Origin of the sequence: Pseudomonas sp. A-R-19 (assembly GCF_019956575.1) — a bacterium.
GTDB lineage: Bacteria > Pseudomonadota > Gammaproteobacteria > Pseudomonadales > Pseudomonadaceae > Aquipseudomonas.
This window is the reverse complement of the sequence record NZ_JAHBDR010000115.1, coordinates 1-57,671: the sequence shown is the minus strand read 5'-3', so window position 1 is coordinate 57,671 and position 57,671 is coordinate 1. Positions and strand designations below refer to the sequence as shown.

The 57,671-nt window shown below is 61.3% G+C and carries 49 protein-coding genes (1 of these 49 running past the window's edge); 11 read left to right on the top strand and 38 right to left on the bottom strand.

Features of this window, described 5'->3' with window-relative positions; translation table 11 throughout:
• The 3 genes in view from efeB to efeU are tightly spaced (at most 8 nt apart) and all read right to left on the bottom strand, a layout consistent with a single transcriptional unit that may run on beyond the window.
• Window positions 1–188, bottom strand: partial view of an iron uptake transporter deferrochelatase/peroxidase subunit gene (efeB, locus tag KGA88_RS29805; RefSeq protein WP_223596241.1) — the 5' end (the start) only. 1,111 nt of this gene lie to the left of the window's left edge; the window shows 188 of its 1,299 coding nt (coding positions 1–188); the start codon lies at window positions 186–188; its stop codon lies beyond the left edge, outside the window.
• The gene (gene efeO / locus KGA88_RS29800; RefSeq protein ID WP_223596239.1) at window positions 185–1,405 is read right to left on the bottom strand and encodes an iron uptake system protein EfeO; all 1,221 of its coding nucleotides are present in this window, start codon (window positions 1,403–1,405) and stop codon (window positions 185–187) included. The genes efeB and efeO overlap by 4 nt, the downstream gene beginning before the upstream one ends.
• A gap of 8 nt (window positions 1,406–1,413) precedes the next feature.
• Entirely contained in the window at window positions 1,414–2,253 is an 840-nt protein-coding gene (efeU, locus tag KGA88_RS29795) for an iron uptake transporter permease EfeU (protein ID WP_223596237.1), read from the bottom strand.
• 543 nt (window positions 2,254–2,796) lie between these two features.
• On the opposite strand from efeU, the gene KGA88_RS29790 reads away from it, so the two are divergent.
• Window positions 2,797–3,813 carry an AraC family transcriptional regulator gene (locus KGA88_RS29790; RefSeq protein ID WP_223596352.1) on the top strand — a complete coding sequence of 339 codons (1,017 nt, stop codon included), beginning with the start codon at window positions 2,797–2,799 and terminating at the stop codon, window positions 3,811–3,813.
• Between the two features lie 2 nt (window positions 3,814–3,815).
• Here the strand turns inward: KGA88_RS29790 and KGA88_RS29785 are convergent, their stop codons facing one another.
• From KGA88_RS29785 to arnB, 14 genes are all read right to left on the bottom strand, one after another.
• Complete coding sequence (locus KGA88_RS29785) at window positions 3,816–4,361, bottom strand: GNAT family N-acetyltransferase (RefSeq protein ID WP_223596235.1); 546 nt, start codon at window positions 4,359–4,361, stop codon at window positions 3,816–3,818.
• 27 nt (window positions 4,362–4,388) lie between these two features.
• Window positions 4,389–4,859 (bottom strand): LEA type 2 family protein, encoded by a 471-nt coding sequence (locus KGA88_RS29780; protein WP_110658244.1) that lies wholly within the window; start codon window positions 4,857–4,859, stop codon window positions 4,389–4,391.
• A gap of 58 nt (window positions 4,860–4,917) precedes the next feature.
• Window positions 4,918–6,390, bottom strand: coding sequence for a nucleobase:cation symporter-2 family protein (locus KGA88_RS29775; RefSeq protein WP_223596233.1), 1,473 nt, complete (start codon window positions 6,388–6,390; stop codon window positions 4,918–4,920).
• A gap of 97 nt (window positions 6,391–6,487) precedes the next feature.
• Window positions 6,488–7,195: an HPP family protein gene (locus KGA88_RS29770; protein ID WP_223596231.1), complete on the bottom strand. Its 708-nt coding sequence runs from the start codon at window positions 7,193–7,195 to the stop codon at window positions 6,488–6,490.
• Window positions 7,196–7,356: 161 nt separating this feature from the next.
• Window positions 7,357–8,568 (bottom strand): MFS transporter, encoded by a 1,212-nt coding sequence (locus KGA88_RS29765; protein WP_263296300.1) that lies wholly within the window; start codon window positions 8,566–8,568, stop codon window positions 7,357–7,359.
• 56 nt (window positions 8,569–8,624) lie between these two features.
• Window positions 8,625–10,208, bottom strand: a complete 1,584-nt coding sequence (locus KGA88_RS29760; protein ID WP_411740875.1) for an ArnT family glycosyltransferase — start codon at window positions 10,206–10,208, stop codon at window positions 8,625–8,627.
• 5 nt (window positions 10,209–10,213) lie between these two features.
• Complete coding sequence (locus KGA88_RS29755; RefSeq protein WP_110658250.1) at window positions 10,214–11,593, bottom strand: UDP-glucose dehydrogenase family protein; 1,380 nt, start codon at window positions 11,591–11,593, stop codon at window positions 10,214–10,216.
• Window positions 11,590–11,991 carry a 4-amino-4-deoxy-L-arabinose-phosphoundecaprenol flippase subunit ArnF gene (arnF, locus tag KGA88_RS29750; protein WP_223596226.1) on the bottom strand — a complete coding sequence of 134 codons (402 nt, stop codon included), beginning with the start codon at window positions 11,989–11,991 and terminating at the stop codon, window positions 11,590–11,592. The genes KGA88_RS29755 and arnF overlap by 4 nt, the downstream gene beginning before the upstream one ends.
• Window positions 11,988–12,332 (bottom strand): 4-amino-4-deoxy-L-arabinose-phosphoundecaprenol flippase subunit ArnE, encoded by a 345-nt coding sequence (gene arnE, locus KGA88_RS29745; protein ID WP_223596225.1) that lies wholly within the window; start codon window positions 12,330–12,332, stop codon window positions 11,988–11,990. The genes arnF and arnE overlap by 4 nt, the downstream gene beginning before the upstream one ends.
• Window positions 12,329–13,978 (bottom strand): lipid IV(A) 4-amino-4-deoxy-L-arabinosyltransferase, encoded by a 1,650-nt coding sequence (gene arnT, locus KGA88_RS29740; RefSeq protein ID WP_223596223.1) that lies wholly within the window; start codon window positions 13,976–13,978, stop codon window positions 12,329–12,331. Before arnT (KGA88_RS29740) ends, arnE begins: the two co-directional genes overlap by 4 nt.
• Window positions 13,975–14,859 carry a 4-deoxy-4-formamido-L-arabinose-phosphoundecaprenol deformylase gene (gene arnD, locus KGA88_RS29735; RefSeq protein ID WP_223596221.1) on the bottom strand — a complete coding sequence of 295 codons (885 nt, stop codon included), beginning with the start codon at window positions 14,857–14,859 and terminating at the stop codon, window positions 13,975–13,977. The genes arnT (KGA88_RS29740) and arnD overlap by 4 nt, the downstream gene beginning before the upstream one ends.
• The gene (gene arnA / locus KGA88_RS29730) at window positions 14,859–16,850 is read right to left on the bottom strand and encodes a bifunctional UDP-4-amino-4-deoxy-L-arabinose formyltransferase/UDP-glucuronic acid oxidase ArnA (RefSeq protein WP_223596219.1); all 1,992 of its coding nucleotides are present in this window, start codon (window positions 16,848–16,850) and stop codon (window positions 14,859–14,861) included. The genes arnD and arnA overlap by 1 nt, the downstream gene beginning before the upstream one ends.
• Window positions 16,847–17,875 carry an undecaprenyl-phosphate 4-deoxy-4-formamido-L-arabinose transferase gene (gene arnC / locus KGA88_RS29725; protein WP_110658262.1) on the bottom strand — a complete coding sequence of 343 codons (1,029 nt, stop codon included), beginning with the start codon at window positions 17,873–17,875 and terminating at the stop codon, window positions 16,847–16,849. Before arnC ends, arnA begins: the two co-directional genes overlap by 4 nt.
• Entirely contained in the window at window positions 17,872–19,020 is a 1,149-nt protein-coding gene (arnB, locus tag KGA88_RS29720) for a UDP-4-amino-4-deoxy-L-arabinose aminotransferase (RefSeq protein ID WP_223596217.1), read from the bottom strand. The genes arnC and arnB overlap by 4 nt, the downstream gene beginning before the upstream one ends.
• Before the next feature lie 392 nt (window positions 19,021–19,412).
• On the opposite strand from arnB, the gene xerC reads away from it, so the two are divergent.
• On the top strand, window positions 19,413–20,351 hold the full coding sequence (gene xerC / locus KGA88_RS29715; RefSeq protein ID WP_110658265.1) for a tyrosine recombinase XerC: 939 nt from the start codon (window positions 19,413–19,415) through the stop codon (window positions 20,349–20,351).
• Window positions 20,352–20,355: 4 nt separating this feature from the next.
• Here xerC and KGA88_RS29710 read toward each other — a convergent pair whose 3' ends face one another.
• The 16 genes from KGA88_RS29710 to KGA88_RS29635 form a co-directional block, all read right to left on the bottom strand.
• Window positions 20,356–21,426 (bottom strand): ABC transporter ATP-binding protein, encoded by a 1,071-nt coding sequence (locus KGA88_RS29710; RefSeq protein ID WP_223596215.1) that lies wholly within the window; start codon window positions 21,424–21,426, stop codon window positions 20,356–20,358.
• On the bottom strand, window positions 21,423–23,021 hold the full coding sequence (locus KGA88_RS29705; RefSeq protein ID WP_223596213.1) for an ABC transporter permease: 1,599 nt from the start codon (window positions 23,019–23,021) through the stop codon (window positions 21,423–21,425). The genes KGA88_RS29710 and KGA88_RS29705 overlap by 4 nt, the downstream gene beginning before the upstream one ends.
• Before the next feature lie 3 nt (window positions 23,022–23,024).
• A complete protein-coding gene (locus tag KGA88_RS29700) occupies window positions 23,025–24,038 on the bottom strand; it encodes an iron ABC transporter substrate-binding protein (RefSeq protein ID WP_223596211.1) in 1,014 nt (337 codons plus the stop codon).
• Window positions 24,039–24,235: 197 nt separating this feature from the next.
• A complete protein-coding gene (locus KGA88_RS29695) occupies window positions 24,236–24,991 on the bottom strand; it encodes an ABC transporter ATP-binding protein (RefSeq protein ID WP_223596209.1) in 756 nt (251 codons plus the stop codon).
• Window positions 24,985–26,046, bottom strand: a complete 1,062-nt coding sequence (locus KGA88_RS29690; protein WP_223596207.1) for a FecCD family ABC transporter permease — start codon at window positions 26,044–26,046, stop codon at window positions 24,985–24,987. The genes KGA88_RS29695 and KGA88_RS29690 overlap by 7 nt, the downstream gene beginning before the upstream one ends.
• Complete coding sequence (locus tag KGA88_RS29685; RefSeq protein ID WP_223596205.1) at window positions 26,043–27,224, bottom strand: ABC transporter substrate-binding protein; 1,182 nt, start codon at window positions 27,222–27,224, stop codon at window positions 26,043–26,045. Before KGA88_RS29685 ends, KGA88_RS29690 begins: the two co-directional genes overlap by 4 nt.
• Window positions 27,225–27,289: 65 nt before the next feature.
• Entirely contained in the window at window positions 27,290–29,722 is a 2,433-nt protein-coding gene (locus KGA88_RS29680; protein ID WP_223596203.1) for a TonB-dependent receptor, read from the bottom strand.
• A 102-nt stretch (window positions 29,723–29,824) separates the two neighbouring features.
• On the bottom strand, window positions 29,825–30,802 hold the full coding sequence (locus KGA88_RS29675; RefSeq protein ID WP_223596201.1) for a FecR domain-containing protein: 978 nt from the start codon (window positions 30,800–30,802) through the stop codon (window positions 29,825–29,827).
• Window positions 30,803–31,318 carry a sigma-70 family RNA polymerase sigma factor gene (locus KGA88_RS29670; protein WP_223596199.1) on the bottom strand — a complete coding sequence of 172 codons (516 nt, stop codon included), beginning with the start codon at window positions 31,316–31,318 and terminating at the stop codon, window positions 30,803–30,805.
• An 81-nt stretch (window positions 31,319–31,399) separates the two neighbouring features.
• Entirely contained in the window at window positions 31,400–32,644 is a 1,245-nt protein-coding gene (locus tag KGA88_RS29665) for an MFS transporter (RefSeq protein ID WP_223596189.1), read from the bottom strand.
• Window positions 32,645–32,809: 165 nt separating this feature from the next.
• A complete protein-coding gene (gene arnT / locus KGA88_RS29660; protein ID WP_110659160.1) occupies window positions 32,810–34,531 on the bottom strand; it encodes a lipid IV(A) 4-amino-4-deoxy-L-arabinosyltransferase in 1,722 nt (573 codons plus the stop codon).
• A gap of 174 nt (window positions 34,532–34,705) precedes the next feature.
• Window positions 34,706–35,362 carry a histidine phosphatase family protein gene (locus tag KGA88_RS29655; protein WP_110659158.1) on the bottom strand — a complete coding sequence of 219 codons (657 nt, stop codon included), beginning with the start codon at window positions 35,360–35,362 and terminating at the stop codon, window positions 34,706–34,708.
• Window positions 35,363–35,675: 313 nt separating this feature from the next.
• Window positions 35,676–36,227: a membrane integrity-associated transporter subunit PqiC gene (locus tag KGA88_RS29650; RefSeq protein WP_223596187.1), complete on the bottom strand. Its 552-nt coding sequence runs from the start codon at window positions 36,225–36,227 to the stop codon at window positions 35,676–35,678.
• Window positions 36,228–36,244: 17 nt separating this feature from the next.
• Window positions 36,245–37,921: an intermembrane transport protein PqiB gene (locus KGA88_RS29645; protein WP_223596185.1), complete on the bottom strand. Its 1,677-nt coding sequence runs from the start codon at window positions 37,919–37,921 to the stop codon at window positions 36,245–36,247.
• Window positions 37,902–38,558 carry a paraquat-inducible protein A gene (locus KGA88_RS29640; RefSeq protein ID WP_223596184.1) on the bottom strand — a complete coding sequence of 219 codons (657 nt, stop codon included), beginning with the start codon at window positions 38,556–38,558 and terminating at the stop codon, window positions 37,902–37,904. The genes KGA88_RS29645 and KGA88_RS29640 overlap by 20 nt, the downstream gene beginning before the upstream one ends.
• Window positions 38,555–39,151, bottom strand: a complete 597-nt coding sequence (locus KGA88_RS29635) for a paraquat-inducible protein A (protein ID WP_110659151.1) — start codon at window positions 39,149–39,151, stop codon at window positions 38,555–38,557. Before KGA88_RS29635 ends, KGA88_RS29640 begins: the two co-directional genes overlap by 4 nt.
• Before the next feature lie 361 nt (window positions 39,152–39,512).
• On the opposite strand from KGA88_RS29635, the gene KGA88_RS29630 reads away from it, so the two are divergent.
• Window positions 39,513–41,165, top strand: coding sequence for an arylsulfatase (locus tag KGA88_RS29630; protein ID WP_110659149.1), 1,653 nt, complete (start codon window positions 39,513–39,515; stop codon window positions 41,163–41,165).
• A gap of 48 nt (window positions 41,166–41,213) precedes the next feature.
• On the opposite strand, the gene KGA88_RS29625 is transcribed toward KGA88_RS29630, so the two are convergent.
• The 3 genes from KGA88_RS29625 to KGA88_RS29615 all read right to left on the bottom strand — a co-directional run bounded on the left by KGA88_RS29625 (window position 41,214) and on the right by KGA88_RS29615 (window position 45,142).
• Window positions 41,214–42,515 (bottom strand): NAD(P)/FAD-dependent oxidoreductase, encoded by a 1,302-nt coding sequence (locus KGA88_RS29625; RefSeq protein ID WP_223596182.1) that lies wholly within the window; start codon window positions 42,513–42,515, stop codon window positions 41,214–41,216.
• Window positions 42,512–43,600 carry a polyamine ABC transporter substrate-binding protein gene (locus tag KGA88_RS29620; protein WP_110661033.1) on the bottom strand — a complete coding sequence of 363 codons (1,089 nt, stop codon included), beginning with the start codon at window positions 43,598–43,600 and terminating at the stop codon, window positions 42,512–42,514. The genes KGA88_RS29625 and KGA88_RS29620 overlap by 4 nt, the downstream gene beginning before the upstream one ends.
• 183 nt (window positions 43,601–43,783) lie before the next feature.
• Window positions 43,784–45,142 (bottom strand): glutamine synthetase family protein, encoded by a 1,359-nt coding sequence (locus KGA88_RS29615; RefSeq protein WP_103393529.1) that lies wholly within the window; start codon window positions 45,140–45,142, stop codon window positions 43,784–43,786.
• A 162-nt stretch (window positions 45,143–45,304) separates the two neighbouring features.
• Here KGA88_RS29615 and KGA88_RS29610 point away from each other — a divergent pair, with 162 nt between their 5' ends.
• On the top strand, window positions 45,305–46,237 hold the full coding sequence (locus KGA88_RS29610; protein ID WP_223596180.1) for a helix-turn-helix domain-containing protein: 933 nt from the start codon (window positions 45,305–45,307) through the stop codon (window positions 46,235–46,237).
• On the opposite strand, the gene KGA88_RS29605 is transcribed toward KGA88_RS29610, so the two are convergent.
• Together KGA88_RS29605 and KGA88_RS29600 are read right to left on the bottom strand one after the other, a co-directional pair.
• A complete protein-coding gene (locus KGA88_RS29605; RefSeq protein WP_223596178.1) occupies window positions 46,234–46,830 on the bottom strand; it encodes a cupin domain-containing protein in 597 nt (198 codons plus the stop codon). The genes KGA88_RS29610 and KGA88_RS29605 overlap by 4 nt on opposite strands.
• Window positions 46,831–47,007: 177 nt before the next feature.
• Window positions 47,008–48,963, bottom strand: a complete 1,956-nt coding sequence (locus tag KGA88_RS29600; protein WP_223596176.1) for an FAD-dependent oxidoreductase — start codon at window positions 48,961–48,963, stop codon at window positions 47,008–47,010.
• 315 nt (window positions 48,964–49,278) lie between these two features.
• Between KGA88_RS29600 and KGA88_RS29595 the strand changes: the two genes are divergently transcribed.
• The 7 genes from KGA88_RS29595 (at window position 49,279) to KGA88_RS29565 (ending at window position 57,597) form a co-directional block, all read left to right on the top strand.
• Complete coding sequence (locus tag KGA88_RS29595; RefSeq protein ID WP_223596174.1) at window positions 49,279–50,328, top strand: ABC transporter substrate-binding protein; 1,050 nt, start codon at window positions 49,279–49,281, stop codon at window positions 50,326–50,328.
• A gap of 128 nt (window positions 50,329–50,456) precedes the next feature.
• Window positions 50,457–51,245, top strand: a complete 789-nt coding sequence (locus KGA88_RS29590; protein ID WP_223596172.1) for a class II aldolase/adducin family protein — start codon at window positions 50,457–50,459, stop codon at window positions 51,243–51,245.
• A gap of 243 nt (window positions 51,246–51,488) precedes the next feature.
• Entirely contained in the window at window positions 51,489–52,136 is a 648-nt protein-coding gene (locus KGA88_RS29585) for a TetR family transcriptional regulator C-terminal domain-containing protein (protein ID WP_103393523.1), read from the top strand.
• A gap of 92 nt (window positions 52,137–52,228) precedes the next feature.
• Window positions 52,229–52,945, top strand: coding sequence for a response regulator (locus KGA88_RS29580; protein WP_223596170.1), 717 nt, complete (start codon window positions 52,229–52,231; stop codon window positions 52,943–52,945).
• 5 nt (window positions 52,946–52,950) lie between these two features.
• Complete coding sequence (locus KGA88_RS29575; RefSeq protein ID WP_223596168.1) at window positions 52,951–53,724, top strand: substrate-binding periplasmic protein; 774 nt, start codon at window positions 52,951–52,953, stop codon at window positions 53,722–53,724.
• Complete coding sequence (locus KGA88_RS29570; RefSeq protein ID WP_223596166.1) at window positions 53,721–55,976, top strand: ATP-binding protein; 2,256 nt, start codon at window positions 53,721–53,723, stop codon at window positions 55,974–55,976. Before KGA88_RS29575 ends, KGA88_RS29570 begins: the two co-directional genes overlap by 4 nt.
• Before the next feature lie 208 nt (window positions 55,977–56,184).
• Window positions 56,185–57,597: an amino acid permease gene (locus KGA88_RS29565; RefSeq protein WP_110659251.1), complete on the top strand. Its 1,413-nt coding sequence runs from the start codon at window positions 56,185–56,187 to the stop codon at window positions 57,595–57,597.
• Window positions 57,598–57,671 lie beyond the last annotated feature (74 nt).

The following is a 57,671-nucleotide window of genomic DNA, read 5'->3' as shown; positions in this document are numbered from 1 at the left end:
GTCTGGTGTTGGCCATGGAACGCGTGGTGGTCGAGGGTCTTGTCGCTGCTCGGCGCTTCGGTGACTTGCGCGGGGCTGGCGGCCATGGCTGGGCAACTGAGTGCCGAGCCTGCGAGCGCGACACCGGCGGCGCCCATCCCCAACAGTACACGGCGACGCTGGAGGTTGAATTGTTCTGGATCGTTCATCGGTTTACGTCTTCTGCTGACAGGCCGGAAAGGCCAAGGGCGGGATCGACTCCATCGAGGGCGGCGGCCAATGCCTTGGCCTTGTCGGCAATCCGTTTGCGCTGCTCGGCACTGACGCTGTCGTAGCTGGCGTAACCGTCGCCGACCTTGAAACCATTGAGTTCGGCGTCGAAGGCGTTGAGGGCGCTGTCGATTTTCGGCAGCAGCCCGGCCGCGGATTTGCTCAACAGCGGACGCAACAGGTCGACGGCTTTGCGGGCGGCATCGAGGTTGGCGGCGAAGCCGTTCAGGTCGCTATGGCTGTAGCGCTCCTCTTCGCCGCTGCTGGCGCGTACATCGGCAATGCCGTTGAGGTTGCGCACCATGATGCTCACCAGTTGCTCCGGCGGCAGTGACTGGGCCAGCAGTTGTTGTTTGAGGGTGGTGACATCTGTGAGCAAACGCTGGGCAATCGGCGCCAGGCCCACGAGGCTGCGTTGTTGAAACACTGCATATTCGATGCGGTGGAAACCGGTGAAGCTCGGGTCCTGCTCGCGTTGTTCGAAATAGTCGGAGCGGGCGTTGATGGCGTTGTCCAGTTCCGCCAGGCGTTGGGCGGCAGGCGCCACACGCTGATAGGCAGCGCGCGCCGGCACATACAGAGCCTGCGCCTGACTCAGGTCACCGGACTCGATGGCTTGCTGCAGGGCGGTGACGGCCTTGATCAGCGCGCTGCCCTGGCTGCTCAAGTACACACGGAATTCCGACAGCGGCCCGACAAACGCGACCATCGATGGCCTGGCGCTGGCGGCGGCCTCGGAGGCGGCTGTCGGCGTGACGTGCAGGGTGCCACGCGGGTTGCTCAGCAGCCCGCAAGTGATGCTGTAGTCGCCGGGCAGCAGGTTGGCATTGATGACCTGGCTCAAACCGGGCGCGATGTTTTCCCGTTCTTCGATGACCAGCACGCCGTCGAGGATTTCCCATTCCACGGCCCGGTCGGAGCGGTTGACGATCCGAAAGCTCGCGCGCCCGGCCGGGACGGTGAGGGCATTGGGTTCGCAACTGTGCGGGTGGATGGTCACCACCACTTCATCGTGGTTGGCCTGGCGTTTGGCCGCGGCCATTTTCGATGCGTAGTAGAACAGGCAGCCGGCGGCGATCATCACGATCACCGAACCGGCCAGCGCCCAGCGCAAGGCGCGGGGAGGGGAAGCCTGGATTGGGGCTTGGTTTGGCATGGGAGCCCTTACTGGCTGGAAGCGGAAGAAGGTTGCCTGGCGGGTGCGCCGGCCGGGGAGAAGAACATCACCAGCGCCACCAGCAGATAGATCAAGTACGCACCCAGGGTGCTGACGGTCGGCGCATCCTGGTAACCGAACATGCCGGCCAGCACCGAGCCCAGCGGGCCGTCCATCGGCAGGGTTGCGCTGAAGTCGAACAGCACGGTTTGCAGGTGGTTCCAGAGCCCGGCTTCGTGCAGTGCCTGCACCGAGTTGGCAAGGATGCCGGCCGCCACCACCAGGATGAACAAGCCGGTCCAGCGAAAGAACGCCGCGAGGTACAGGCGCATGCTGCCGCTGTAGATCAGGAAACCGATGGCGACAGCCAGGACCAGGCCGAGCAGGGCGCCAATCGGTGCCGCCGGACCTTCGCTCTGCTGGAACACCGCGAGCAGGAAAAACACCGTTTCCAGGCCTTCACGGGCCACGGCGAAAAACACCATGGCGATCAGGGCAATCACCTGGTGTGCAGAACCGGTCAACGCGTGGTCGAGGGACTCGTGCAATGAATGCTTGATCGAACGCGCCACCTTGCGCATCCAGAACACCATCGAGCTGAGAATGCCGACAGCGACCAACCCGACGATGCCTTCAAACAGCTCCTGTTGCTTTTGCGGAAACTGCGCACTGACCAGTTCCAGCCCCGCGCCCACCAGCAGCGCAAGCGTGACGGCAAGAAACACCCCGATCCACATCGCCGACAGCCATTGGCCGCGACCGGTCTGCTTGAGGTAACTGGCGATGATGCCAACGATCAACGCAGCCTCGACACCTTCGCGCAGCATGATCAAAAAAGGAACAAGCATTCAGCGCCGTCTCGAATTTAGATAGGGAGCTAATTTGTAACATAATGACACTCATTCCCATATGCCATTGATTGCCAATTACCTGAACCTAAGCTGAACGATCCTGAAGATCACGCTTTGGCTTTGGCTTTGGCTTTGGCTTTGGCTTTTGATTTTCTTGCCCCATCGAGAGGCCGAGTGGAGGTTCTGCGCAGTGGGCAACCCGGCATGGATGCCGGGTTAGCCGCCCTAGGCCATGGATGGCCGATGGCGGCGGGCCCACGGAGTTGGACCGGAGCGAGGGCATGCCGAGCCTAGGCGAGGCACCGAATGAAAGGGGCAAGAGCCCTTTGGTTACTTTGGGGCTTTTCCAAAGTGACCCGCCGTAAGGGCGGAACCATAAGCCGCCGTGACCGCAACAACGGATATGTACACCCACAAAATCCTCATCGCCTGACACAAAGCCTTCACGAGCAAGCCCGCTCCCACAGGGGATCTGCGTTAGGCCGGTGGTTTCAGCTAATATGCCCCCCACTCGAACAAGAACAGGCCTTGCCGCGATCCATGTCGGAAAAAGACACCATCAGCGCACAACTGCTGCGTGAAGCACTGCTGCAAAGTTGCGCCCCGGGAGCCGCCACCGAAGAGGTGTTGCACAAGCTCGGAATCGACCCGCGGTTGCTGGACAGCAGCGATGCCCGCCTGCCGGCCACCACCTATGCGAAGTGCTGGCGGTTGCTGGCACGGCGCGGGGATGACGAGTTTTTTGGCATGGACCCGCGCAAGCTAAAGTCCGGCAGTTTTGCCTTTCTGTGTCGTACGGCCATGCTCCAGCCCAACGTGGCGGCGGGACTGACCTGCGGCCTGGACTTTCTGTCGCTGATGCTTGAGCGCTTGCCAGCGCAGCTGGTGCGTCAGCAAAGCCTGGCGGAAATCGTCCTGCTGGAAGACGACAAGGACCCGCGCCGGGCCTTCACCTATTTCACCTACTGGATGATCGTCCACGGCGTCGCCTGCTGGCTGGCAGGGCGGCGGATTCCGATCCTGGCCATCGAACTGCGCTGTGCGAAACCGGATTTCTGTGATGACTATCAGGTGATGTTTTCCGAGAACCTGCGTTTCGACCGTCCACGCACGCGGATGATTTTCTCCGCCGATTACCTCGATTTGCCGATCAAGCGCAGCCCCGAGGAACTCAAGCGATTCCTCGCCCTTGCACCGGCGAACATCCTGGTGAAATACCGCGATCCCGAGAGCCTGGCCAGCCGTATCAAACACGACCTGCGCCATCTGCCAGCCGAACACTGGCCGGAAACCGAAGCCCTGGCGCAACGCCTGTGCATGTCCGCTTCAACCTTGCGCCGCCGTCTGGCCGAAGAAGGGCAAACCTATCAAGGCCTCAAGGACAGCGTGCGCAAGGAGCTGGCGATTGTCTGGCTGGCCGAGCCGGCGATCAGCTTCAGCGAAATCGCCACGCGGCTCGGATTCGCCGACGCCAGTTCTTTCTACAAGGCGTTTCGCAAGTGGTCAGGGTCGAATCCGGGGCATTACCGCAGCCTGATTCTCAATGACACCGAGTAGGTTCAGCGGCGCGATAACCATTCTTCACGGGTGATTTCCCAGGTTTCTTTCGGGAAAACCCCGCCGACAAACCGGCCTTCATCCGTTCGAATCAGGCGCATGCCGGTACGTTCGGAGAGCCTGCGCGAACCAATGTTCGGGGCCGCTTTTGGCACACGCAGCACGCTGCGGCCCAGAACGGAAAACCAGTACTCGGTCACAGCCGCGCTGGCTTCATTCATCAAGCCATGACCCTGCCATTTCGGGCCGAGCCAGAAACCGCGATTGTTGTCCTGTTCGCTCATCAGGCTGATGTTGCCGATCAACTGCTCCGGCGCCGACTTCAGGCGGATCGACCAGTGCCACTCCTCGCCACGGGCGATGGCGGGCAGGGCATTGTCACGCAGATAGACCCGCGCGCCATCGGCCGGATAGGGCCAGGGCACGAAGGCGTTGAGGTAACGCACCACTTCCCAGTGGGCGAACTGTTGCTGGATGGCATCGGCGTCGGCCAGTTCCAGCGGGCGCAGGATCAGGCGCTCGGTGTAGAGCGTGGGGGTGGCTTCCATGGAAGGTGTTGCTCCCTGAGTCAGGTGTCAGCGGCTGCCGGTGGTCGCTCCCGGCAGATTGAGTGTGCCACTGTCGACGAAACGCGTCGTGTTGAACAGCCCACCCGAGAGCTTGCCGTGCAGGATATAGGGCATGTTGTTCAGCGTTTTCATTTGGCTGATGCCATAGGTCTGGCGGATCACCGACAACGCCGAAACGCTGACCGGCACGCTCACGACGACGTCGGAAAAGCGCCCGATCGTGCCCCTTTCATCGGTGACGCCGGAGGCGAACGGCTGGCCGTTGATGTCCAGATCCAACGCAACCCCACTGTAGGTGAGGACGTTGTCATTGGGGTTTTGCACGCGGATTCTCACGGCAAAGCGCACTTCCATGCCTTCGCCTTGCAGGGGTTCGACGCCCACGACGTTGATTTTCAACGGGTCTCGGTTGGGCAGGGAGGAACAGGCGCTCAGGCAGAGCAGGAGGGAAATCAGGACTGCGTGGACGCTGCGCATGGACGTGCTCTCATCTGAAAAAGGGCTGAGCCGCCAGCGGCTCAGCCCTTGAGCCCGTCTAGCGGTTTGACGGTGCGACCACCGCAGCCTTTGCGGACTCATCCCTGGCGGTCACATCGGGGTTCTGCATCACCTGAAGCACGGAGGCCTCCGGATCGAATTCGTCTTCCTCCAGCTCAATGAACTCCTCGGGCAGGAAGATATTAAGAACGATAGCGCACAGCGCGCCGACGGTGATGGGCGATTCGAAAATGTTGTGCAGGGCCTTGGGCAGTTCACGCAAGACTTCCGGCACGGCGGCCACGCCCAGGCCCATGCCGAGGGAGATCGCCACGATCAGCATGTTGCGCCGATGCAGGCCGGCCTCGGCGAGAATCTTGATCCCGGCCACGGCGACGGTGCCGAACATCACCAGTTCCGCGCCCCCCAGCACCGGTTTCGGCATCAGTTGCAGGACCGCGCCGATCATCGGGAACAGGCCCAGCACCACCAGCAATCCGGCGATGAAAAAAGCCACGTAGCGGCTGGCCACGCCCGTGAGCTGGATCACCCCGTTGTTCTGGGCGAAGGTCACCATCGGCATGCTGTTGAACACCGCCGCCATGGCCGAGTTGAGGCCGTCGGCGAGCAGGCCGGACTTGATCCGGCGAATGTACAGCGGGCCTTTGACCGGCTGCCGGGAGATCATCGAGTTGGCCGTGAGGTCACCGGCGGCCTCCAGCGGCGACACGAGGAAAATCACCGCCACCGGAATGAACGCCACCCAATCGAAGTTGAACCCGTACTTGAACGGCACCGGTACGCTCACCAGCGCGACGTCGGGCAGGCTGTGGAAATCCACCTGGCCCATGAGCCAGGCCACCCCATAACCCAGGGTCAGGCCGATGACAATCGCGCCCAGGCGCAGAAACGGCACGTCCACCCGGTTCAACACCACGATGGTGCCCAGCACCAGTGCAGCCAGGGCCAGGTGACTGGCGGCCCCCAGGTCCGGGGCGCCGAAGCCTCCCGCGATGTCGGTCATGGCCACCTTGATCAGCGACAAACCCATCAGCGTGATGATCGTCCCGGTCACTACCGGGGTGATCAGCATGCGCAGTTTGCCGATGAACTGGCTCAACACCACTTCGATGAACGCGGCAAAAAAACACACGCCGAAGATGGTCGAGAGAATCTCGTCGGTGCCGCCGCCCCGGGCCTTGACCATGAAGCCGGCGCTGAGAATCACACTGATGAACGAGAAGCTGGTGCCTTGCAGGCACAGAAGGCCGGAGCCCACCGGGCCAAAACGCCGCGCCTGCACGAAGGTGCCCAGGCCGGAGACAAACAGCGCCATGCTGATCAGATAAGGAATTTCGCTTTGCAGGCCCAGGGCGCTGCCCATGATCAACGTCGGGGTGATGATGCCGACAAAACTCGCCAGCACATGTTGCAGGGCGGCGAAGACGGTGGCGGTCAGGTGCGGGCGGTCATCAAGGCCGTAAATAAGGTCGCTGTGGCGTGGAGCGGGGGCTTTTTCGGAGGCGGTCATGGTGGTTTGCGTGCCAGAAGGCGGGCCGGGTCAGAAAATGGAGGCGCAGGATGCCAGAACCGCCCGGCCACGGCAAAAGATCCTCCAAAACAGTGGTTTACAGGCGCGCAGCGAACACCTCGCCGACGCTGCGGCGTTTGGCGTGCAATTGGCTGGCCTGGATCAACTGTTCGAGGTCCTCGGGCGTGACGTCATAGAACGCCTCCATGTCAGCCAGCGCCAGTTTCAGGTCTTCGGCGGTGATGGCCTGAGTGTCGACCGACGGGTGGTCGGCAGGAATCCTGGCCACCGGCTCGCTGGCACGCTTGGGGTAACGAACGCGGGTCAGGTTGTTGTAGGCCAGGGCGCAGAGCAGCATCGTCGCGGCGCTGAGCATCACCGGTTCAATGGCTTTCCAGTCCATGGCAATGGTTGCCGGATCGGCCAGCACCAGGGTCAGGGCCAATGCACCGGCCGGAGGGTGCAGGCACCGCAACCAGCACATCAGGATCAATGCCATGCCCGCCGCCAGGCACGCGCTACCGAGGGTTCGGCCCAACACATGGGCCACCAGCAAGGCGATCACCCCGGCGCTCAAGTAACCGCCGAGAATCGACCAGGGTTGCGCGAGTGCGCCCGAAGACACGGCAAACAACAGCACCGCCGACGCCCCCAGCGGACCGATCAGGTGCTGAGCCACCGCAATGCCGAACACCTGGCTACAGAGCCACACGCTGAACAGCGTCCCCAGGGCCATGCCGATGGCGGCGCGGCTCCATTCGGTGGGGCGGGTATTGATGGCGGCGGGCAACCAGCGAGCAAGCATTCTAAAAAAACTCCAGCGCGGAAAAAAGCGAGTCAAAAAAAGGGCTTAGCTGGGAAACCCAGAAAGCCCTTGAAGATGTTCCAACTATTGGGGGAGGAACACGCACAGTGTGCCGGTCAATTAAGGCGCTGACAAATTCATATTAATGAGCTTTCAGTGCATTAATTTTGCTTTAAGTTGCCCCGTCGGCCGCTTAGGTAGCACAGCAAACCGCCGAGTGCTGCCAGCGCACTCAAGGCGTAAAACATCGTCGGCGCCGGTGTGCGCATCAACATGAAGCCACAAATCACCGGGCTCAATGCACCGCCAAGCGCAGCAAGGTTTTGTGCGCCGTAATAGCTTCCGCGCAAGTCTTCCGGCGCCAGGGTGTCGACGAAGAGAAACTCCGCCGGATAAATAATGATTTCACCGAGGGTGAAGATAAACATCGCCACGCACCAGCTCACCAGGCTGTCCGCCAGGCTGAAGCCGATCAGCCCGAGGATGAACAGACCGGTGCCGGCGACGATCCATTGGCGCAATTGCTCACGCTTGAGGAAACGCCCGATCTGGTACTGCAGCAAGATCACACTGATGGCGTTGCAGGCGAGCAGGGCGGCCATGACATCCATGGTGTGTTTGGAATCACTGGTCACCAGCAAATACTGCGACAGGTAAAACGTAAATCGCCCGTGCACCACCGTACTGAGCAGGCAACCGGCGGTGAACATGATCAGGGTGCGATCATTTTTCAGGGTGACCAGGGTTTTGAGAAAACTCTGCGCCTGACCGGTGACAGACGCACGCGCCGGGTCCTTCGCGATCCCGGTCATCAGGAAAATGCTGAAAAAAGCGATGGCCGCAGCCACCAGGAATGGCGCACTTGCAAAGGCACCGGCAATCAGCACGCCAAGCATTGGCCCGACAGCGTAACCAATGTTGGTCAGGGTATAGCTCAGGGAAAACGCCTTGGCGCGCTGGCCCACAGGAAGGTTGTCGCTGAGAATCGCTTTCGAACCGATCAGGAACAGCGATGACGCGGTTTCAGTGACGATCAGGGTGATCGTGGTCAGGTAGAGGTTTTCAGCAAAGGTCAGCAACACCAGGCCAATGGCGCTGGACGCCATCGAAAGAATAAGTAATCGGCGCTTTTCGAAGCGGTCGATGATGTAACCGCCATACAGGGAGGGCAGGGTGGCGACGAACACCGCAATGCCGAGCAGCAGGCCAACGTCCTGCTGGTTGAGGCCAAGCTTGTCGCTGACGAACAGCGTGAGTAAAGGGCTGGTGATGGCACGGCTGACGACGATGGTCAGCGAGCAGATCAGCAGGCGGCGGATAAGGGGGGAGTAGCTGGTCACGGCGTGAATGTCCTTATTCGATCGGGCCGGCATCAGCCCGACCGTGAGCGCTACTCTAGCAGCCGGACACTCGGTCGTTGCTACGGGATTTACTTGAGATGCAGCAACACGAAATCATTCTTGTCGAACCGCCCGCTCAGCACTGGCGGCAATGCACCAACAGCCGTGCCTTGCAATGCCTTGTACGCGTTCAGGTCCATCATCAGCCATGCCGGGCCCTTGAGGGTTTCAAGTTCCTGGTGTGAATCGGTGAACTCTGGTTGCAGGCCTTGATTGATGTTGACCATGAACTTGATGGCTTTGGCATCCTTGCCCATCGCGTGCATCACCAGTGGTGCGGGGTCTTTTTGCACGAGTTCAAACGCTTCGTGGCTGAAGGTCCGGGTGTCGTAAAGCTGTCGCTGGATCGGCTCGAACTGCAGGATATATACCGACCACAGTGCCAGGACTGCGCAAAGGGCGAGAGTCTGCGCGCGCCAGCGGGGCTGCCTGAGCGCTACGACGGCGACCGCTTGCAGCGCGCCGAGAATGATGAACAACGACGTGAGATGGGCCACGTCTTCGGGGAATCTTCGCTGTATCACCAGCAAGGTCAAGATCAGCAGCCCCGGAATCAGCAGCCATAAGCCCTGCATCAATACGCGCAGCCAACCGAACAGCCGACCTTGCACGGCGTAAAACGGATAAGCCGCCATGATCGCCGCCACGGGCAGGATCGGCAGCAGGTAACGGGCCTTTTTCGCCTGCGGGACGGAAAGGCCGACCATCACGATCAATCCGGCAGCTGCGCAGTACAGTGTCAGGCGCAATGCCGGGCCTGACTGTTGTCGGCCAGAAGCGGCGACCGCCACCAGCGCCAGTACTGCCAGTGGCCAGGCCAGTGCGTAGTTGCCTACCGAACTGGTGAAGTAATACAACACCTCGTTGGAGCCTTCGCTGCCGTCCATGCGCCCCATGAACTGCATGCGAATCACGTCCTGCAAGAAGGCCGGGCCGCCACTGACGTCCGCCAGCCACAGCAACAGCCCGACGCACACCGCCAGCAACGCGGAGGCCAGCAATCCGAAGACCAGCATTCGTCGCCACTGGCGATTTACCAGAAAATAGCTGCAGAGCATTCCCGTAGGGATGACCAGGCCGATGGGCCCACGAATCCAGAAACCCAGCATCAACAAGGCAAAGATCAGAATCCAGCGGCGCGGCGCGCCAAAGTGATCGGCGGTATAACCCAGGTAAAACACACTGAACGCCACGGCCGCCAGCATCAGATCGAGGGAAACCGCACGGGTTTCGGTGATGAAGGTGTTGGTCAGCAGCATCAGGGCGATGCTCAGCAGCGCCCAACGCGTGGAATAGGGCGCCAGCAGGCGGTACATCAAGGTGACGATGACCGCTGCGGCGAAGGCGCTCGGCAGCCATGCGGTCAGGCTGGTGACCTGGCCGAAGGGCAGTGAGAGCAGCCAGATGAAGACTGTTGAAAGTCCCGAATAGTCTGCATAGGGCTGGCCATAGGTCGTCGGAAAAAACGACGGGCCATTGCGCAGCATCTCCTGGGCGAACAGCACGAAGCGCGAATCGAAGCCGATGGCCGCCTGCTGATACATCCCGGCGCAGAACAACAACAGCGCCAACAGACCCAGCGCGAGGGACTGTCGGCGGATGTGGGGGATCATGAGGTTCAGGCGACCACGGCTTCGGTTGACCATTGCTGATGAGGCATCGGCAATTTGCGCGATTCGCCCCGGCCGATCGGGAAGTAGGTGAAACCGATGCGTGCCAGGCGGTCTGCGTCGTACAGGTTGCGGCCGTCGAAGATCACCGGTGCGTTGAGTCGCTGCTGGATCAGCTCGAAGTCCGGCGCCTTGAACTGTTGCCATTCGGTGCAGATGATCAGTGCATCGGCACCGGACAGGACCGACTCAGGCGTGCCCATGAGCATCAGTTTCGATTCATCGGGATACAGCTTCTGGGTTTCCTGCATGGCTTCGGGATCGAATGCGCGGACATTTGCCCCGGCGGCCCACAGCGATTCCAGCAACACCCGGCTCGGAGCATCGCGCATGTCGTCGGTGTTTGGCTTGAACGCCAGGCCCCACAAGGCAAAGGTCTTGCCACGCAAGTCGCCCTTGTAGAACGCGTTGATGCGCTCGAACAACTTGTGTTTCTGCCGCTCGTTGATCGCTTCCACCGCTTGCAGCAGGTCGCTGGAGCAATGGGCCTCTTCGGCGCTGTGGATCAGGGCGCGCATGTCCTTGGGGAAGCATGAGCCACCGTAGCCGCAACCGGGGTAGATGAAGTGGTAGCCGATGCGCGAGTCGGCGCCGATGCCCAGGCGTACCGATTCGATGTCGGCACCCAGGTGTTCGGCCAGCTCGGCGATCTGGTTGATGAAGCTGATCTTGGTCGCCAGCATGCAGTTGGCGGCGTATTTGGTCAGCTCGGCGCTGCGCAAGTCCATGAACATGATGCGTTCGTGATTGCGGTTGAAGGGCGAGTAAAGGTCGCGCATCACGTCACGCACTTCTTCGCGCTCACAGCCTACGACGATACGGTCCGGGCGTCGGCAGTCGGCCACGGCGGAACCTTCTTTCAGGAATTCCGGGTTGGAGACGATATCGAACTGCAGTACGCGCCCGGCATTGAGCAGGCATTTGTCGATGTGGGCACGCAAGGCGTCGCCGGTGCCGACCGGGACGGTGGATTTTTCCACCAGGATCGCCGGCTGTTCACGATGCCGTGCTACCGCTTCGCCCACCGACATCACGTAGCGCAAGTCTGCCGAGCCGTCGTCCCGGGACGGAGTACCGACCGCGATGAACAGCACCTGACCGTGCTGGACGGCAAATTTTTCGTCGCAGGTGAACTGCAACCGTTTGGCGTCAAGACCTTCGCGTACGAGGCTGGCGAGCCCGGGTTCGAAAATACTCACGTGGCCCTGCTTGAGCAGTTCGACCTTCTTCTCGTCAACGTCCATGCAGACCACGTCGTGGCCGACTTCCGCCAATACCGCTGCCTGCACCAGGCCAACATAACCGCTACCAAACACACTGATTTTCATGGGGCACTCCTTGATTCGGGCGCACGAGCAGGTCGAGAATTAATGGTAATGACGCCGAGGATGACCAATGCCACGCCAAGGCTTTTTGTCAGGCTGAATGCTTCGTTGAACAGTGGCAGGCTGGCGGCCATCAAGTACACCAGCGCATAGCTGATGCTCAGCAGCGAGTAGGCACGGCCCAGGGGCAGGTCCCGCAGGGCGGCGAGCCAGCAGAACATCGACAAGGCATAGGCGAAGATGGCCACGAGCACCAAGGCAACGGCGCTCAGGTCGATGTGAGCGCTGAGCCATTGTTCGGGTTGAGGTAGGTGACTCATGCTCCAACGCATGCCCAATTGGGCGGCGCTGACCAGCAACACACTGCCCAGCGCGAAGGTGATTCCGCGAGTCGGGTTCATGCGTGTTGCCCCAGCAATGCCACACCGCCGATGACCAGTGCCACACCCAGCCAGTGGCGGCGGTCGATGGTTTCGTGGAACACGAAACGCGCAACCAGGGTGATCAGCACGAAGTTCAGGCTCAGCATCGGATAGGCAATCCCGACTTCCAGGCGTTGCAGTACCAGCAACCACACCAGCAGGCCCAGCCCCAATGAGGCCAGGGCCAGCCAAAGCCAGGGCGAACGCAGTTTGTCCGCCCAGCCGGATGACTGGCCACGCCAGCTTTCCACGGCATATTTCTGGGCGATCTGGCCCAGGCAGGTCAGCAGGCAGGCGACCAGTAGCAATAGCAGGCTCATAGTGTCGCCTGTGGAATGATCAAAATCACCAGGTTGCCTTGTTCGTAGCGCTTGCCCTCTTTGGGCAATTGTTCAAGTTCGCGCAGCTCCTCTTCGCCCTTGACCCGCATGACCACACCCACCGAGCCTTGCTGGCGGGCATCGTGCATCCACTGTTGGACCTGATCGGGGTCGACGCGCTGCTTAAGCGAGTCAGGATAGGCAAGGCCATATTTCAATTCGCCTATCGTGTTGAAAAAAGCCACTTCCGGCCGTTTCACCCGCCAGGACAACGCCGACGCGGCACCCAGGTCGTTGCTCAATAACTTGGCGCTCTGGCCGAGTTCCTGGGCGTGATCGAGGATGAACTGGTCAGGTGTTTTATTGGCGACGACGGAATTGGGCAGGCCGGCCGGCAGCACGCCGACGAACAACAGGCTGCCGAAAGCCGGGGCGGCCCAGCATTGCAGCGGGCGGAAGGCTTGCAGCAGGTTGGCCATGATCCAGCCGATCAAGCCGATGAACACCAACACCAGGTTGTGCAGTTCATGATCATAGATCGGCTTTTTCAGTTGCAGATAAACCAGGGCCAGCAGGACGGTCACACCCAGCACCAGGTTCAACAGGCCGTTGATGCCCAGGACGCGACCTTGTTCCAGCTTCAATCGGTCAGCCAGTGCATGGCCGAGCAACAATGCCAGAGGTAACAGGCACGGCAGGATGTAGGCCGGCAGCTTGCCTTTGCTCAGGCTGAAGAAGAACAGCGGCATACATAACCAGAGCAGCAGGAAGGCGATGTTGGACTGGCGTCGGGTCTGCCAGGCCTGTTTCAACGCAGGTGGCAACAATGCGACCCACGGGATGCTGAAGGCCACCAGCAACGGCAGGTAGTACCACCATGGCGCGTCATGCTGGGCATCGTCCCCGGCAAAACGGCGGATATGTTCGTGCCAGAAGAAGAACCGCCAGTAGTCCGGCTCCTGGGCGTGCACTGCCAGCGCCCATGGCAGGCTGACGACGATGGCGACCACGACCGCTACCGGGCCGTAGACCAGCAGTTCACGCCAGCGTTTTTGCCAGATGACCCAAGGCAGGGCGACCAGCACCGGCAGCAGCCAGGCCAGGAAGCCCTTGGTCATGAAGCCCATGCCGCACGCCAGGCCCAGTACCGCCCACGCGAACAGGCGTTGAACGCGGCCGACGCTGTCCAGTGCAAACCACAACGCGGCCAGGCTCAAGTTGACCCAGAAGGTGAACTGCGGATCGAGGTTGGCATAACCGGCCGAAGCGGCAATGACCGAGAAGCTCATGTAGAGCAATGCGCAGGCGAAGCTCTTGCGCGGATCGTTCCACATGCGGCGGGCGACGAGGTAGCACAGCAACACGCTCAGGATAGTGCTCAGCGCAGAAGCGAAGCGCACCCCGAACAGGTTCTGGCCGAACAGCGCCTGACCGATGGCAATCATCCAGTAGCCGGCCGCCGGTTTTTCGAAATAACGTACATCCATGAAATGCGGCGACACCCAGTTGCCGCTCAGGAGCATGCCCTGGCTGATCTGGGCGTAGCGGGTTTCGTCAGGAATCCATAAGCCATGACTGCCCAGCGGCAGCAGGTACGCCAGCGCCATTAGCGCCAGCAACAACGGCAAAGCCCAGCGTTTGCTCATGCGCCTTGCACTCCCAGCCAGCCGTCGCGACCTTCGAGTGCTCCGCGAACCACGCGGCCGACCGGCAGGCTGTCAGGGGTCTCGGGCAACAAATCGCCCAAGGGTTGAAAACGGATGTCGCGCTGACGTGCATCGCTCAGCAGTTGACGGAAATCGTTGGCCATCAGAATCCCTTCTACCTCGGCATGGATTGTGTAGACATTGAGTTTTTCCGGAGTGAACCGGTCCAGGATGAACCTGTTGAAATCCTTGGCGGCGACGGTCGGCCCGACCACTTCGTCGAAGGTCGGCAGGTCCACCGGGATCTGCGGCGTTCCCAATTGCCCGTTGGCCAGTCGCGGCTGGAACAGACTCTGGCCACGGCAGTCGCTGTTGTAGCGAAAACCAAAACCCTGCTTGGCTTCGATCACGCGCTCGTCCGCTCGCCAGCCGGCGACCGCCGAGCAGTCGACTTTCTCGCCGAGAATGTCGCTGAGCGTGTCTACACCCTTGCGGATCTGTTCGATCAGTTGCGCGTCGCTCCAGGTCCCGGCGTTGGCTTGCCAGCCATGGTGATCCCAGGTGTGCAGTCCAACTTCATGCCCGGCGTCCCGGGCCTGGCGCATCAAGTGCCCCAGGTCACGGCCGATCGGTTTTCCAGGCCATGCGGTGCCGGCCAGCAGAATGTCCCAGCCATACAGGCCGGCTGCGTTGGAACGGAGCATTTTCCAGAGAAACTGTGGACGGATGAGGCGCCACAAGTGGCGCCCCATGTTGTCCGGCCCGACACTGAAGAAGAACGTCGCCTTGACCTGGGCTTCATCAAGGATTTCCAGCAAACGCGGCACCCCTTCACGGGTGCCCCGGTAGGTGTCGACATCAATCCGCAGTCCCGCCTGCATTAGCGCTTGTCCGCGATTTCGAGCATGGCTTCACGCAGGAAGAAGTCCAGGGTGTTGCCGATGGTTTCGCTCATCTCCACGGTTGGCGTCCAGTCCAGCAGGCGCTTGGCGTTGGCGATGCTTGGCTTGCGGTGCGACACGTCCTGGTAGCCGGTGCCGTAGAACGCCTTGCTTTCGATGTCGCGGAAACCGGCGAACGGAGGGAAGTTGGCGCGCAACGGGTGCGCTTCGAACTGACGCAGCAGCTCTTCGCCCAACTGACGGATGCTGGCCTCGTTTTCCGGGTTGCCGATGTTGATGATCTGGCCATTGCAGACATCGTTGTCGTTGTCGATGATCCGTGCCAGCGCTTCCACACCGTCGGCGATGTCGGTGAAGCAGCGTTTTTGCTCGCCACCGTCGAACAGGCGAATCGGCGTACCTTCCACCAGGTTCAGGATCAACTGGGTAATCGCCCGGGAGCTGCCGATACGGGCCGAATCCAGACGATCCAGGCGCGGACCCATCCAGTTGAACGGACGGAACAGGGTGAAGTTCAGGCCTTTCTGGCCATAAGCCCAGATCACGCGGTCCAGCAGTTGCTTGGAGACCGAGTAGATCCAGCGCTGCTTGTTGATCGGGCCGACCACCAGGTTGGAGTTGTCTTCGTCGAAGTTGTTGTCCTGGCACATGCCATAGACTTCCGAAGTCGACGGGAAGATCACGCGCTTGTTGTACTTGACGCAGTAGCGAACCAGTTTCAGGTTCTCTTCGAAGTCCAGTTCGAATACACGCAGCGGGTTACGGGTGTATTCGATTGGCGTGGCGATGGCCACCAGCGGCAGGACCACGTCGCACTTCTTGATGTGGTACTCGATCCACTCGGAGTGGATGCTGATATCGCCTTCGACGAAGTGGAAGTTCGGGTGGCTGCGCAGGCGCTCGATGGCGTCCGAACCGATATCCAGGCCGTAGACTTCGTAACGGTCGTCGCGCAGCAGGCGCTCGGACAAGTGATTGCCGATGAAGCCGTTGACGCCAAGGATCAGCACGCGGGTGCGACGTGGGGCACGACCGGATTCGGCACCGCGCAACACGGAACCGTCCACCAGGCCCAGTTCATTGGCCAGTTGCGGACCGCTCAGGTACAGACCGTTGTCGTTGCGCTGGCCGGCGTTGATGATCAGCGAGTCTTCACCGCAGGCGATGCGCAGCGGGTCGACGCTGATGACGCGGCCCGGCGCCAGGCCGTCGTTGCCCTTGGCGACTTCGGCGCTCCAGACGATCAACTTGTGCTCGCCCACCGCGCAGAAGGCGCCCGGGTACGGCTGGGTCACGGCGCGGACCAGGTTGAACAGCTCTTCGGCCGGCTTGGCCCAGACCAGTTTGCCGTCAGCCGGGGTACGACGACCGAACACGGTGGCTTTGGATTCGTCTTGCGGGGTTTCACTGGCCTTGCCTTGCAGCAGCGCCGGCAGGGTGTCGCGCAGCAGGTCAGCGGCCGCCAGGCGCAGTTTTCCGTGCAGGCTCAGCGCGGTGTCGCTGCGCTCGATCGCGACTTTTTGCTGGGCGACGATGGCACCCGCATCGGCGCGCTTGACCATGCGGTGCAGGGTCACGCCAGTTTCGGTTTCGCCGTTGACCAGCACCCAGTTGGCCGGTGCGCGACCACGGTAGCGTGGCAACAGCGAACCGTGCAGGTTGAACGCGCCTTTGCGCGCCGTGGCCAGCAGCGGTTCGCTCAGCAGGTTTCGGTAGTAGAAGGAGAAGATGTAGTCGGGATCGAGCTTGGCGATGCGTTCGATCCACAACGGATGGTTGGCATCTTCCGGTGCATGCACGGCAATGCCGTGGCGGGCGCACAGTTGCGCGACGGAACCGTAGAACGCGTTCTCCTTCGGATCGTCGGCGTGGGTGAACACCGCAGCGATCTCAAAACCGGAGGAGAGCAGGGATTCGATGCCGGCACAGCCAATATCGTGATAGGCGAAGACAACAGCTTTTGCACTCATGAAGGAACCTGATCTGAAGACGTGGAAGTAAGGCCGTCGACGGTGACAACGGAAGCGGAGGAAACAGTGGAGGCGGGCTGGCTGCGCAGCACCTTTTCAATGAAGAAGCGCGGACGCGCACGCACGTCGCTGTACATGCGGCCCAGGTATTCACCCAACAGGCCCATGCCGATGAATTGACCACCGGTGAAGACGAACAGCACGGCGAACAGTACGAACGTACCGCCACCGGCCCAGCCGGCGCCGAACACCAGGCGCAACAGGATCAGCGCGATGGCGAACAGCACGCCCAGGGCCGCCATGCCGACGCCGACGATGCTCAGCAGTCGCAGTGGCGTGGTGGTCATGCAGGTGACCAGGTCGAACATCAGGTTGATCAGGCGCATCGGGCTGTACTTGGAGTCGCCGTGTTCACGCTCGGCGTGGGTCACGAGGATTTCCGTGGTATGGCGGGCAAAGCTGTTGGCCAGGATCGGAATGAAGGTGCTGCGTTCACGGCAGGCGAGCATGGCGTCGACGATGGTGCGTCGGTAGGCGCGCAGCATGCAGCCGTAGTCACTCATGGCCACTCCGGTGGAGCGTTGCACGGCGAGGTTGATCAGCTTCGAAGGCCAGCGCCGCAGGGCCGAATCCTGGCGGTTGTTGCGCACCGTCGCGACGACGTCATAGCCAAGTTCGGCCTGCTCGATCAGTCGCGGGATTTCTTCGGGCGGGTTTTGCAGGTCGGCATCGAGGGTAATGACGACATCGCCCTTGCACTGTTCGAAACCGGCCATGATCGCTGCGTGCTGGCCGTAGTTGCGGTTGAGGATCACCGCCACCACAGGGCTGCCTTCGCGGGAGGCGGCGTCTTCCAGGATCTGCGCAGAATCATCGCGGCTGCCGTCGTCGACCAGAACGATCTCGTAGGGATGGGCCAGTTGTTGACACGCTGCTTCGGTGCGACGAAGCAACTCTGGCAGGCTTTCCTGTTCGTTGTAGACCGGAATGACGATCGAAACGAAGTTGATTGGGTAAGGTCTCAAAGGCTTCTGTCCATGCAGTTTTCAATGGCACCGACGACGCGCTCGACATCGTCGGTGGTCATGTCGGGGAACAACGGGATCGAACACAGCCGCGCCGAATTCCATTCGGTGTTGGGCAGGTACAGGTTGGGGTAACGCTGGCGGTAGTAGGTGTGCAGGTGTGTGGCGATGAAGTGAATGCCGCTGCCGACATTCTGTTCCTGGAGAGCTTTCATGAACGTTTCGCGATCCAGCCCGCACCGCTCGGCGTCGATACGCAGGATGAACAGGTGCCAGGCGTGTTTTTGCGAGTAGGTGGGGATTGCCAGTGGTTGCACCGGCAAGCCTTCAAGGCGCTGCAAGTAGGTCTGGGCGAGTTGCGTGCGCTTGGCGTTGATCTCGTCCAGGCGCTCCAGTTGCACCAGGGCGATGGCCGCGTTGATGTCGGCCAGGTTGTACTTGAAGCCGGGCTCGACCACCTGGGCCTGGGGCTTGCGGCCATGGGTCAGGCGGTCATAGGCATCAACCCCCAGCCCGTGAAACTTGAGCATGCGTACCCGCGAGGCCAGGGCTTCATCGTCGCTGACGAACATGGCGCCTTCGGCGCAGGTCATGTTCTTGATCGCGTGGAACGAGAAGATCGCCGTGCCTTTGGCGCCGACGTGACGACCTTTGTAAAGAGTACCTGCGGCGTGGGCGGCGTCTTCGATCACGGCGATGCCGTGTTTGTCGGCCAGGGCATAAAGCGGATCGAGATCGAATGCCGCACCGGCGTAATGCACCGGGATGATGGCTTTGGTGCGCGGCGTGATCGCAGCTTCTATCGTGGCCACGTCGGTCATCAGCGTGTCGCGGTCGACATCGACGAACACCGGCGTGGCGCCCAGCAGGGTGATCATGTTGGCGGTGGACACCCAGGTCTGCGACGGCGTAATCACTTCATCGCCGGGACCGATGCCCAGTGCCAGCAGGGTGATATGCATGCCACCGGTTGCCGAGGAAAGTGCGACGGCATGTCGGCAACCGACGTAGTTGGCAAAGTGCTCTTCCAGTGCCTGGTTCTTCGGCCCGGTAGTGATCCACCCGGAGCGTAATACTTGCTCTACGGCAGCGATTTCTTCGTCGCCGATACTGGGACGGGAAAAAGGGAGAAACGCCTGACTCATGGGCACCTCGGGGGCTGAAAACGTAAATAGCCTTTGAGGCTAAAAGGGATCCAAAAATCAGCATAGACGCTAAATCAGAATTTGCATCAAATCAACTAGTTACCGGATGTCGGCGAAAAACCGCATGGGTTGACTTTTTTCGCCATGGCCGGCAGGTTGGACGTCCATCTGGGTTGCGCCGACTTTATAGAAGGTTATGCCCGATTTTGTGAAAGGAACATGAAAAAACGGTTGGGGAAACGTTTATCTGAAAGCTATTAAGCCGCTGTTCAGACTTCCCGCGTTTATGGCGTTTTTTAGGAAAAGTCCTACAGCAATAATGTCTTTTACATCATCGCATTTTCACTTCTTAGTTGTTTTCACTGAACTGTTTACATTCAAGGCTGTTTCGTTTGATTGACTTACCTGTAACCGATTCACGTAGACCCCTCACCAATCCGTTGACCCTGTATCTGGCGCGACTGGCGCCGTCCAGCCAGCTGACCATGCGTTATGTGCTGCAGGATGCGGCCGATCGCCTGGGCTTCGAAGACCACGATATCGAGGAGATCCCCTGGCACGACCTGCAGCCCGAGGACGTGATCGCGCTGGTGGCCACTTTACGCACGGACGGCTACGCGCCGAACACCTCTTCGCTGTATGTCAACGCGGTGCGCGGGGTAATGAACGAAGCCTGGCGCATGAGCCTGATCTCTCAGGAGCACCTGCTGAAGATGCGCTCGGTGAAAGGCATTGCCGGTACACGGCTGTCCCAGGGGCGCAATCTCAGGCGCACGCTGATCCAGGAGCTGATGGCGGTCTGCGCTGCCGATCCGCGGCCACAAGGCCTGCGCGATGCGGCGATCATCGGGATTCTGTACGGTTCGGGGATGCGCAAGTCCGAATCGGTGAACCTCGAACTGGACCAGGTCGATTTCACCGAGCGCAGCCTGCGGGTGACGGCCAAGGGCAACAAGCAATTGATCAAGTACGCCCCGGCCTGGGCCTTCGCCAAGCTTGAAGCCTGGCTTGAATTGCGCCGTTCGTTGCTCAAGGAAGGGGAGTCGGACGACCCGTTCCTGTTCAACCGCATCCGCCGTGGCAGCCACATCACCCGTGAGCGCATCACCAAACATGCGATTTACTACATCGCCCGGCAGCGGGGCGCGCAGGTCGGGGTGAAAATCATGCCCCACGACTTCCGGCGTTCATTCATTACCCGGGTGATCGAGGAGCATGACTTGTCGATTGCGCAGAAACTGGCACACCACAGCAATATCCAGACCACGGCCAACTACGATGTGCGCGACGACAACGAGCGACGTCGGGCAGTGGATCGATTCGATCTGTGAACGATTACATCTCGCTCAGCACATGGGCGTGGCCAATGGTCGAGACCTGAACCGCGCTGCCGGCGGGTGGTGCATACATGCCTGAACTGCGCACCAGCAGTGAACGGCCCGGTTGCTCGCGGCTGGTCAATGACTGCAGTTCAACCGTCAGTGTGCAGGTGTTGCCGCTGAAGTCCCGATCGGTGACCACGGCCCGGCAACCACCGGCATCCGGGTCGCTGGGGAGGATACTGGCCAATTGCAGCTGTTCGGGGCGCAGCATGATCTGCGCCGAACTGTTGTTGCGGTGGTTGTTGACCGGGATCCGTCCCAGGTCGCAATGGGCCCAACCGGCCTCGATGCGGGCGGGCATCACCACGGCATCCCCCAGGAACAGGGCGGTTTGCTCGTCTTCGGGATAGCGGTAGAGGTCAAGCGGGTGCCCAGACTGGACCAGGCGACCATGCCGCATCACCGCCAACTGGTCGGCGAACGACAGGGCTTCACTCTGGTCATGGGTGACCAGAATGGTGGTGACGCCCGAGTCTTCCAGCAGCCGCGCAACCATCTTGCGCATCGCGGCGCGCAATCCGGTATCGAGCGCCGAGAACGGCTCGTCCAGCAGCATCAGCCGTGGCTGCTGCGCCAGGGCGCGGGCCAGGGCCACACGCTGTTGTTGGCCACCGGACAATTCGTGAGGCCAGCGCACGGCCATCTTCGCGTCCAGTGCCACGCTGTCCATCAATTCGGCGACGCGCTGGTGTTTCTCGGTACCCTTGGTCGACAAGCCGAAGCCGATATTCGCCGCCACGGTCATGTGCGGGAACAGTGCGCCATCCTGCGGTACGTAGCCGATCAGGCGTTGGTGGGCTGGCACTTCGTGGGTGCCGTCGACCAGGGTCTGGCCATTGAGCGAGAGACGCCCGGAATCGGGGAACTCGAAGCCGGCAATCATCCGCAACAAGGTGGTTTTACCCGAGCCGGAAGGGCCGACGATGACCGTACGGCTGCCGCTGGGAACCGACAGGCTGACGTTGTCCAGGGCGCAATGAGGGCCATAGGACTTGTAGAGGGCATTCAGTTCGAGAGTGTTCATCGGCCAGCCGTTTTTTTCGATTGGTGATAAAGAAGTCCGGTCAACGGCAGCGACAGCATGACCATCAACAAGGCATAGGGTGCGGCGGCCGCGTAATCGATTTCGCTGGTCATGGCCCAGAATCCGGTCGCCAGGGTGCGCGTGCCGTTCGGGGCCAGCAGCAGGGTGGCGGTCAGTTCGTTGGTGATCGCCAGGAACACCAGCGCCGCGCCGGCGGCAGCCCCCGGCGCGGCCAGGCGCAGGGTGATCAGCCACAGGGCCCGGGCCGGCGAGCGGCCCAGGCTGCGGGCGATGTTCTCCAGTTCCACCGGGGCCTGGGCAATGCCTGCGCGCAGGCTCACCAGGGCGCGGGGCAAGAACATCAACAGGTAGGCCAGCAGCACGGTAAAGGTGGTCTGGTAAATCGGCCGGGCGAAATGGATGGTGACGGTCACCAGCGCCAGCGCCACGATAATTCCGGGCAGGGAGCTGGTGATGTAGTTGCAGCTTTCCAGCACTCGTTGCAGACGGCCGGGGTAGCGGATCGACAGCCAGGCAATCGGGATTGCCGCGCAGGTGGTCAGCGCCGCGCCGGCGATACCGAGCAACAGGGTTTGCTCCAGGGCGGGCAACAACTCGGCCATGTCCCAGACTTCCACGCCGCCGGCGATCAGCCATTTGCCCAGGGTGATCAAGGGCACACCCAGGGCCAGGGCGCAGGTCAGGATTTGCAGCGTCAGTGAGAGCAGGGTGGGTGCCAGTTTCAGTCGCACGACCCGTTGCTCCCGGGAACTCCCCGAACCGACGCGAGCGTAACGTGCCGAACCCCGGGCGGCGGATTCAGCCGTCAACATCGCCAGGCAACACAGCGCCAGGACACTGGCCAGCATGTGCGCCGCTGCACCGTTGAAGGTCGATTTGAATTGATCGAAGATCGCGGTGGTAAAGGTGTCGAAGCGGATCATGGCGTACAGGCCATACTCGGCCAGCAGGTGCAGGCCGACCAGCAAGGCGCCGCCGCAGATCGCCAGGCGCAATTGTGGCAGCACCACGCGGAAAAATACCTGCCAGGGTTTGAGCCCCATGGATTCGGCGACGTCTTCGATGGCCGGGTCGAGTCGGCGCAAGGTGGCCGCCACCGGCAAATACAGGAACGGGAAGTAGGCAATGACCGAGACCAGGACACCGGCAAACAAACCGTGAATCGGTGGCACAAGGCTGACCCAGGCGTAGCTGTGAACGAAGGCGGGCACCGCCAGCGGTGCGGTGGCCAGCAGCGACCACCAGCGCCGTCCCGGCAAATTCGTGCGTTCCGTGAGCCAGGCCAGTGTCACCCCCAGCGCCACGCACAAGGGAATCGTCAGCAGCACCAGCAACACGGTGTTGACCAGTAGCTCACCGACCCGGGGGCGGAACACCAGGGTCACGACGGTTGACCAGCCTGTCTGCAGGGACACGCCAATAACGTAGGCGATCGGTAGCAGTGCCAGTAATGAAACCAGCACCGACAAACCGATCACCCATACACCGCCACGTCCTGCAAAAATTCCGCGGGATCGTCGACGCAAATGTGCGGGTGTCGCCTCGGCGACACCCGCTGGCAGGGTTTCAGGCATCAATTAGAGCAGTCCGGCCTGTGTCATCAGCTCCACGGCTTTTTTACTGTCGAGTTTCGAAGCATCGACAGTTGGCGCATCGAGTTGCTGCAGAGGCACCAGTTTAGGGTTGGATTCAGCGCCTTTGCCCACGGCGTACTCAAACGACTTGCCGTTCTTCAGCACAGCCTGGCCATCCTTGCCGGTAATGTATTTGAGGAATGCCTGAGCTTGTTCTTTGTGTTTGCTGGAGGCGAGGACGCCGCCGCCGGAGATGCTAACAAAAGCGCCAGGGTCTTTGTGCTTGAAGTAGTACAGGGCGGTGTTTTTGCTGTTTTCGCCGGTCTTGGACTGATCGACCAGGCTGTAATAGTGGTAGATCACACCGCTGTCGATCTGCCCGGCATTCACGGCCTTGAGTACCGAGCTGTTGCCACGGTAGTTGGTGTAGTTGGTTTTCATCCCCTTGAGCCATTCCAGCGTGGCGGCTTCACCCTTTTTCTCCAGGATGGCAGCGACGATGGCCTGGAAGTCAGCACCGCCTGGCGACGCGGCCCAGCGGCCTTTCCAGCTTGGATCGGCCAGGTCCATGATCGATTTCGGCAGGTTTGCTTCCGTCAGTTTGCTCGGGTTGTAGACGAACACCGTGGAGCGCGCGGCGATTCCGATCCATTTGCCGTGGGCCGGGCGGTAGGCGGAGTCAACCTGCTCCAGCGTGTTTTTGTCGACCGGCGCAAACAGCCCGGCGTTGTCGACCAGCACCATGGCCGGGGAGTTTTCGGTCAGGAATACGTCCGCCGGAGAAGCTGCACCTTCCTGCACGATCTGGTTGCCCATCTCGGTGTCGTCGCCGTTGCGCAAGGTGACGGGAATACCGGTCTCCTGGGTAAAACCCTCGACCCAGGCCTTGGTCAGGCCTTCGTGTTGCGCGTTGTACACCACAATGCCGACGGAGTCAGCGGCATAGACCTGGCCGGCGCTCAGCAAAGCGGTGGCCAGCAGGGCTTTTTTCAAGAACGAAGGGATTTTCGGAATCATTCTGCGGGCTGCTCCTGGTGCATTTTTTGAGAGTCATGCGCATTGAAACGCCAGTTAACCAATGCGAATCGTTTGCATGTTTTGGATTGCAGGGAATGTAGAGATCCAAATGAGAAAATAACGTCAAAAAAACCGCTAATACATGTAATTGTCATTCAGATTAGCAGCACTGCGCCGACTATGGTTCTACTCGTCGATCAAACGATGTCGTCGATCAGGATATGGCGCTGTCCCCGGCTGCATGTTTCGATCCTGGCGTCGACCTTGTAGACCTCTCGCAGCATCTGCCCGGTGATGACTTCTTCGCAGGGGCCACTGCCTTTTGTCGTGCCCTCGGCGATGACCAATACCTGATCGGCAAAGCGTAGCGCCTGATTCAGGTCATGGATGGCGATGAACACGATCACCTCGCGCTTTCGCGCCAGTTCACGCATGAAGTTCAGTACCTGCACCTGGCGGTGCATGTCCAGGGCGCTGGTGGGTTCGTCCATCAGCAACACTTCTGGTTCGCGCACCAGGGTTTGCGCAATCGAGACCAGTTGCTGCTGGCCTCCACTGAGTTCGCCAAGGTTGCGAAAGGAGAGTTCGGTGATCGCCAGGGCGCCGAGGATCTGGTCCACCCGTTTCAATTCGTCGTCCGAAACGGTCCAGCCGGGCGTCAGTTGCTTGCGCGCCAGCAGTACCGATTCATAGACAGTCAGGCGCGCACTGGCATTCAGGCCCTGGGGCATGTAGCTGATGCCTTGCCGGCCTTTTTTCGAGTCTTGCAGGTTGACCCGGCCGGGACCGTCGATCAGCCCGGCCATGCGTTTGAACAGCGTGGACTTGCCGGCGGCATTCGGTCCGACCACGGCGACCACCTGGCCGCCGATAAAGGTCGATGTGGTAACGCCCGAAATGATCTCGCGCTGGCCGTAGCGGGCGCCGAGGTTCTCAAGTTGAATCTTCACCATGAGTTTTTCTTCCCGCCCAGAATCAGAGAAATGAAGAACGGCACGCCGATCAGCGACGTGACCACCCCGATCGGAAATATCGCACCCGGTATCAGGGTTTTACTGACCACTGAACTGGCGGACAGGATCAGCGCCCCGGTCAACAGCGATGCGGGCAGGAAGAAGCGCTGGTCTTCACCAATCAGCATCCGTGCGATGTGCGGGCCGACCAGCCCGATAAAACCGATGGTGCCGACAAATGCCACCGGAAACGACGCCAGCAGGCTGACCATGATCAGCGTCTGAAAGCGCAGGCTACGCACGTTGATGCCGAAACTCGCGGCCTTGTCATCGCCCAGGCGCAGCGCGGTGAGTGCCCAGGCTCGTCGGGCGAAGATCGGCAGGGTGATCAGGATCACCAGGCAAATGACGCCAAGTTTGGGCCAGGTGGCTTTGGTCAGGCTGCCCATGGTCCAGAACACCACCGCTGCAACGGCTTGCTCGGTGGCAAAGAACTGCACCAGCGCCAGCAGTGCGTTGAAGGTAAATACCAGCGCAATCCCCAGCAACACGATGGTTTCGGCCGTAACGCCGCGGCGCATGCTCAGGAAGTGGATCAGCAGCGCCGACAGCATCGCCATGATGAACGCATTGACCGGCACCATGTATTGCGCCGCCAGGGGAAACAGCGCCACGCCGAAGGCCAGGCCCATGGCCGCGCCGAAACTGGCCGCGGCAGAGATGCCCAGGGTAAAAGGGCTGGCGAGGGGATTGTTGAGGATGGTCTGCATTTGCGCGCCAGCCAGGGACAATGCGGCGCCGACGGCCACGGCCATCAACGCCACCGGCAGGCGGATATCCCACATCACCACCCGCACTTGTGCCGGAGCGCTATCCGGCGAAAACAGTGCGCCCAGCACTTCACCCAGGCTGTAGCTCGCCGGTCCCAGCGCCAGGTCCAGCAGTACGCTGAACAGCAGCAAGGTGGACAGCGCCACGAGAATCAAGCGTTTGCGCAGCACCAGGTGCCGATAGACGTCGCGCTGTACCACAGGGGCTTCGCCGAGAGAGCTCATGGCGTGACCTCCGGGTTCTTCAGGCTGACGAAATAGCCCGGTTCGTAGGGCACTGGCAGAAAGCGCTCATGCAGCTCGCGAAACGAGGCGTCGGGGTCGAGGTCGGCAAACAGTTGCGGATGAAACCATTTGGCCAGTTGCTGAATGGCCACGAACTGGTAAGGGCTGTTGTAGAACTGATGCCAGATGGCGTGAAACGCCTGATCGTTTTGCGCTTTGATTCCGGCATAAGCAGGGCGTCCGGTGTACCACGCCAGTTTGCTGCGCGCCTGGTTCAGGTCGGCGCCTGGCCCGACACCGACCCAGTGTCCGCCCGGTGCGAAGGCTTGCCAGTTGGCGCTGGTGACCACCACCTGATCCGGGTTGGCGACTACCACCTGTTCGGCGTTCAACTGGCCGAAGGTCGTGGGAATGATGCCTTTGGCGATGTTGTTGCCGCCGGCCATTTCGACAAAGCGTCCGAAGTTTTCGTCGCCGAAACTCAGGCAGCAATCGTCGGTGTAACCGCCGATGCGTTCGATGAAGACGTTTGGCCGCACGGGTTGGCGGGTCTCGATGAGCGAGGTGACCCGGCGAATCTGTTGGTTGCGAAAATCGATGAACGCCTCGGCGCGATCCTCCTTGCCAAACAGTTGGCCGAACAGGCGCATGGTCGGCTCGGTGTTTTGCATCGGGTTATTGCGAAAGTCGACATAGACCACCGGAATGCCCAGCGCATCGAGCTTTTCGATGTAACGGGCGTCTTCGGTGGCGTGCTGGGCTTCGATGTTGAGGATGATCACATCGGGTTGCTGGGAGATGGCCTGCTCGATGTCGAACGTGCCGTCTTCAAAACCGCCGAAGGTCGGGATTTTCGCAATGTCCGGGTATTTGCGCAGGTAAGCGCCGTAGGTATCCGGATCGGACTGGATCAGATCCTTGCGCCAGCCGACGATGCGCTGGATCGGGTTTTGGGTATCCAGCGCAGCCACCAGATACAACTGCCGGCCTTCGCCGAGTATCACCCGCCTGACCGGCACGTGAACCTTGACCTTGCGTCCCAGCAGGTCGGTCACGGTTACGATTGCCGGGTCTTGGGCGGCCGCTTCGGCAGGTCGCGGCGCCAGTGCAAGCGCCGCCATGCCCAGAAGCCCGACAAGCAAAAACGCAGCGAGGCTGCGTCGAGGTACAGATGCCATGGTTGAAACCTTTGCCAAAGGCCGGCCCGGACGGCGGCTCAGGTCGCTGTCCGGGGCCGGGCGTTTCAGAAGTCGACGGTGGCCGACATGAGCAGGGTGCGCGGCGCGCCCTGGGAGAACGCGCCGTAAGAGGCAACGCCGGACCAGTATTCACGGTCGAACACGTTCTGCACCGTCGCCCGGAACGTCGTCGGATGCTCGGCGATACGCGTGGTGTAACGGGCGCCGGCATCGAAGCGGGTCCAGGCATCGAGTTCCTGGGTATTGGCCTGGTTGACGTACTGGCTGTCGGTGTAGATCGCACCACTGGTCAGGGTCAGGCCCTCGACCCACGGGGTATCCCATTCAGCCCAGAGGTTGGCCTGGACGTCGGGTACGCCCACTGGCTTGTTGCCACGGTTGGCGGGGGTGCCGGACTTGGTCAGTTCGGCGTCAAGCAGCGTGATGCCACCGAGCAGGCGAGTGCCCTGGGCGATTTCGCCGAACACATTCCACTCCACGCCGCGGTTACGCTGTTCGCCTTGCACCGAGAACACGCCGTCGGCCAGTTCCCCACTCGGTTTCTTGATCTGGAACAGGCTGAGGGTCGAGGTGAAGGTGCCGTAGTCGATCTTGACCCCGACTTCCTGCTGCCGGGAGATATAAGGCGCGAAGATCTCGCCCGAGTTCGAGGCGGTGGCCGGTGCGATGTCGCCTTTGCTCAGACCCTCGATGTAGTTGTAGTAGAACGAAACATGGTCCCAGGGTTTGACCACCACCCCGAACATTGGCGTGGTTTCGCTTTCGTCGTAGGACGTGGTGACGAAACCGGCCGGGTTGTAGTTGTCGGACTCGATGCGCTGGTTACGCAGGCCCAGGGTGACTTGCACGCGCTCGTCCAGCACCGACAGGGTATCGGCCAGCGCCACGCCGGACAGCTCGGTCTCTGACACTTTCGGTGTGTCAGGCGTTGCGATGCCCGGTTTCGGGCGATCGATCGGGTGGTAGATGTTGGACAGCACAGGTGGCCCGGAAATGATCCCGCGGGACAGTTCGTCACGGTAACGGGTGGCCTGCAGGGTGGTGCTGTGGCTGATGGGGCCGGTGTCGAAGCGCAACCGGGCGCCGGCGTCGACGGTATAGCGTTCGACATCGAACTTGTAGTAACCGGGAATCGAGGACGTGTCGCCGGCGCTGTTGAGGATGGTCGGGGTCTGGTCGGACATCCGTGACACGTCGGACTTGCCGCCACCGGCATGGGCGAACACGGTCAATGCGTCGTTGAGGTCGTACTCGCCGCTGAGCAGTGCCGACTTGTCGCGGGTTTCGGACCAGCCCCATTCCTGTGTGACGTTGGTGCGGCCGTTGGCGGCGGAGGGAATGTCGACGCCCTTGGCAATCAGGAAGGGGCGCGAAGGGGCGTCGAACTCCTCTTTCTGGCTGATCAGGTCCAGGGAGGTGCGCAGGCGTTCACCCTGGTAGTCCAGGGAGATGGCACCGATGTCGACGTCCCGGGATTGATCATCGATGGCGGTGTCGCCGGTTGCCGTACTGCCGTTGATGCGCACGCCGAACTCGCGGCCCTCGCCAAATCGGCGGCTGACGTCGATATGCCCGCCCACCTGGGAATTCATCGCGTAGTTGGCGGTAAAACGAGTCAGGTCCTCGTCCAGCGAGCGTTTGGGCACCACGTTGATCACGCCGCCGATACCGCTGTTGGGCGACATGCCGTAGAGCAGCGCGCCAGGGCCCTTGATCACCTCGATGCGTTCGGCATATTCGGTGAACACCCGGTAGTTGGGGGCGACTCCGTAGATACCGTCGAAGGCCAGTTCGCCGAGGTTGCCTTCACCCACCGGGAAGCCACGGATGAAGAACGAGTCCACCACGCCACCGGTCTGGCCGGTCGAGCGCACCGAAGAGTCGCGTTCCAGTACGTCGGCGACGGTGACCGCTTGTTGATCCCTTATCAGGGTCGAGGTGTAGTTGCTGACGCTGAAGGGCGCGTCCATCACATCGGTGTTACCCAGCATGCCGAGCCGGCCGCCACGGGCGACCTGTCCACCCGGGTACACCCCCGGCAAGCCGTCGCTGCGCCCATCGGTACCGTTGACCGTGGTGGCGCCAAGCGTCAGGGCACCCGCGCTGTCGGCCGGGCGACGCACCAGGGTGTAGCTGCCATCGTCGCGCGCAACGATTTGCAGATCGCTGCCGGCCAGCAGCTTGCTGATCGCTTCCTCGGTCGAATAGGTGCCGGACAGGCCGGGGCTGGTCAGGCCATCGGTCAGCGATGGCTGGAACGACAACGCAATGCCGGCCTCCACGGCAAATTTCGACAGGGTCGTACCGAGCGGGCCAGGGGCAATGTTGTAGGTTCGGCTGGCGCTGGCATCCAGTTGCGCGGGTTCGGCGGCGAGGGCGTACGGGCTGGCGACAGCGGTCAGGGCAAGGCTTAGCAGTGCGCTGCGGATCGCCAGTTTGAGTGAGCGATCCGAGCGCAGAGGGCGTGCAACGAACATGGAGTGATGACCCTTTCGACGAGGTTGAGAAGTTCTTCCTTTCCTTGCCAGCCGAGATCAGAAAAAGTATCACCCGCGCAGCAAATATTTTTTTGCATGGGGTCAGGCGGGGTAGAGCGTCACCCAGTAACCGCTCAAATGGCCGCTGGCGATGACCGGGTAGGTCTGCACCAGCATGTTCAGGGTGCGTTGGGTCTCACGGATGGGAAAGGCACCGGAGATCCGTAGATCGGCGATCGCCGGGTGGCAGCGCACGATGCCGCTGCGATAGCGCGCCAGTTCGATCACGAAATCCGCCAGTCGCAGGTTGTCGGCCATCAACATGCCTTGGCTCCAGGCGCTGACGGAGCGGTCGACGGGATTCACTTGGCCAAAGCTGCGCGACGAAAAATCGGTACGCTCTCCGGCATTGACGATCAAGGGCGCCGCACGACTGGCGTCGGACAAGCGGACGCTGACCGCGCCCTCAAGGACAGCGAGTTGGGTGCGGGTCGACAGTTCTCGCACAGTGAAACGGGTGCCCAGGGCCTGCATCAGCCCCTGTCGGGTGCTGACCAGAAACGGCCGCGCCTGGGGCAGGTTGTCGGCGGCGGTCTGCACCAGAATTTCCCCTTCGCGCAACCTGATCAAGCGTTGGTTGGCGTCATACAGCACATCGATGGCGCTGTCGGTGTTGAGGGTGATCTGCGACCCGTCGGCCAGGGTCAGTTGGCGTTGCTGGCCGACGGCGGTGCGGTAGTCGGCGGTCCACTGTTGCGCCTCCAGCAGCTTCCAACTGCCCCAGCCGACGGGCAACGCCGCCAGAATCATTGCCAGTTTGCCCAGTGCCATCCGGCGTGCCGGGCTGCTCGGGCGGTCCAGTGCCGACATTGCCAGCGACGGCGGCAGCCCGCCAAGCTTGCTTTGCAGCAACTGCGCGCGCGACCAGGCTCGATGGCGCTCAGGCGTGCTGACCTGCCAGCACTCCCATTCGGCCCGTTCGGTTTCGTCGAGTTCGCCTTCACTCAGGCGGATCAGCCATTCGGCGGCTTCTTCGAGGGCCAGTCGATCGAGCTGGATATCACTGCGCAAAGTCGACATTCATTCCACCAGCAGCAGGCACTGCACGAAGGCTTGCTTCATGTAGCGTTTGACGGTGATCAGTGAAACCCCCAGTTGTCCGGCGATATCGTCGTACTTCAGGCCGCTGATCTGCGATAGCAGGAATGCCCGTTTGACCAGCGGCGGCAAGGCGTCGAGCATCGCGTCGACTTCATGCAGGGTTTCCAGCACGATCAAACGCAATTCGGGGGACGGCGCTTCAGGCGCGGGCAACAACACCAGGGCGTCGAGGTAGGCGCGCTCCAGTGCCTTGCGCTGGTACCAGTTGACGAGAATGCCCTTGGCCACGCAACTCAGGTAGGCCCGGGGTTGATCGATGACCGCTACCCGCGAAGCCAGGATGCGGGTGAAGGTGTCCTGCGTCAGATCCGCCGCATCCATGGCGTTGCCCAGTTTTTTCCGTAATGTGGCGTACAGCCAGCCGTGATGGCCGCTATAGAGCGCTTCGATCACGGCCAGGTGGTTGTTGTGGGGTGCGGTGAGGGCGTCGCTCATGGATGAGTTTTTTTTGTAATTGAGAAGTATTCCCAATGCTAATGGACAGTCTGCCTCCGACGCAAGTGCGATCCTGCCGGGTCAGTCGCCGGTAGCGGTCTCGCCCGACGGCATGGGCGTGCCGCGAGTGCGCAGGGCGACGATGGGAATCAAGGCCAGCAGATAAGCCGCGCAAACGAACAGGTAGGTGTACTGCAAGCCATACACCTGGCTGAGCAGCCCGCCAATCGAGATGCCGGCGATGGACGCCAGTTGCACGGCGCTTTGCGCGACTCCCATCACATAACCTTGTTGACCATTGCCAGCGGCTTTTGAAATCTGCGCCATCAGCACCGGTGTGGTCGCCCCCAACAACACGCCCCAGAAGAAATAGGCACCGACGAACACGAACGGTTGGCGGGTGATGGCGGCAACGGCGCTCAGGCCGGCGCAGCCGATGATGATGTAAGTGAGGCGGTGCAGCGTCTGCTGTCGGCTCCTGTTTTCGAAATACCGTGCCCAGGGGCTAGCCGACAGGATGAAACCCAGCGCCAGCAAGCCGTAGCACAGGCCCACCAGCGAATGACTAACCTGGAAAACCGAGCTGACATACAGCGCGAACGAGGTTTGCGGGAGCATCCGCGCCAGCAACAGGATGCCCATGACACCCAGCAGCGGCAGCAGCAGCGAACGTCGCCAGAGACTGCCTGACCGATTGGACTGCGGGGCTGCATTGGCCACGGGCGCTTTCGCAACAGGCGGCACATTCGGCAGGGTCAGCGCCGCCACCACGGTGCACACCGCGCACAACGCCGAGGCGCTGAGATTGATCCAGAAAAACGTCGCGTAATCGAGAATCAGCCCGCCGACCACCGCGCCGAGCAAGGAGCCGACATTGGTCGAAATCTGCAGAATGGCGAACAACCGAGCCCGCCGCGCCGGCGCTTCGATGCTCACGCCATAGGCCTGGGCCGGGGCAATGTAACCAGCGAACGCGCCCTGCAAAAAACGCAATAGCAGGATCACCCAGATATCGCTGCACAGGGCCAGGCCAAGCTGCGTCAAGGACAAACCGGCCAGTGCGCGGATCATCATCAGCTTGTGTCCATGGCGGTCACCGATGCGTCCCCAGAACGCGCTGGTGAGCATGATGCCCAGCATGGGGCCGATGTACACGGCGATGCTGGCGAAGCTGAACAGCGCTTCGGAGTCGGTCAGCCCACGCAGGTACAGGGGCCAGAACGGGCCGCTCATTTCCATTGCGCCCATGGAGACAAGCTGGATCGTGAACAAGAGATAAATCAGGATCCTGACGCTCGATCCCTGGAACGTACCTGCAAGGGGCATTGACGGCTCTCGGTGGTTGAACACTGTCGACGGATGGCGCGAAGAGTACCGGCCTTGGCGCTGTGCTGAACACCCCGGAAGCGAAGATCGGCTTGATTGCACCGGGCGCAAACGAAAAAACCCGAGAGGCCGGCCGGGCTTCTCGGGTTTTTTTCGTCCCGGCAATCAGGGCTGGATTTGCGGGAAAATCAGGACTTGCAGGTTGCCGCGCTGATAACGCTTGCCGTCGATGGGCAACGCTTCGACTTCCTGAATCTCATCGACGCTGTTGACCCGCATCACCACCCCGACCGAGCCCTTTTTACGCGCCTCGGTCATCCATCGCCCGACGTCTTGCAGGGTCACAATGCGCGAGGCGGCAGCGGGATCCTGGAGGCCGTATTTCATTTCACCGACGACATTGTAGAGCGCCACCTCCGGTCGCCTGGTCAGCCACGACAAGGCCGATGCCGCCCCCAGGTCGTTGCTCAGCAACGAGGTAGTCTGGTTCAAGCTGTCCAGATGCTCGGAGATAAACCGGTCGGGCATCTTGCTGTCGACGATCTGGCTCGGCATGGCGGCGGGAAGCAGTGCCACCAGTAGCCAGATGCCGAGGGCCGGCATCGCCCATAACGTCAATGGCCGCAGGATTTGCAGGGCGTTGGCGATGATCCAGCCCAGCAGCACGATGAGTCCCAGGGACAGGCTGAACATCTCGCTATTGGCGAAAATCTCCTGGCGCAGTTGCAGGTACAGCAAGGCCGCCAGGGCCGCCGTGGCAATGATGACGTTGAGCCACCCGTTCACACGAATCGTCCGCCCCTGTGCTCGCTGCAGCAGGCCGGTCAGTGCATCCCCCATCAACAGTGCCAGTGGCAACAGGCACGGCATGATGTAGGTCGGCAACTTGCCGCTGCTCATGCTGAAAATCGCCAATGGCAGCAACAGCCAGAGCAGGAGAAAGCCGCTGACGGGCTGATGCTTGTGTTTCCAGGCCCGGATGAATGTCGCCGGCAACAACGCCGTCCAGGGCAGGACAGAAACGCCCAGCATCGGCAGGTAAAACCACCACGGACGGGCGTGTTGCGCATTGTCGGCGGCGAAGCGGCGTACGTGCTCGTTCCAGAAGAAGAAATTCCAGAAGTCCGGTTCCTGATAATGAATGGCCAATGCCCAGGGCAAGCAGACTGCCGTGGCAACCACAACAGCCAGTGGCCCGTAACGCAACAGCTCACCCATGCGACGCTGCCAGAGCATATAGGGCAGGGCGATGACCGCCGGCAGCAGCCAGGCCAGAAAGCCCTTGGTCATGAAGCCCATGCCGCAGGCAATGCCCAGGATAGCCCAGGCACCCAACCGGGCACGCGTGGTGCGGCTGTCGATGGCAAACCACAGGGAGACCAGGCTCAGGTTGACCCACAGGGTAAACTGCGGATCGAGGTTGGCGTAGCCGGCCTGGCCGGCAATCAGCCCGAAGCTCATGTACAACAGGGCGCAGGCAAAGCTGGTTCGATGATCGTTCCAGAGCCGGCGGGCAATCAGCCAGGTCAACCACACGCTCAGCCCGCTACTCAGCGCCGAGGCGATACGGACCCCGAACAGATTGTCGCCAAACACGGCCTGGCCGAAGGCAATCATCCAGTAGCCGGCAATGGGTTTTTCGAAGTAACGAAGGCCCATCAAGTGCGGCGAGATCCAGTTCCCGCCCTGCAGCATGTCCTGGCTGATCTGGGCATAACGGGTTTCGTCGGGAATCCACAGGCCGTGGCTCATCAGCGGCAGCAAGTAGAACGCCATGAATGCCAGTACCAGGGCGAACAGCATCCAGCGCTCGTTGCCAGGTGTCGTCGGGACGTGCAGGCGGGATGAATGACCAATAAAATCTGGCAGTGGCTGATTTGACGTCATGTCTCGACCTTGGCGCTGAAAAGGCTGATTGAAAAGTGATGTGCAACTTGCATGAGAGAAAAGCGGGATGATATTGAACGTCGAGAAGTTGATTCGTACTTCTCGCTGTTTGTTCAGCTGTTATTCAGTCAACTTCGAAGTAACTTGTTGCCAAAGTTGTCGTTGCGTAATGACTCAGTCTTTTACTTGCAGCAGGGTATTCCAGTCCTCGGCATTCACGATGCCGAGGACTTGCAGTTGCCCGTTGCCATCGATGCGGACAAACAACGCACTGCCATACTCGGCATCCTTCGCCGCATGTTTCAGGCCGGCCTGCTTTTCAAAGTCAGCGATGCAGCCACTATGGGTCACCAGCACCAGGTTGCGGTGGGCCACCTTGTGCGCCACGACATCGTTACGCAGGGTCGTGCCGCAGGTCGCCAGCCATACCTGGGTCTGAGGGTCACTGTTGAACATGTAATGCGCGGTCTGCACGGTGCGCGTCACCGGGCTGGTCAGGATGTCGGTCTGCTTCAGACCCAGGCGTGCCAGGCCTTGGCCAACACCGGCGGCCGCTTCACTGCCGACACGGGTAATACCGTCAGCCGGACCCAGGCAAGGATTGTCGGAGCGGTCGCACCGCTCGGTATGACGAACCAGCACCGCGATCTCGCCGGCACTCCATTGTTGCAGCAGTTGGGCCCGGGCTTGCGTACCTTCCTGGGCCAGATTGTTCGGGGATTTCGGCCACAGGACAAAACCGGTGACCAGCACGGCGACAGTCAGTGCAGCCATGGCGACGACCGATTTAGACAGACCTGAAGACGGTTTACGCGAGACGGAATTAAACAAGTGTGTCCACCAGTTGGGGGCGCCAGGGAATATGCGGTTAAACAAAACCTGGAACAGCACAATAGATATCCGCCGAAATCTGCTTCGGTGAATTAATTGCATGCCAAGTTAAATGTGCGCAGGTGTCGGAACGGTGAACGGAATGTGAAAAAGTTGCTGAGGGGGGTTGCAGCGGGTAATTAGTCAACTACTGGGAATTGTTATCTTTTGCTCTTGCGTGGGATGACAGCACGAAGCAGAGAGGACCGAATGGATGGGATTAACGGCGAACGGGTCGCCGTTAATCCGTGAGGCAGAAAAAAGGCCTTCAGGGCTAAGTGCAACTCGGCTGTGATCTGGTGGCAGCCTGGCTGATCAGTGCGGCCAGGCGTTTGACATTGTTTTGCTGGGCCAGTACCAGGTCGTCGATGGTTGGGCCTGACGGCGTTTGCAAGGTACTGCGGCAAATCACCCGTGCCTTGTCGCCTGTGTCGGCACTGCGCAGGCGCCATTTCACGTCCATCAGCGCGTATTGACCGGGGACCGAGTCAAAACGCTGCACATCGACCCGCACCGAGTGCTTGCCTTGTACAGGACTGTTGCTCAGTTGATCGGCCAGCGCACTGCGCAATTCGTCCACCAGGGTCGCGCCCCACCATTGGGTTTCCAGGATCGCCAGGCCACTGTTGCCTTCGCGAATGACGATCTGCGCACGATCGACCTGGGGCGGCACGCTGACCGTCTCGATCTGGATCACCCCGACGGTGGTCCTTGAGTGATCACCCACCTGCGTCGGGGTCAGGGTGTGGAAGTGAATCGGCTCACTGCGGCAAGCGGCAAGCAGCAACAGCGCGGTGACCAGGGTGAACTTCAGCGGAAAAGCCATGGGTGATGCTCCTGTGTTCAATTGCGCGGCGGCCCTTGCAGATCCAGCGGCGCGGCATTGTTCGGACGGCCGCGAAACAGCGATTCCGGATGCCGTCCCAGGTAATCCGAAAGATCACGCAAGGATCTCGACGTGCGTCCCAGTTCATCCAGGGTCTGCCCCAGTTTTTCCCGTTGCGGCGAGTCCTCGGCCAAGGTCGAACTGGCGGATTGCAGGGTCGAATTGGCCGTTTCCAGCGTCCTGCTTAAGTCCGACAGAGTGGTTTGCACGCCAGGCAAGACCTTGCCGTTGAATTGCATCATGCCCTTGCGCAGTTCGACGAGATTGCCATCGAGATTGCCGGCGATACGCTCGATCGGCAGTTTGTTGATCTTGTCGACCATGGATTCGAGTTTTTCCTGCAATTGCTCGAGGCTGCCCGGAATGGTCGGGATGACGACCGGGCGTGCGGTTGCATCGAAAGCGACTTTTTCTGCCTTGGGGTAGAAGTCCAGGGCAATGTACAACTGACCAGTCAGGAAGTTGCCGGTGCGGGCCTGGGCACGCAGGCCGTTGTCGATAAAAGTGCCGATCAGCCGCACGCCAGCGGCTTCGTCATTGGGGTCATGCTTGAGCGCCTTGAGCATTTTGATGTGGGCCTGACCCAGGCGTTGCGGGTAAATCACGATGCCGACGTTGATCGGGAAGGAGCGTTTTTTCTCGTCGTAATCCAGATTGACCGCCACCACCTTGCCGATTTCGACACCGAGGAATTCCACCGGAGCATCGACCTTGAGCCCGCGCAGTGCCTGGTCGAAACGCATGGCCAGGTACTGCGGCTTGCCGTTTGGCGGGGCGAGGGCGGTCTGCTGGTCTTCGAACAGTTCGTAGGCGTACTCCGCGGCGGCAGGTTTATCGTCAGGGCTGTAGTCGGGTGCGCGGAAGGCAATGCCGCCCACCAGCAGGGAGGACAACGATTCGGTCTTGACCGCAAAACCGTTGGCGCCGACGTTTACGTCGATGCCGCTGGCGTTCCAGAAACGGGTATTTTCGGTGACGTATTTGTCGTTGGGGGCATGGATGAACAGCTCGATGTTCACGCCCTTGCCATCGGGGTCCAGCGCATAGGCCACCACCTGACCTACCGGGATCTTGCGGTAGTAGACCGGGGAGCCGATATCCAGCGATCCCAGGTCCTGGGTGAACAGGGTGAAACGCTTGCCCGGCTCGCCGTAGGTGATGGGTGGCGGGTTTTCCAGACCCTTGAAGTTTTTCGCGCGGCCGTTGGCCTGGCCGATATCGGCACCGATGTAGTCGCCCGACAGCAGCGTATCGATACCGGACACTCCGCCAGCGCCAATGCGCGGCCGCACGACCCAGAACTGCGAGTCTTCACGGGTAAAGCTTTCGGCCTGCTTGGCCAGTTTGATGGTGGCGTTGACACTCTTCTGGTCATTGGCCAGCTCCACATCGGAGACATGACCGATCACGACATTGCGGTATTTGACCTCGGTCTTGTTCGCGGTCAGGCCGTCCCCGGTCTTGAACGTGACAACGATGGTCGGGCCTTGCTGCAAAATGCTGTGAACCACCAGCGAAATACCCACCAGCACCGCTACGATCGGCACGATCCAGACCAGCGAAACGCTGAAACGGCGGGTCTTGATCGGTGCCTGCCCGGGGGCTTGCGGCCCGTCAGTGGCTTGTGACTTCATCCGTGACCTCCTCATTGTGTGGGTTTTCCCGTTCTTTATCCCAGATCATGCGGGGATCGAAACTCATTGCCGAGAGCATGGTGAACACCACCACCAGTCCAAAAAACAGGATGCCCGGGCGCGGCTCGATGTCGGCCAGGGCCTGGAATTTCACCAGCGAGGCCACCAGGGCGACCACGATCACATCGAGCATCGACCAGTAGCCGATGACTTCGACGAAGCGGTACAGCGTCGAGCGCTCTTTTCGTGCCCACTCGCTGTCCCGTTGTACGGTCACCAGCAGCAAGGTGATGGCAACGAACTTGATGCCCGGCACCGCGATACTGGCAATGAAGATGATCAGGGCGATGTCCCAGGCCCCGGCTTCCCAGAACTCCAGCACACCGCTCATGATCGTGCTGTCGGCACCGTTGCCGACCATCTGGGTGTTCATCACCGGCAACAGGTTGGCCGGGATGTAGAACACCAGCGCCGCGATCATGTAGGCCCAGGTGCGGGTCAGTGAATTGGATTTGCGTCGGTGCAGCGGCGCACCGCAGCGCTCGCACTCGTGGGGGGCGCCGGTCATGTCACAGGCCAGGCCACAGGTGTGACACAGGCACAAGTTGAGCTCGTCGGCGTAGGGAGGCGTACTCATACAAGGTCCCATAGTTCGCGGATGTCGCGCCCGGCGATGCGGATCATCATCAGGCTCAGCGCAGCCAGGGCGAACAGCCCTATGCCGGGCAGCACGTCGAGCAGGCCGGCGAGCTTGATCACCGCGACCATGGCGCCCAGCAGGCAGACTTCGAGCATGCTCCAGGGCCTCAGGGTTTCCAGCCAGCGCATGCAGAATTTGAAGCCCGGCGAGCGTCGCCCGCCGAGGGCGAAGCCCAGCACCCAGATCAGCAGCAACAGCTGGAAAATCGGCGCGATGATCATGGCGATCGCCGCCACCATGGCGATGAAGGTAATAGGCCCCAGGCTCAGGGCCAGCACCGAGTCCCAGAGCGTTGCGCTGTTCTTCACGCCTTTGAGGTTGATGCTCATCACCGGATAGAAATTGGCGAATACCCAGAGCATCAACGCGGTGAAGGTCAACGCAAGACGCTGTTCCACCGTAAGGCCGTTATAGCGCTGAAGCACGCCGCCGCAGCGCGTGCACAGGGTTTTTTGATGTTTGGCGAGCGTAACTTTTTCATACACGCTGTCGCAGTGCTCGCAGATGATCAGCTGATCAGTAGTTGCCATGGGCCAAGCTCAACAGAAGGCAGGGAATTCAGAGCACCCCCTCAATATAGAAGTGACTCGCGATTGAGCAAATCGAAAGTCGCAACCTGAGCACTCCGTCGCGGGTGCGACCTACGGTATTGCAGGCGAAGCAGGCGACGAACGACTTCGAAATTCGCTGCACGCACTGCGCGTTATGAATACAACCGTACTAGGCTGTTTCGGGTGCCTTGAGTAGCAACAGGCGTTTCATTGTTTGAGTCGTTGAGCACCTGGAACTAAGCAGGGGGCATGGTTTGGGGTAACTCACCAGGGTCCGGTCGCGGATTACTTGAAGGAAGTATCCAGCCACAAGGATCCGTCCCGATAAAGGAAGGTCGCCATGAAAAGACTCTCGCATCGCTCAAGGTTATACATTGCAGGTTCACTACTGATCGCACTTAACGGGCTGGCCCAGGCTGCTCAAACGGAAAAGCCCAATATCCTGTTCATCGTCTCGGACGATACCGGTTACGGTGATCTGGGGCCCTATGGCGGCGGCGTCGGCCGTGGCATGCCGACGCCCAGCATCGACGAGCTGGCTGCCGAAGGCACCACCTTTTTCTCGTTCTACGCACAACCGAGCTGCACCCCGGGGCGAGCCGCCATGCAGACCGGGCGCATCCCCAATCGCAGCGGGATGACGACCGTGGCCTTCCAGGGCCAGGGCGGTGGTTTGCCTGCCGCCGAATGGACGCTGGCTTCGGTACTCAAGACCGGCGGCTACGAGACCTACTTCACCGGCAAGTGGCACTTGGGCGAGGCCGACTATGCGCTGCCCAATGCCCAAGGTTACGACGTGATGAAGTACGTCGGCCTCTATCACCTCAATGCCTACACCTACGCCGACCCGACCTGGTTCCCCGACATGGACCCGGAAACCCGGGCGATGTTTACCCAGGTGACCAAGGGCGCGCTCTCGGGCAAGGCCGGGGAGAAGCCGGTCGAAGAGTTCAAGATCAACGGCCAGTATGTCGATACGCCGGTCATCGATGGCAAACCCGGTGTCGTCGGGATCCCTTACTTTGACGGTTATGTGGAAAAGGCTGCACTGGAGTTCCTCGACACCGCCGCCAAATCCGACAAGCCATTCTTCATCAACGTCAACTTCATGAAAGTGCACCAGCCAAACTTGCCGGCACCGGAGTTCGTTCACAAATCGATCTCCAAGTCCAAGTACGCCGACTCGGTGGTCGAACTGGATACGCGCATCGGCCATATCATGGACAAACTCAAGGCGCTGGGCCTGGATAAGAACACGCTGGTGGTCTACACCACCGACAACGGCGCCTGGCAGGACGTTTATCCGGATGCCGGCTACACGCCGTTCCGTGGCACCAAAGGTACCGTGCGCGAGGGCGGCAACCGGGTCCCTGCGATCATGGCCTGGCCCGGAAAAATCAAGCCCAATGCGAAGAACCACGACATTCTCGGCGGGCTCGACTTGATGGCGACCTTCGCCTCGGTGGCCGGTATCAAATTGCCGGAAAAGGATCGCGAAGGGCAGCCGATCATGTTCGACAGCTATGACATGACCCCGGTGATCACCGGCACTGGTCCCGACCCACGTAAAGAGTGGTTCTACTTCACCGAAAACGAGTTGTCGCCGGGGGCTGTCCGTGTGGGCAACTACAAAGCCGTATTCAATCTGCGCGGCGACGATGGTGTGCCGACTGGCGGGCTGGCCGTGGACACCAACCTGGGCTGGAAAGGTGCCACCAAGTACGTGGCGACGGTGCCTCAGGTCTTCGATTTGTATCAAGACCCACAGGAACGCTATGACATCTTCATGAGCAACGTCACCGAGCGTACCTGGACCATGGTGCCGATCAGTCAGGCGATCAACAAGCTCATGCAGACCTACATCAAGTATCCGCCCCGCAAGATGCAAAGCATGACCTATGACGGGCCGATCGAACTGTCCAAGTATCAGAAGTTCCAGTCGGTTCGCGAGGATCTGCAGAAGGAAGGCGTCAACATTCCGATTCCTCAATAATCCGGATGCCTGAGGCGAGGGCCGACCCTCGTCTCAGGCGCCCGGTGGTCAACCCAGCATTTCCCGCATCCGATACCAGAACATGCCCAGGGCCAACAACGGCGAGCGCAGGGCGCGTCCGCCGGGGAAGGTCATGTGCGGCACGGCGCTGAACACGTCGAAGCCTTTACTGTGTCCGGCATGGATCGCTTCGCCCAACAACTTCGCGCACCAGTGGGTCACGTTCAGGCCATGGCCGGAATAGCCCTGGGCATAGAAGACGTTCGGGTGCTGGCTCAGGCGCCCGACCTGCGGGAAGCGGTTCGCCGAGATGCCGATCATGCCGCCCCACTGATAATCGATGCGCGTATCGGCCAGTTGCGGGAACACCTTGAGCATTTGCGGGCGCATGTAGGCCGCGATGTCCGAAGGGTCGCGCCCGGAGTAATGACAGGCACCGCCGAACAACAGGCGCCGGTCCGCCGAGAGCCGGTAGTAATCCAGCCCGACTTTCTGGTCGCACAGCGCGACGTTGTGCGGGATCAATTGCCTGGCGGCGTCTTCCGACAAGGGTTCGGTGGCGATGATGTAGCTGCCAGCCGGAAGCACCTTGCCGCTGAGTTTTGGTTCCAGCTCTTCCAGATGCGCATTGCAAGCGAGCACCAACGTACCAGCACGCACGGTGCCACCGGCGCAGCGCACTTGCACGGTGCTGCCGTGGATCAGCTCCAGCACCGGGCTCTGTTCGAAGATCTGTACGCCAAGGGACTCGGCGACTTGCGCTTCACCCAGTGCCAGGTTCAGCGGATGCAGGTGACCCGAGCCCATGTCGACCAGGCCGCCGGCATAAACGCCGGAATTCACCACCTGCTCACGGATCTGGCCAGCTTCGATCAAGCGGGTTTCATGGGCATAACCGGACTCGAGCAGTTCGGCGTGCTCGGCCTTCAGCCCGGCAAAGTGCGCCGGGGTGTTGGCCAGTTCGCAGAAACCCCAGCGCAGGTCGCAATCAATGCCGTGTTCGCCGATGCGATTGGCCACCACTTGCACCGACTCGGTCCCGGCGTGTTCCAGGTATTGCACGCCATCGGCGCCGATGTGTTTGGCGAAACCACTGACGTCATGACCGATACCGCGAATCAACTGGCCGCCGTTGCGCCCGCTGGCGCCCCAGCCAATCCGCCGGGCCTCCAGCAGGACCACCGAGAGCCCGCGCTGGGCCAGCTCGATGGCGGTGTTGATGCCGGTGAAACCCGCGCCGACCACGCAGACATCGGCCACCAGGTCCGAGGCCAGCGCGGGGCGCGGCCTCATGCCCTTGGCGGACGCCGCGTAATAGGAGTGGGTATGTTCCTTGGTGTACTGATTCATTTGTTGGACTTCACTTTGCTCCACGAGCGGGTCATCAGGCGCATGATCGACTGCGGCGGCGTGGTGGAGATGTAGAGTTTGTCGAGGACTTCCTGGGATGGATACACCTCGGGATTGCTGACCAGCTCAGGGTCCATGTACTGCTTGGCGGCCGGGTTCGGGTTGGCGTAGCCGACCGATGCGCTGACCTTGGCGATCACTTGCGGGTCCAGCAGGTAGTTGATGAACGCGTGGGCTTCTTTCGTATTGCTGGCATCGGCGGGGATCGCCAGCAGGTCGAACCACAGGTTGGCACCTTCCTTGGGAATGGCGTAGGCGATGTTCACGCCGTTCTTGGCTTCCTTGGCGCGGTTGGCGGCCTGGAACACGTCGCCCGAGTAACCGAACGCCACGCAGATATCGCCGTTGGCCAGGTCCGAGACGTACTTGGAGGAGTGGAAGTAGGTGATGTAAGGACGGATCTGCAGCAGCTTGGCTTCGGCCTTCTTGTAGTCCTCGACACTTTCGCTGCGCGGGTCCATGCCCATGTAGTTGAGGACCGCCGGGAACACTTCGTCCGCCGAGTCCATCATCGACACGCCGCAGGCACTGAGTTTCTTGATGTTTTCCGGTTCGAACAGCACGGCCCAGGAGTCGATCTTGTCGATGCCCAGCACAGCCTTGACCTTGTCGACGTTGTAGCCGATGCCGTTGGTGCCCCACAGGTACGGCACGGAGTGCGTGTTGCCCGGATCGTTTTTCTCCAGCAGCGTCAGCAGTTTCGGGTCAAGGTTCTTGAAATTCGGCAGTTGCTCGCGGTCGAGCTTGAGGAACGCGCCGGCCTTTACCTGGCGGGCGAGGAAGTGGTTGGACGGCACCACCACGTCATACCCGGTGCGTCCGGCAAGCAGCTTGCCTTCCAGGGTTTCGTTGGAATCGAATACGTCGTAGATCACCTTGATCCCGGTCTTGGCCTGGAAGTCGGCGAGGGTGGTTTCGCCGATGTAGTCGGTCCAGTTGTAGACACTGACCTGTGGCTGAGCCTGGGCAACGGCGCTGAACAAGGTTGCCAAGGCGAGCGGGACGACGGATTTCAATAGACGCATATCGATACCTTCTTGGAATTATTGGATTCTTCAGGCAAATCTTTGGTGTTCTGTGTCCTCCTGTGGGAGCGGGCTTGCTCGCGAAGAGGCCGGTACATTCAACATCATCGTTGACTGACAGGCCGCCTTCGCGAGCAAGCCCGCTCCCACAGGGGATATGTGATCCCTTGGGGACCGAGGTTTTTAGACGCTCAGCATCAGGAACTCACGCTCCCACGAACTGATCACGCGCTTGAAGTTCTCGTGCTCGGCGCGTTTGACCGCGACATAGCCGCGTACGAACTTGCTGCCCAGATAACGGCTGATGGTGTCGCATTCTTCCATCTGGGTCAGGGCGTCCTCGATGGTGATCGGCAGGCGCAGGTTGCGACGTTCGTAGGCACGGCCCTGTACCGCGGCGCTCGGTTCGATGCGCTCGACCATGCCCAGGTAACCGCACAGCAGGCTGGCGGCGATGGCCAGGTACGGGTTGGCGTCGGCGCCTGGCAGCCGGTTTTCCACGCGCATCGCGTCCGGGCTGGAAGTCGGTACGCGCAGGCCGACGGTGCGGTTTTCTTCGCCCCATTCGACGTTCACCGGTGCCGAGGTGTCCGGCAGGAAGCGGCGGAACGAGTTGACGTTGGGCGCGAACATCGGCAGCACTTTCGGGATGTATTTCTGCAAGCCACCGATGTGATGCAGGAACAGCTCGCTCATGTTGCCATTGGCATCGGCGAAGATCGGCTGGCCGGTGGCAATGTCCACCACGCTCTGGTGAATGTGCATGGCGCTGCCCGGCTCGTCGCCGACCGGCTTGGCCATGAAGGTGGCCGCCACGTTGTGCTTGAGTGCCGCTTCACGCATGGTGCGCTTGAACACGGTGATCTGGTCGGCCAGGTCCAGGGCGTTGCCATGACGGAAGTTGATTTCCATCTGCGCCGGGCCGTCTTCGTGGATCAGCGTGTCGAGGTCCAGGCCCTGCAGTTCGCACCAGTCGTAGACGTCTTCGAACAGCGGATCGAACTCGTTCGCCGCGTCGATGGAGAACGACTGGCGACCGCTTTCGGCACGGCCCGAACGGCCCATCGGGGCCTTGAGCGGCAGGTCCGGGTCTTCGCAACGCTGGGTCAGGTAGAACTCCATTTCCGGCGCGACGATCGGACGCCAGCCTTTGTCGGTGTACAACTGCAGGACTTTCTTCAGCACGTTGCGCGGCGACAGTTCGATCGGGTTGCCGAACTTGTCGAAGGTGTCGTGGATCACGATGGCGGTCGGCTCGATGGCCCACGGCACCACGTAGACGGCGTCGGCGTCCGGCTTGCAGACCATGTCGATGTCGGCCGGGTCGAGCAGGTCGTAGTAGATGTCGTCGTCGACAAAGTCCCCGGTTACCGTTTGCAGAAGGACACTTTCCGGCAGGCGCATGCCTCGCTCATGCAGGAACTTGTTGGTCGGTGCAATTTTGCCGCGTGCAATGCCGGTCAGATCGCTGACGACGCACTCGACTTCGGTAATCTTGTGATCTTTCAGCCAAGTGAACAGCTGATCGAAAGGGACATTCATAAAGACCTCGTTATTGGTTTTATTAACGCCAGGAGAGGCCGGTTTCATCCGCCGGACACTTCCCCTGTAGCGCGTTGAGGTCTATCTTGGGCGAGCCTTGCGGTTCCATCTATCCACTTTAAGCAGCACAAAGCGCACCAAAAGAGTGCGTAAGGTCGCCCCATGACAGGTTGCAATTCCCTCCAGGTCCAAGCGTTCAACACCGCCGATGTCGCCGAGCAAATCCGCGCCACACCGGGCTGGACCCAGCATTACCAGCAAATGTCGCCTGGGCATTTCGCAGGACTGGTGCGCTATCTGGATCTGCAGGGCGTGGAGATTTACGAAGAGTCGATGAACACCCGGGTCGAGCAGAATTTCAGCGCGCCCCAGGGCTCGTTGTCGTTCTGTTTCGATCGCGGCGACAACGCGCTGTACGTGTTGAATGGCGAAAGTCGCAACATCTGGATCACCCCGGAGAACTACCAGGAAATCGCCGTGGTGTTCGGTCCGGAGTTTGTACAGCGTCACAGCCTGGACATCGCCCGGCTCGAAGGGCTGTTCATGGCGCCGCTCAACTCCCAGCAGAACGCGCTGTTCTGTCGTTGGCTCAGCGGGACCTTGACGCGGCTGTCGCAGACCTACGATCCACCGAGCCGCGAAGCGCTGACCCAGCAACTGCTCGAAGACTGTCTGTTCATTCTCGACAACGCCTGCGTCGGCCTCGACCAGGGCGCGTTGCAGCGTCGGGCCGGGGAGCGGGCGATCATGAAGCGGGTAGGGGAATGGGCCGCGGATACCCCGGAAGAACACCTCAACCTGCTGGAGCTGTCCCAGGTTGCCGGGGTTTCACTGCGCCAGTTGCAGCACGCGTTCAAGACCTACACCGGCATGGCGCCGACCCAATGGCTGCGCCTGCGCCGGCTCAACAGCGCCCACCGCGAATTGCTCAGCCGCACGCCGACGCAAACCACCGTGGCTGAAGTGGCCATGCACTGGTCGTTCTGGCACCTGGGACGGTTCTCCAGCAGCTATCGCGCGCTGTTCAAGGAATTGCCGAGCGACACCCTCAAGCGTGCGAGCGTCTCGCAGCCAACCGGGCGCGGCCGACGTTAGAACGTTGGCGGCGTAATCACCCAGATCACCACCGCATCCACCTCACCGGGATTGCCGTAGCGATGTGGTTCCTGGCTGGAAAAGCTGAAGCTGTCGCCTTCATTGAGCTGGAAATGCCGCTCGCCAACCCACAATTCGAAACTGCCTGACAGCAGGTAACCGGCTTCTTCGCCTTCGTGGCTGTAGCTTTGCTGGCTGTAAGTGCCAGGCGGGAAACGCGAGTGGAGCATCTCCAGTTGGCGATTGGCTTGCGGCGTCAGCAACTGGTCGACGATACCGTCTTCGTAATGCACGTTCAGGCGGCTGTGCTTGCGCACCACGACGCCGTCGTCTTCAGGCGCGGTAACCGCTTCACTGGCGAAGAACCACTGGATGGTGACGCCGAGGCTGCGGGCAATGTTGAACAGTGCCGGGATCGACGGGTACGCGAGGTTGCGCTCCAGCTGGCTGATGTAGCCGGCGGTGAGTTCGCTCTGTTGCGCCAGTTCCGCCAGGGTCATGCCCCGGCGTTTGCGCAGGCCGCGAATGCGCGTACCGAGGAAATGCGGTTCGGCGCTGCCGGTTGCGGGCTGTGACTTGCTGTTGTTGCTCATGGAAAATTCCGAACCGGGAAGGGGACCACACCCCCTGTAGGAGCGAGCCTGCTCGCAATGAACCCGAGAACACCGCTGGGTGTCAGGCTTCCAGCGTTATCGTTAGCGACCATCGCGAGCAGGCTCGCTCCTACAGGGGTTGGTGTTAGCCGTTAAAACCCCGGAGTATAAACAGCCTCAGAGCTCCCACGCGACTTTCAGCCCTTCATAAATCGCTTCTTCGACGGTGCGCGGCGCCAGGCAGTCGCCGATGCGGCGGAACTCCACCAGTCCTTGCAGCTCGGCGCCCAACGTATCCAACGGTTGGTGACCCTGGCACAGCACCAGCGTATCGATGTTCTCCATCAGCATCGGCTCGCCACTGGCGGTGTGTTGCAGGTAGACCGTGTTGTCATCGCAGCCATACAGCCGCGCGTACGGCGTGATCGGCACAGCGAGTTTGTGCAGCTCGCCGGCCAGTTGATCGCGCACGTACAGCGGCAGGTTTTCCCCGCAATGGGTGCCGTTGACCGCCAGTTGCACCTGATGCCCGGCACGCACCAGACGCTCGGCGATGCCGGGGCCGATCCAGTCGCAACGCCAGTCGACCACCACCACCGAACGGCCGATCTGTACTTCGTCACGCAACACCTGCCAGGCGTCCACCACCTGCAACTCACCGCCGCGCTCAAAGGCCGGCCAGTACGGCTCGGCACCGGTAGCGACGATCACCACGTCCGGTTTTTCCTGCTCCACCAGTGCGCGGTCGACCCGGGTATTGCGCACCACGCGAACGCCGGCCAGCTCCATTTCCCGCTGCAGGTTGGTGCTGGCACCGCCGAACTCGGCGCGTCGTGGCAGCAACTGCGCGAGCAACACTTGCCCACCCAATTGCGAACTGGCTTCGTACAACGTCACCTCATGGCCACGCTGGGCGGCGACGGCGGCGGCTTTCATCCCGGCCGGGCCACCGCCGGCGATCATGATGCGTTTGCGATTGCTCGTCGGTTTACGGTCGCCAAAAATCAGCTCACGCCCGGTTTCCGGATGCTGGATGCAGGAAATCGGCAGGCCCTTGTGGAAATGGCCGATGCAGGCCTGGTTGCAGGCAATGCACGCCCGCACGTCTTCGACGCGGCCGGTGTCGGTCTTGTTGGGCATTTGCGGATCGCAGATCAGCGCCCGGGTCATGCCACACACATCGGCCTGGCCGCGAGCCAGGATCAGCTCGGCTTCCTGGGGCTGGTTGATGCGCCCGGTGACGAACAAAGGGATGTCCAGACTGGCTTTGAATGTCCCGGCTTCCTTGGCCAGGTAGGCCGCCTCGATCGCCATCGGCGGCACGATATGCACCGCGCCGCCAAGGGACGCCGAGGTGCCGGCGACGATGTGCACGTAATCCAGTTGGGTTTGCAGCATTTGCACGGCGGCCAGGGATTCGTCTTCGGTCAGGCCTTCCGGGTCGCGCTCGTCGGCGGAGATGCGCAGGCCGATGATGAACTGCTCGTCGGTCGCCGCACGCACGGCGTTGATGACCTCGCGCAGAAAACGCAAACGCTGTTCCAGATCACCGTTGTAGCCGTCCGTACGCCGGTTGACCCGTGGATTGATGAATTGTGCCGGCAGGTAACCATGGCTGGCGACCACTTCGACGCCATCGATCCCGGCCTGATGCAGGCGCCGGGCGGCAGCGGCGTAACCGTCGACGATCTCGTCGATCATCGCCTGGTCCAGCGCGCGGGGCATCACCCGGAAACGTTCGTTGGGCACCGACGAGGCGGAGTAGGCCACCGCCAGCAGGCCATCGCTGGACTCCATGATTTCCCGCCCCGGGTGGAACACCTGGGACAACACCACGGTGCCGTGGGCATGGCAGGTTTGCGCCAGCTTGCGGTAGCCCTCGATGCACGCATCGTCAGTGGCCATCAACATGTGTGAGGTGTAGCGCGCACTGTCGTGCACACCGGCCACTTGCAACACGATCAGCCCGGCACCGCCTTCGGCACGCGCCCGGTGATAGGCGATCAATTGCTCATTGACCAGGTTGTCGGTGGGCATCGACGTGTCGTGACCGCTGGACATGATGCGGTTTTTCAGGCGCTTGCCACGGATCTCCAGGGGTTCGAACAGGTGCGCGAAGGCGGGTGTCGGCATGGTGCGATTACTCCAGGCAGGCTGACCTGTGTAGGAGCGAGCCTGCTCGCGATGGTCGTCAACGATAACGCTGGGTATCTGACACCCCGCGGTGTTCTCAGGTCCATCGCGAGCAAGCTCGCTCCTACAGAGGCATCAGGTTTTCGGTTGTTATTATTGGCCTATAGAAATTTACCTTCAGTAAAAAATCAACTTGTTTTTTTACTATGTCTTGCAGTAGTTTCGTCTCGAGCCCGCTCCCGGGGCTTACCTCACAACAATAAAAAAGGGCTGCGCGGGCCTTGGGTCCCGTGGCACCTGCAAGAGGAACGACTGATGAAATCGCACACGCTCAAGCACGGTTTTTATCCCTTGGTGTTGTCCGTGGCCATGGGCCTGGGCAGCGCCCAGGCAGCATCGGACATGGTGGTGGTCGGATACGGCGGAGCCGGACAAAAAGCCCAGGACGTGGCGTTCTTTCAACCTTTCGCCGCCGTGGATCAAAGCAAAGTGATCCAGAGCGAATACAACGGCGAGATGGCCAAGATCAAAGTGATGGTCGACACCGGCAACGTCGACTGGGACGTGGTGCAGATCGAAGGCCCCGACCTGATGCGCGGCTGCGAGGAAGGCATGTACGAGCGCCTGGACTGGACCCGCCTGGGCCACGCCGACCAGTTGATCCCCGACGCGGCACAGGAATGCGGTTCCGCCGCGCTGGTATGGAGCGTGGCGATTGCCTACGACACCGACAAATTGGCCCAGGCCCCGACCTCGTGGGCCGACTTCTGGGACGTGAAGAAAACCCCCGGCAAGCGCGGGCTGCGTAAACGCGCGGTGTACAACCTGGAGTTCGCCTTGCTGGCCGACGGGGTGAAAACCGAAGACGTCTACAAGGTACTCGGCACCCCGCAGGGCGTGGACCGGGCATTTGCCAAGCTGACTGAACTCAAGCCCTACATCCAGTGGTGGGAGGCCGGCGCGCAACCGCCGCAGTGGCTGACCGCCGGCGACGTGGTGATGACCTCGACCTACAGCGGACGCATCGCCGACGCCGCGCAGAAAGGCAGCCACCTGGGCCTGGTCTGGCCCGGCAGCCTGTACGGCATGGACTACTGGGCGATCATCAAAGGCTCCCGGCATGTGGATCAGGCCAAGCGCTTTATCGCCTTCGCCAACCAGCCGGACGCCCAGGTCAACTACGTGCAGCAGATCCCCTACGGCCCGACCAACACCCAGGCCGCCGCACGGCTCGACGACAAACTGGCGCAGTGGGTGCCCACGGCGCCGCAGAACCTCAAGGGCGCGCTGTCGATGAACGTCGGTTTCTGGGTCGATCATGGCGAAGAGCTCGAAGAGCGCTTCAACGCCTGGGCCAGCAAATAACCCGGCTTTGCAGGAGCTGGCTTTTGTAGGAGCCAGCAAGCCGGCTCCTACAGAGATAGTTGGCTGGACGTGCACAAGCGTCCAGCCTTAAGGTCTGCCGTAGCCGATCAGCCTGGAGAACCCCAATAATGAACAAAATCGCCACTCACCTGGCCCCCGAACGCAGCGCCACCGAGCAGCGTCTGCGCGAGGAATTGGCGGCCTGTTACCGCCTGATTGCGCACTTTCGCATGACCGATTTGATCTTCACCCACATCTCGGTGCGCATTCCGGGGCCGGAGCATCACTTTCTGATCAACCCTTACGGGCTGATGTTCGACGAGATCACCGCGTCGAATCTGGTCAAGATCGACCTCGATGGCCACGCCGTCGAGCCATCGCCATACCCGGTCAACCCGGCCGGTTTCGTGATTCACAGTGCCATCCATGGCGCCCGTGAAGATGCGCAATGCGTGCTGCACACCCACACCAAATCCGGGTGCGCGGTGGCGGCGTTGAAATGCGGGTTGTTGCCGGTGAACCAGATTTCCATGGAATTCTACGGCCGCGTCGCTTACCACGACTATGAAGGTGTGGCGCTGGACTTGAGCGAGCAACAACGGCTGGTCGCGGACCTGGGCGATAAATCGGTATTGATGTTGCGCAACCATGGTTTGCTGACCGTCGGCGAGACGGTGAGCCAGGCGTTCCTGCGCATGTACTACCTGGAAAAGGCCTGTGAGATCCAGTTGGCGGCCATGGCGGCGGGAGAGGTCGTGCTGCCATCGGCCGAGGTGTGTGAACACACCGAGCGCCAGTTCAACGATCCGGGACGGCCGTTGGAAGAGGGTGAACTTGCTGACCCGGATGCCATGCAACTGGCCTGGGCGGCGTTGTTGCGAATGCTGGATCGAGTGGCGCCGGGGTATCGGGACTGATCCGAGTCTTCGGTTGAGGGTGCTGGCCTCATCGCTGGCAAGCCAGCTCCTACAGGGCTAGTCGGTGTACGCAAATCCCGCGAACGACCGAGATCCTGTGGGAGCGGGCTTGCTCGCGAAGGGGACGCCGCGGTTCTCAGGCTTGCATCGGACTGGAGAAATGGCTCGCTCTTGCTGTACAGTCGTTCAGCTCGCCGCTCACCCGCGCGGGTCTAAACGATTGAACCAAGGAGCGTGTCGCCCATGAATCAGGAAGCCCGTTTTTCCCGCATGGAACCGGAGTTGCGCAAAGCCAACCTGATCGAGGCGACGCTGGTGTGCCTCAAGCGTCACGGCTTCCAGGGCGCGTCGATCCGCAAGATTTCCGCCGAGGCCGGCGTCTCGGTGGGGCTGATCAGCCATCACTATTCCGGCAAGGACGAACTGGTCGCCGAGGCCTACATGGCGATCACCGGGCGGGTCATGACCTTGCTGCGCGATGCCATGGAGCAGGCCGCGCCGAATGCCCGGGAGCGCTTGTCGGCGTTTTTCCGTGGTTCGTTTTCCGCCGAACTGCTCGACCCGCAATTGATCGATGCCTGGCTGGCGTTCTGGGGCGCGGTGAAAACCGCCGAGGCCATCAATCAGGCCCACGATCATTCCTATGGCGAGTATCGCGGCATCCTGCGCAAGGTGCTGGCGGAACTGGCGCAGGAGGAGGGCTGGGAACACTTCGATGCCGACCTCGCCGCCATCAGCCTCAGCGCCTTGCTCGACGGCTTGTGGCTGGAGTCCGGGCTCAACCCCGGCACCTTTACCCCGGAGCAGGGCATCCAGATTTGCGAGGCCTGGGTCGACGGTTTGCAGGCCGGCGGACGCCAGCGCTTCTGCGTGCAGACGAGCGACTGTTGATCAGTCGTTCAGCAATCGATACTCTCTGGCGCCGATGCAGGAAAACACTCTAATAAGAAACTGGCCTTCGGGCCTGAGCCGGACACCAAGCGATGACTCCTCGGGTATTGATCGTCGATGACGATCCGCTGATTCGCGATCTGCTGCATGCCTACCTGTCCCAGGAAGGTTACGACGTCCATTGCGCCGCCACGGCAGAGCTGGCGGAAACCTTCCTGGCCAGCCAGGCCGTGGACCTGGTGATGCTCGACATCCGCCTGCCGGGCAAGGATGGCCTGACCCTGACCCGCGAGCTGCGGGTGCGCTCGGAAGTCGGGATCATCCTGATCACCGGGCGCAACGACGAAATCGACCGCATCGTCGGCCTCGAATGCGGCGCCGACGACTACGTGATCAAACCCCTCAACCCACGGGAACTGGTGTCCCGGGCGAAAAACTTGATTCGCCGGGTACGTCATGCGCAAACGCCGGCACCTGCCGTCACAGTGGCCAAACCGGTCAAGCAGTTCGCCGACTGGGCACTGGACACCGACCGCCGGCGCCTGATCGATGCGTCCGGCAGCGAAACCCTGTTGACCCACGGCGAGTACCAGTTGCTCAGCGTGTTCCTGCGCAACAGCGGCCACACCCTCAGCCGCGACCAGTTGATGGACCAGATCCGCAACCGCGAATGGGTGCCCAACGACCGCTCCATCGACGTGCTGGTCGGGCGCCTGCGCCGCAAGTTGCACGACGATCCGGCGGAACCGCAGTTGATCATCACCATCCACGGCGCCGGTTACCTGTTCACCGCCGGCGTGGCAGCCTGAACCGGATGGCGCGATGGCTTTGCCTGCTGGCGTTGCTGATGGCCGGCCATGCCGTCGCGGCGGACAAGGTTCGCTATTGCGATTATCCGGTGTATCCGCCGATCTCCTGGAGCGACGGCAAACAGGTGCGCGGCCTGGCGCCGAGCGTGGTGAAAAACCTGTTCGGCCAGTTGGGTTATGAAGTCGAGATTGTCGTGCTGGGCAACTGGAAACGCTGCCTGCTGGACGCCGCCGAAGGCCGGGTCGATGTGGTGCTGGCCTACAGCACCGCACAACGGGAACAGAGCATGCTGTTCTCGACGGTGCCGGTATTGCGCGAAGAAGTGGCGCTGTTCATCAACCGCCAGCACCCGGTGAAGTTCGAACAGCTGGACGACCTGGCCCGTTACCGTGGCGGCCTGTTGTTCGGCGAGAGCTACGGTGGGGAGTTCGATCGCATGGTCGCGCGCAACAACAACATCGAATGGGTTTCCGACAGCCATCAGAACTTCGGCAAGCTGATTCGCGGGCGCATCGATTTCATCACCCAGGAGCGGCGCACCGGCCAGCTGTACGTGGAAAACCTGCCCGGCGGCCAGGACATCGTCGCCTTGCCCAAGGCATTGAACGTGGACTACCTGCGGGTCGCCGTGTCGCGGCGCTCGCCCTTGGCCACTCGCATGCCCGAGATCGATGCGCAGTTGCAGCGCATGGTTGATGCCGGCGACATCGAGCGTTGGCTCAACGAGAGTGAAGTGACCTATCGCGACATGATCAACCTGCCGGCGGATGCGCAATGATTCGCGCCCGCCCCGGTGGACTGCTGCGGCGCCTGTTGCTGTTCATCCTGTTGTTCAGCCTGTGCTTCACCGTGCTCGCCAGCAGCGTGCAACTGTACATAGAGTACCGCCGGGAAATGCGCGACATCGACTCGCGCATGGAGCTGATCCGCGCCGGCTATCTGGCCAGCCTGGAGCGCAGTCTCTGGGACTTGAACCAGGAACAGTTGAACGTGCAGTTGCGCGGCCTGGTGGACTTCTCCGACGTCGCCCGGGTGCATCTGAGCAGTGCCGATTTCGACCTGGTGCAGGGCAATCCAGACCCTGCGGGACCGTTGCGCATCGAACGCTTTGCCCTGGACTACCAGCCGCCGTCCGGCCCGTTGCGCAACCTTGGTGAACTGGAAGTCAGTACCGATCTGGGGGCGGTGTACCAGCGTCTCTACGCCACCGGTTTGACCAGCCTGTTGTGGATGGCGGTGTTCCTCTGCGGCCTGGCCGTTGCCTTGTCGGGCTTGTTTTATCGACTGGTGACCCGCCACCTGAAAGTCATGGCCGAGTTTGCCCGGCGCATCGCCGCCGGTGAATGGCACGAACCCCTGCACCTGGACAAGCGCCGCGGCAGTGATGAAATCGACACCGTGGCCCACGCGCTGGACGACATGCGCCGGGCGATCCTGCGGGACATCGAGCGCCGGGAAACCGATCGCCTGGCCTTGCAGGACAACCGCGACGAACTGCTGAAAATGGTCGAGCGCCGCACCGCCAGCCTGATGCGCGCCAAGGATGAGGCGGAAGCAGCCAACCTCGCCAAATCGCGGTTCCTGGCGACCATGAGCCACGAATTGCGCACCCCCCTCAATGGCATTCTCGGCATGGCCGAATTGTTGCGCGGCGCGCGTCTGGATGCCCAGGACGGCAAACGCCTGGATGCCTTGCACAAGGCTGGCGAAGGCTTGCTGACGATCCTCAACGAAGTGCTGTATTTCGCCAAGCTGGAGGAGGGCGTCAGCCATCCCGAACCGGTGGACTTCTCGCTGCGCCAGTTGCTCGACGAGGTGCTGACACTGCTGGAGCCGCGAGCGCTGAACAACGACACGATCCTCAGTTGCCGCGTCGATCAGCGGATTGCCGAGCATCACCATGGCGCCGAGCAGTTCCTGCGTCAGGTGCTGAGCAACCTGCTGGCCAACGCGATCAAGTTCACCGAAGGCGGCGAAGTCAGCGTCGAGGTGGCGCTGCTCAACGAAACCGGCGAACAGAGCGGGCAGCGCCTGCGGGTCAGTGTCACGGACGACGGCATCGGCATTGCCCCGGCAATGCAGGCGAAGATTTTCGAGCGCTTCACCCAGGCCAGTGAAGAAGTCGCCCAGCGTTTTGGTGGCACCGGGTTGGGGTTGGCGATCTGCAAGCATCTGGTGGAGCAGATGGGAGGTTGCATCGGCGTGGACAGCGAAGAGGGGCGCGGCAGTTGCTTCTGGTTCGAGCTGTCCTTGCAGCCGGCCAGCGCTGTGCTTGAAGTCGCGCCGGTGCGTGTGGCGGGGCCGGCACTGAACATCCTGGTGGTCGAAGACGTGGCACTCAATCGCGAAGTGGCCAAGGGTTTGCTGCAGCGGGACGGCCACCGGGTGTGGCTGGCCGAAGAGGCGCAACAGGCGCTGGAGCATTGCGCGGTGCAGGCGTTCGATCTGCTGTTGCTGGATGTGCATCTGCCGGGCATCAGCGGTGTCGAGTTATGCCGACAGATCCGCCACAGCGACGGGCCGAATCGCCACACCCGCGTCTTCGCCCTGACCGCCAGCGTGCAGCCGGCGCTGGTGCGCGGTTATCTGGAGGCCGGCATGGACGGTGTCCTGGCCAAGCCCCTGAAGCTGGAAAACCTGCGCCAGGTGCTGGAAGGGCATGTGCCTGTCGCCGAGTCGCTGCTGAGCGATGAGGCAATGGACTGGCCGCTGTTGCAGACCCATCGCACCTTGCTTGGCGAGCAGAAAGTCCAGGGCCTGCTGGCGGTGCTGCGTGACTCGATCGTTCAGCACCGCGATGCACTCACGGAGGCCATTGCCGCCGATGACTGCACAGAGGTCGCGCAACTGGCGCACCGTCTGGCCGGCAGCGGCGATTCGCTGGGCTTTCGTGCCTTGGCCAATACCCTGAGGGCGCTGGAGGCGTTGGCGCTGGTCAACGATGAAGCGGCGATCCGCCGCATGACCCCGGCGCTGGATGAGCAATTGCAACTCGCGCTGAACACCCTCAAAGGCCTGTTGCAGAGCTGACGTACAAGTTTGTTACGACTTTGTACAACTTCGATCCTGATGGTCAACGCGAACTTACATGGCTTTCCAATAATCGACGCAACCGCCGCAGCGCGGTCTTCGAAGCTTATTGGAGATAATAATAATGAATTGCCGTAAAGCTGATCCCTCCCTGCGCCGTGACGTCCTGTCGCGCGCTGCACACCTCACCGACTGCTGAGGTGCCGACATGAACGAAAACACTGATCGCAAAGGCATACAGCTGACCCGCGCCCTGAAAAGCCGGCATATTTTCATGCTGTCCCTGGGTGGCGTCATCGGCACCGGGCTGTTCATGGGTTCCGGCGTGACCATCAATCAGGGCGGCCCGGTCGGGGCGATCCTGGCTTACCTGGTCGCGGGTTTCCTGATGTACCTGGTGATGGTCTGCCTGGGTGAACTGTCGGTGCAGATGCCGGTGTCCGGTTCGTTCCAGACCCACGCCACTAAATACATCGGCCCGGCCACCGGGTTCATGATCGGCTGGGTGTACTGGATGAGCTGGGCCACCACCGTCGGCCTGGAATTCACCGCCGCCGGCATGCTGATGACGCGCTGGTTCCCGGCGGTGCCGATCTGGTACTGGTCGGCGCTGTTCGTGGTGGTGCTGTTCGGCATCAATGCCATGGCGACCCGCGCTTTCGGTGAGGCGGAGTACTGGTTCTCGGGGATCAAGGTCGCGGCAATTCTCGGTTTCATCGTGGTCGGCGTGCTGGTGATCTTCGGCGTGATGCCCCTGAGCAGCGGCGCACCGGCACCGATGGCGAGCAACCTGATTGGCGATTCGCTGTTCCCCAATGGCCTGTCCGCCGTGTTCGCGGTGATGATGACCGTGGTCTACGCGTTCCAGGGTTGCGAAATCATGGGCGTAGCCGCCGGTGAAACCGATCAGCCGGAAAAGAGCATCCCCCGCGCCGTGCGCAACGTAGTGTTCCGCGTGCTGATCTTCTACGTGCTGGCAATCATCGTGCTGTCGGCCATCGTGCCGTGGCAGCAGGCGGGCCTGATGGAAAGCCCGTTCGTGCAGGTGTTCGACATGGTTGGTATTCCCTACGCCGCCGACCTGATGAACTTCGTGATCCTTACGGCGATCCTGTCGGTGGGCAACTCCGGCCTGTACGCCTCGACGCGCATCCTGTGGGCGATGTCGAAAACCGGCATGGCGCCGAAAAGCCTGTCGCCGTTGAGCAAGCGCGGCGTGCCGCTGCGTGCCTTGAGCATCACCCTGTGCTTCGCGCTGGTGTCGCTGATGACCAGCTTCGTCGCTGCCGACACCTTGTTCATGGTGCTGATGGCGGTGAGCGGCATGTCCGGCACCGTGACCTGGATTGTCATTGCGCTGGCGCAGTACAAGTTCCGCAAGGCCTGGCTGCGTGACGGCAACAAACTCAGCGACCTGAAATACCGCGCGCCGTGGTTCCCGGTACTGCCGCTGATGTGCATCACACTGTGCTGCTCGTTGTTCGTGTTCCTGGCCCTGGATGAAACCCAGCGTCCGTCGTTGTATTGGGGCTTTGGCTTCATTGCGCTGTGCTATGGCGCGTACTTCCTGATCCATCGCAAGCGCCAGGGCGTGCTGGCGCCGAGCTTGCCGACTGCCTGATCCCTTGAACTAAACACCATCCCCTGTGGGAGCGGGCTTGCTCGCGAAAGCGCAGTGTCAGTCACCATCAATGT

Bases quoted from the DNA above. Each gene is read 5' to 3' on its own strand.
- KGA88_RS29665 (WP_223596189.1), bottom strand. From the start codon at position 32,644: ATGCCCCTTGCAGGTACGTTCCAGGGATCGAGCGTCAGGATCCTGATT.
- KGA88_RS29580 (WP_223596170.1), top strand. From the start codon at position 52,229: ATGACTCCTCGGGTATTGATCGTCGATGACGATCCGCTGATTCGCGAT.
- KGA88_RS29770 (WP_223596231.1), bottom strand. From the start codon at position 7,195: ATGCTTGCTCGCTGGTTGCCCGCCGCCATCAATACCCGCCCCACCGAA.
- KGA88_RS29650 (WP_223596187.1), bottom strand. From the start codon at position 36,227: ATGGCTTTTCCGCTGAAGTTCACCCTGGTCACCGCGCTGTTGCTGCTT.
- KGA88_RS29565 (WP_110659251.1), top strand. From the start codon at position 56,185: ATGAACGAAAACACTGATCGCAAAGGCATACAGCTGACCCGCGCCCTG.
- KGA88_RS29695 (WP_223596209.1), bottom strand. From the start codon at position 24,991: ATGGTGAAGATTCAACTTGAGAACCTCGGCGCCCGCTACGGCCAGCGC.
- arnB (WP_223596217.1), bottom strand. From the start codon at position 19,020: ATGAGTCAGGCGTTTCTCCCTTTTTCCCGTCCCAGTATCGGCGACGAA.
- KGA88_RS29575 (WP_223596168.1), top strand. From the start codon at position 52,951: ATGGCGCGATGGCTTTGCCTGCTGGCGTTGCTGATGGCCGGCCATGCC.
- arnA (WP_223596219.1), bottom strand. From the start codon at position 16,850: ATGAGTGCAAAAGCTGTTGTCTTCGCCTATCACGATATTGGCTGTGCC.
- arnD (WP_223596221.1), bottom strand. From the start codon at position 14,859: ATGCAGGCGGGACTGCGGATTGATGTCGACACCTACCGGGGCACCCGT.
- KGA88_RS29620 (WP_110661033.1), bottom strand. From the start codon at position 43,600: ATGCGTCTATTGAAATCCGTCGTCCCGCTCGCCTTGGCAACCTTGTTC.
- KGA88_RS29700 (WP_223596211.1), bottom strand. From the start codon at position 24,038: ATGATTCCGAAAATCCCTTCGTTCTTGAAAAAAGCCCTGCTGGCCACC.
- KGA88_RS29780 (WP_110658244.1), bottom strand. From the start codon at position 4,859: ATGCGCAGCGTCCACGCAGTCCTGATTTCCCTCCTGCTCTGCCTGAGC.
- KGA88_RS29775 (WP_223596233.1), bottom strand. From the start codon at position 6,390: ATGACCGCCTCCGAAAAAGCCCCCGCTCCACGCCACAGCGACCTTATT.
- efeO (WP_223596239.1), bottom strand. From the start codon at position 1,405: ATGCCAAACCAAGCCCCAATCCAGGCTTCCCCTCCCCGCGCCTTGCGC.
- efeU (WP_223596237.1), bottom strand. From the start codon at position 2,253: ATGCTTGTTCCTTTTTTGATCATGCTGCGCGAAGGTGTCGAGGCTGCG.
- KGA88_RS29640 (WP_223596184.1), bottom strand. From the start codon at position 38,558: ATGAGTACGCCTCCCTACGCCGACGAGCTCAACTTGTGCCTGTGTCAC.
- arnF (WP_223596226.1), bottom strand. From the start codon at position 11,991: ATGAACCCGACTCGCGGAATCACCTTCGCGCTGGGCAGTGTGTTGCTG.
- arnT (WP_223596223.1), bottom strand. From the start codon at position 13,978: ATGAGCAAACGCTGGGCTTTGCCGTTGTTGCTGGCGCTAATGGCGCTG.
- KGA88_RS29645 (WP_223596185.1), bottom strand. From the start codon at position 37,921: ATGAAGTCACAAGCCACTGACGGGCCGCAAGCCCCCGGGCAGGCACCG.
- KGA88_RS29760 (WP_411740875.1), bottom strand. From the start codon at position 10,208: ATGATCCCCCACATCCGCCGACAGTCCCTCGCGCTGGGTCTGTTGGCG.
- KGA88_RS29625 (WP_223596182.1), bottom strand. From the start codon at position 42,515: ATGAATCAGTACACCAAGGAACATACCCACTCCTATTACGCGGCGTCC.
- arnE (WP_223596225.1), bottom strand. From the start codon at position 12,332: ATGAGCCTGCTATTGCTACTGGTCGCCTGCCTGCTGACCTGCCTGGGC.
- KGA88_RS29605 (WP_223596178.1), bottom strand. From the start codon at position 46,830: ATGAGCAACAACAGCAAGTCACAGCCCGCAACCGGCAGCGCCGAACCG.
- KGA88_RS29610 (WP_223596180.1), top strand. From the start codon at position 45,305: ATGACAGGTTGCAATTCCCTCCAGGTCCAAGCGTTCAACACCGCCGAT.
- KGA88_RS29690 (WP_223596207.1), bottom strand. From the start codon at position 26,046: ATGAGCTCTCTCGGCGAAGCCCCTGTGGTACAGCGCGACGTCTATCGG.
- arnT (WP_110659160.1), bottom strand. From the start codon at position 34,531: ATGACGTCAAATCAGCCACTGCCAGATTTTATTGGTCATTCATCCCGC.
- KGA88_RS29585 (WP_103393523.1), top strand. From the start codon at position 51,489: ATGAATCAGGAAGCCCGTTTTTCCCGCATGGAACCGGAGTTGCGCAAA.
- KGA88_RS29680 (WP_223596203.1), bottom strand. From the start codon at position 29,722: ATGTTCGTTGCACGCCCTCTGCGCTCGGATCGCTCACTCAAACTGGCG.
- KGA88_RS29600 (WP_223596176.1), bottom strand. From the start codon at position 48,963: ATGCCGACACCCGCCTTCGCGCACCTGTTCGAACCCCTGGAGATCCGT.
- KGA88_RS29635 (WP_110659151.1), bottom strand. From the start codon at position 39,151: ATGGCAACTACTGATCAGCTGATCATCTGCGAGCACTGCGACAGCGTG.
- KGA88_RS29710 (WP_223596215.1), bottom strand. From the start codon at position 21,426: ATGAACACTCTCGAACTGAATGCCCTCTACAAGTCCTATGGCCCTCAT.
- KGA88_RS29590 (WP_223596172.1), top strand. From the start codon at position 50,457: ATGAACAAAATCGCCACTCACCTGGCCCCCGAACGCAGCGCCACCGAG.
- KGA88_RS29615 (WP_103393529.1), bottom strand. From the start codon at position 45,142: ATGAATGTCCCTTTCGATCAGCTGTTCACTTGGCTGAAAGATCACAAG.
- KGA88_RS29705 (WP_223596213.1), bottom strand. From the start codon at position 23,021: ATGCCTGAAACCCTGCCAGCGGGTGTCGCCGAGGCGACACCCGCACAT.
- KGA88_RS29790 (WP_223596352.1), top strand. From the start codon at position 2,797: ATGTCGGAAAAAGACACCATCAGCGCACAACTGCTGCGTGAAGCACTG.
- KGA88_RS29630 (WP_110659149.1), top strand. From the start codon at position 39,513: ATGAAAAGACTCTCGCATCGCTCAAGGTTATACATTGCAGGTTCACTA.
- KGA88_RS29785 (WP_223596235.1), bottom strand. From the start codon at position 4,361: ATGGAAGCCACCCCCACGCTCTACACCGAGCGCCTGATCCTGCGCCCG.
- KGA88_RS29765 (WP_263296300.1), bottom strand. From the start codon at position 8,568: ATGCCGGCCCGATCGAATAAGGACATTCACGCCGTGACCAGCTACTCC.
- KGA88_RS29755 (WP_110658250.1), bottom strand. From the start codon at position 11,593: ATGAAAATCAGTGTGTTTGGTAGCGGTTATGTTGGCCTGGTGCAGGCA.
- KGA88_RS29675 (WP_223596201.1), bottom strand. From the start codon at position 30,802: ATGTCGACTTTGCGCAGTGATATCCAGCTCGATCGACTGGCCCTCGAA.
- KGA88_RS29685 (WP_223596205.1), bottom strand. From the start codon at position 27,224: ATGGCATCTGTACCTCGACGCAGCCTCGCTGCGTTTTTGCTTGTCGGG.
- KGA88_RS29595 (WP_223596174.1), top strand. From the start codon at position 49,279: ATGAAATCGCACACGCTCAAGCACGGTTTTTATCCCTTGGTGTTGTCC.
- KGA88_RS29570 (WP_223596166.1), top strand. From the start codon at position 53,721: ATGATTCGCGCCCGCCCCGGTGGACTGCTGCGGCGCCTGTTGCTGTTC.
- KGA88_RS29670 (WP_223596199.1), bottom strand. From the start codon at position 31,318: ATGAGCGACGCCCTCACCGCACCCCACAACAACCACCTGGCCGTGATC.